The 56767-nt window shown below is 60.6% G+C and carries 53 protein-coding genes (2 of these 53 only partly in view); 24 read left to right on the top strand and 29 right to left on the bottom strand.

What is annotated here, in order from left to right:
• The 4 genes from CLM72_RS25945 to fdhA form a co-directional block, all read left to right on the top strand.
• Window positions 1–910 carry the 3' portion of a sarcosine oxidase subunit alpha gene (locus tag CLM72_RS25945; protein WP_105228785.1) on the top strand. 2108 nt of this gene lie to the left of the window's left edge, so the window shows 910 of its 3018 coding nt (coding positions 2109–3018); its start codon lies off the left edge, out of view; the stop codon is at window positions 908–910.
• A gap of 123 nt (window positions 911–1033) precedes the next feature.
• Window positions 1034–1666, top strand: coding sequence for a sarcosine oxidase subunit gamma (locus tag CLM72_RS25940; protein WP_003194852.1), 633 nt, complete (start codon window positions 1034–1036; stop codon window positions 1664–1666).
• Window positions 1667–1676: 10 nt separating this feature from the next.
• Complete coding sequence (gene purU, locus CLM72_RS25935) at window positions 1677–2534, top strand: formyltetrahydrofolate deformylase (protein ID WP_005792124.1); 858 nt, start codon at window positions 1677–1679, stop codon at window positions 2532–2534.
• Window positions 2535–2715: 181 nt separating this feature from the next.
• Window positions 2716–3915 carry a formaldehyde dehydrogenase, glutathione-independent gene (gene fdhA, locus CLM72_RS25930; RefSeq protein ID WP_014720230.1) on the top strand — a complete coding sequence of 400 codons (1200 nt, stop codon included), beginning with the start codon at window positions 2716–2718 and terminating at the stop codon, window positions 3913–3915.
• Between the two features lie 58 nt (window positions 3916–3973).
• Here the strand turns inward: fdhA and CLM72_RS25925 are convergent, their stop codons facing one another.
• The 7 genes from CLM72_RS25925 to CLM72_RS25895 form a co-directional block, all read right to left on the bottom strand.
• Complete coding sequence (locus CLM72_RS25925) at window positions 3974–5248, bottom strand: efflux RND transporter periplasmic adaptor subunit (protein WP_371920434.1); 1275 nt, start codon at window positions 5246–5248, stop codon at window positions 3974–3976.
• Window positions 5232–6638, bottom strand: coding sequence for a TolC family protein (locus CLM72_RS25920; RefSeq protein WP_236264077.1), 1407 nt, complete (start codon window positions 6636–6638; stop codon window positions 5232–5234). The genes CLM72_RS25925 and CLM72_RS25920 overlap by 17 nt, the downstream gene beginning before the upstream one ends.
• A gap of 7 nt (window positions 6639–6645) precedes the next feature.
• Window positions 6646–7845: an ABC transporter permease gene (locus CLM72_RS25915; RefSeq protein ID WP_105228784.1), complete on the bottom strand. Its 1200-nt coding sequence runs from the start codon at window positions 7843–7845 to the stop codon at window positions 6646–6648.
• Window positions 7845–8555, bottom strand: coding sequence for an ABC transporter ATP-binding protein (locus CLM72_RS25910; RefSeq protein WP_105228783.1), 711 nt, complete (start codon window positions 8553–8555; stop codon window positions 7845–7847). Before CLM72_RS25910 ends, CLM72_RS25915 begins: the two co-directional genes overlap by 1 nt.
• Before the next feature lie 163 nt (window positions 8556–8718).
• Window positions 8719–9198, bottom strand: coding sequence for a hypothetical protein (locus CLM72_RS25905; RefSeq protein WP_105228782.1), 480 nt, complete (start codon window positions 9196–9198; stop codon window positions 8719–8721).
• A gap of 229 nt (window positions 9199–9427) precedes the next feature.
• Window positions 9428–9790 (bottom strand): hypothetical protein, encoded by a 363-nt coding sequence (locus CLM72_RS25900; protein WP_034128871.1) that lies wholly within the window; start codon window positions 9788–9790, stop codon window positions 9428–9430.
• Window positions 9791–10054: 264 nt separating this feature from the next.
• Entirely contained in the window at window positions 10055–10513 is a 459-nt protein-coding gene (locus tag CLM72_RS25895) for an anti-sigma factor domain-containing protein (protein WP_034128870.1), read from the bottom strand.
• Window positions 10514–10649: 136 nt separating this feature from the next.
• Here CLM72_RS25895 and CLM72_RS25890 point away from each other — a divergent pair, with 136 nt between their 5' ends.
• Entirely contained in the window at window positions 10650–11222 is a 573-nt protein-coding gene (locus tag CLM72_RS25890; protein WP_105228781.1) for a DUF2780 domain-containing protein, read from the top strand.
• Here the strand turns inward: CLM72_RS25890 and CLM72_RS25885 are convergent.
• Window positions 11219–12103 carry an acyltransferase gene (locus CLM72_RS25885; protein WP_105228780.1) on the bottom strand — a complete coding sequence of 295 codons (885 nt, stop codon included), beginning with the start codon at window positions 12101–12103 and terminating at the stop codon, window positions 11219–11221. The genes CLM72_RS25890 and CLM72_RS25885 overlap by 4 nt on opposite strands.
• 171 nt (window positions 12104–12274) lie before the next feature.
• On the opposite strand from CLM72_RS25885, the gene CLM72_RS25880 reads away from it, so the two are divergent.
• Genes CLM72_RS25880 through creD form a run of 4 tightly spaced genes read left to right on the top strand, consistent with a single transcriptional unit; the run spans window position 12275 to window position 16292 of the window.
• Window positions 12275–12775 carry an ATP-dependent zinc protease gene (locus CLM72_RS25880; RefSeq protein ID WP_014720226.1) on the top strand — a complete coding sequence of 167 codons (501 nt, stop codon included), beginning with the start codon at window positions 12275–12277 and terminating at the stop codon, window positions 12773–12775.
• Window positions 12776–12783: 8 nt separating this feature from the next.
• A complete protein-coding gene (gene creB, locus CLM72_RS25875) occupies window positions 12784–13452 on the top strand; it encodes a two-component system response regulator CreB (RefSeq protein ID WP_105228779.1) in 669 nt (222 codons plus the stop codon).
• Window positions 13452–14891: a two-component system sensor histidine kinase CreC gene (creC, locus tag CLM72_RS25870; RefSeq protein WP_105228778.1), complete on the top strand. Its 1440-nt coding sequence runs from the start codon at window positions 13452–13454 to the stop codon at window positions 14889–14891. The genes creB and creC overlap by 1 nt, the downstream gene beginning before the upstream one ends.
• A 51-nt stretch (window positions 14892–14942) precedes the next feature.
• The gene (creD, locus tag CLM72_RS25865; RefSeq protein ID WP_105228777.1) at window positions 14943–16292 is read left to right on the top strand and encodes a cell envelope integrity protein CreD; all 1350 of its coding nucleotides are present in this window, start codon (window positions 14943–14945) and stop codon (window positions 16290–16292) included.
• Between the two features lie 207 nt (window positions 16293–16499).
• Here creD and CLM72_RS25860 read toward each other — a convergent pair whose 3' ends face one another.
• The 8 genes from CLM72_RS25860 to CLM72_RS25825 all read right to left on the bottom strand — a co-directional run bounded on the left by CLM72_RS25860 (window position 16500) and on the right by CLM72_RS25825 (window position 25532).
• Window positions 16500–17129, bottom strand: a complete 630-nt coding sequence (locus tag CLM72_RS25860) for a glutathione S-transferase (protein ID WP_105228776.1) — start codon at window positions 17127–17129, stop codon at window positions 16500–16502.
• 162 nt (window positions 17130–17291) lie between these two features.
• The gene (locus CLM72_RS25855) at window positions 17292–17474 is read right to left on the bottom strand and encodes a hypothetical protein (RefSeq protein WP_105228775.1); all 183 of its coding nucleotides are present in this window, start codon (window positions 17472–17474) and stop codon (window positions 17292–17294) included.
• Entirely contained in the window at window positions 17471–18574 is a 1104-nt protein-coding gene (locus tag CLM72_RS25850) for a PepSY domain-containing protein (protein WP_105228774.1), read from the bottom strand. The genes CLM72_RS25855 and CLM72_RS25850 overlap by 4 nt, the downstream gene beginning before the upstream one ends.
• A gap of 62 nt (window positions 18575–18636) precedes the next feature.
• A complete protein-coding gene (locus CLM72_RS25845; RefSeq protein ID WP_105228773.1) occupies window positions 18637–21066 on the bottom strand; it encodes a TonB-dependent siderophore receptor in 2430 nt (809 codons plus the stop codon).
• Window positions 21067–21273: 207 nt separating this feature from the next.
• The gene (locus CLM72_RS25840; protein WP_105228772.1) at window positions 21274–22242 is read right to left on the bottom strand and encodes a FecR domain-containing protein; all 969 of its coding nucleotides are present in this window, start codon (window positions 22240–22242) and stop codon (window positions 21274–21276) included.
• Window positions 22239–22757: an RNA polymerase sigma factor gene (locus CLM72_RS25835; RefSeq protein ID WP_105228771.1), complete on the bottom strand. Its 519-nt coding sequence runs from the start codon at window positions 22755–22757 to the stop codon at window positions 22239–22241. Before CLM72_RS25835 ends, CLM72_RS25840 begins: the two co-directional genes overlap by 4 nt.
• Before the next feature lie 148 nt (window positions 22758–22905).
• Window positions 22906–23613: a PolC-type DNA polymerase III gene (locus tag CLM72_RS25830; RefSeq protein WP_105228770.1), complete on the bottom strand. Its 708-nt coding sequence runs from the start codon at window positions 23611–23613 to the stop codon at window positions 22906–22908.
• The gene (locus tag CLM72_RS25825; protein ID WP_105229190.1) at window positions 23610–25532 is read right to left on the bottom strand and encodes a putative nucleotidyltransferase substrate binding domain-containing protein; all 1923 of its coding nucleotides are present in this window, start codon (window positions 25530–25532) and stop codon (window positions 23610–23612) included. Before CLM72_RS25825 ends, CLM72_RS25830 begins: the two co-directional genes overlap by 4 nt.
• Before the next feature lie 247 nt (window positions 25533–25779).
• Between CLM72_RS25825 and CLM72_RS25820 the strand changes: the two genes are divergently transcribed.
• Window positions 25780–26226, top strand: coding sequence for a response regulator (locus CLM72_RS25820; RefSeq protein WP_019817416.1), 447 nt, complete (start codon window positions 25780–25782; stop codon window positions 26224–26226).
• Between the two features lie 155 nt (window positions 26227–26381).
• Here the strand turns inward: CLM72_RS25820 and CLM72_RS25815 are convergent, their stop codons facing one another.
• Window positions 26382–28559, bottom strand: a complete 2178-nt coding sequence (locus CLM72_RS25815) for a malate synthase G (RefSeq protein ID WP_105228769.1) — start codon at window positions 28557–28559, stop codon at window positions 26382–26384.
• Window positions 28560–28879: 320 nt separating this feature from the next.
• Here CLM72_RS25815 and CLM72_RS25810 point away from each other — a divergent pair, with 320 nt between their 5' ends.
• A complete protein-coding gene (locus CLM72_RS25810) occupies window positions 28880–29392 on the top strand; it encodes a glycine cleavage system protein R (protein ID WP_003194815.1) in 513 nt (170 codons plus the stop codon).
• Between the two features lie 222 nt (window positions 29393–29614).
• Here the strand turns inward: CLM72_RS25810 and rarD are convergent, their stop codons facing one another.
• The 5 genes from rarD to CLM72_RS25785 form a co-directional block, all read right to left on the bottom strand.
• Window positions 29615–30499, bottom strand: coding sequence for an EamA family transporter RarD (rarD, locus tag CLM72_RS25805; protein WP_105228768.1), 885 nt, complete (start codon window positions 30497–30499; stop codon window positions 29615–29617).
• Window positions 30500–30660: 161 nt separating this feature from the next.
• On the bottom strand, window positions 30661–31635 hold the full coding sequence (locus CLM72_RS25800; protein WP_034128855.1) for a serine/threonine protein kinase: 975 nt from the start codon (window positions 31633–31635) through the stop codon (window positions 30661–30663).
• A gap of 161 nt (window positions 31636–31796) precedes the next feature.
• Window positions 31797–33695 carry a PhoX family phosphatase gene (locus tag CLM72_RS25795; RefSeq protein WP_105228767.1) on the bottom strand — a complete coding sequence of 633 codons (1899 nt, stop codon included), beginning with the start codon at window positions 33693–33695 and terminating at the stop codon, window positions 31797–31799.
• A 79-nt stretch (window positions 33696–33774) separates the two neighbouring features.
• Entirely contained in the window at window positions 33775–34539 is a 765-nt protein-coding gene (locus CLM72_RS25790; protein ID WP_105228766.1) for a TOBE domain-containing protein, read from the bottom strand.
• A 58-nt stretch (window positions 34540–34597) separates the two neighbouring features.
• Window positions 34598–35335, bottom strand: a complete 738-nt coding sequence (locus CLM72_RS25785) for a ComF family protein (RefSeq protein ID WP_105228765.1) — start codon at window positions 35333–35335, stop codon at window positions 34598–34600.
• Between the two features lie 92 nt (window positions 35336–35427).
• Here CLM72_RS25785 and bioB point away from each other — a divergent pair, with 92 nt between their 5' ends.
• The 11 genes from bioB (at window position 35428) to ltrA (ending at window position 49902) form a co-directional block, all read left to right on the top strand.
• Window positions 35428–36483 carry a biotin synthase BioB gene (gene bioB, locus CLM72_RS25780; RefSeq protein ID WP_014720209.1) on the top strand — a complete coding sequence of 352 codons (1056 nt, stop codon included), beginning with the start codon at window positions 35428–35430 and terminating at the stop codon, window positions 36481–36483.
• A 146-nt stretch (window positions 36484–36629) separates the two neighbouring features.
• The gene (gene bioF, locus CLM72_RS25775) at window positions 36630–37811 is read left to right on the top strand and encodes an 8-amino-7-oxononanoate synthase (RefSeq protein WP_105228764.1); all 1182 of its coding nucleotides are present in this window, start codon (window positions 36630–36632) and stop codon (window positions 37809–37811) included.
• Window positions 37804–38535 (top strand): alpha/beta fold hydrolase, encoded by a 732-nt coding sequence (locus tag CLM72_RS25770; protein ID WP_014720207.1) that lies wholly within the window; start codon window positions 37804–37806, stop codon window positions 38533–38535. Before bioF ends, CLM72_RS25770 begins: the two co-directional genes overlap by 8 nt.
• Window positions 38528–39340, top strand: coding sequence for a malonyl-ACP O-methyltransferase BioC (bioC, locus tag CLM72_RS25765; protein ID WP_096144778.1), 813 nt, complete (start codon window positions 38528–38530; stop codon window positions 39338–39340). The genes CLM72_RS25770 and bioC overlap by 8 nt, the downstream gene beginning before the upstream one ends.
• Window positions 39337–40017 (top strand): dethiobiotin synthase, encoded by a 681-nt coding sequence (bioD, locus tag CLM72_RS25760; RefSeq protein ID WP_034128848.1) that lies wholly within the window; start codon window positions 39337–39339, stop codon window positions 40015–40017. Before bioC ends, bioD begins: the two co-directional genes overlap by 4 nt.
• Window positions 40018–40123: 106 nt before the next feature.
• Complete coding sequence (locus tag CLM72_RS25755) at window positions 40124–40405, top strand: hypothetical protein (RefSeq protein ID WP_054896780.1); 282 nt, start codon at window positions 40124–40126, stop codon at window positions 40403–40405.
• Between the two features lie 337 nt (window positions 40406–40742).
• A complete protein-coding gene (locus CLM72_RS25750; protein ID WP_034128845.1) occupies window positions 40743–42548 on the top strand; it encodes a phenylacyl-CoA dehydrogenase in 1806 nt (601 codons plus the stop codon).
• A gap of 219 nt (window positions 42549–42767) precedes the next feature.
• A complete protein-coding gene (locus tag CLM72_RS25745; protein WP_054896781.1) occupies window positions 42768–44057 on the top strand; it encodes a diguanylate cyclase in 1290 nt (429 codons plus the stop codon).
• Between the two features lie 90 nt (window positions 44058–44147).
• Window positions 44148–45917 (top strand): acyl-CoA dehydrogenase C-terminal domain-containing protein, encoded by a 1770-nt coding sequence (locus CLM72_RS25740; RefSeq protein ID WP_105228763.1) that lies wholly within the window; start codon window positions 44148–44150, stop codon window positions 45915–45917.
• A 248-nt stretch (window positions 45918–46165) separates the two neighbouring features.
• The gene (locus CLM72_RS25735) at window positions 46166–47944 is read left to right on the top strand and encodes an acyl-CoA dehydrogenase C-terminal domain-containing protein (protein WP_105228762.1); all 1779 of its coding nucleotides are present in this window, start codon (window positions 46166–46168) and stop codon (window positions 47942–47944) included.
• Between the two features lie 641 nt (window positions 47945–48585).
• Window positions 48586–49902: a group II intron reverse transcriptase/maturase gene (gene ltrA / locus CLM72_RS25725; protein ID WP_201913665.1), complete on the top strand. Its 1317-nt coding sequence runs from the start codon at window positions 48586–48588 to the stop codon at window positions 49900–49902.
• A 101-nt stretch (window positions 49903–50003) separates the two neighbouring features.
• Here the strand turns inward: ltrA and CLM72_RS25720 are convergent, their stop codons facing one another.
• Entirely contained in the window at window positions 50004–50903 is a 900-nt protein-coding gene (locus CLM72_RS25720; protein ID WP_105228761.1) for a LysR family transcriptional regulator, read from the bottom strand.
• A 209-nt stretch (window positions 50904–51112) separates the two neighbouring features.
• Here CLM72_RS25720 and CLM72_RS25715 point away from each other — a divergent pair, with 209 nt between their 5' ends.
• Window positions 51113–52375 (top strand): aspartate aminotransferase family protein, encoded by a 1263-nt coding sequence (locus CLM72_RS25715; protein ID WP_105228760.1) that lies wholly within the window; start codon window positions 51113–51115, stop codon window positions 52373–52375.
• A gap of 215 nt (window positions 52376–52590) precedes the next feature.
• Window positions 52591–52749: a YqaE/Pmp3 family membrane protein gene (locus CLM72_RS25710; RefSeq protein ID WP_003194776.1), complete on the top strand. Its 159-nt coding sequence runs from the start codon at window positions 52591–52593 to the stop codon at window positions 52747–52749.
• 5 nt (window positions 52750–52754) lie between these two features.
• On the opposite strand, the gene pqqE is transcribed toward CLM72_RS25710, so the two are convergent.
• From pqqE to pqqF, 6 genes are all read right to left on the bottom strand, one after another.
• The gene (pqqE, locus tag CLM72_RS25705) at window positions 52755–53885 is read right to left on the bottom strand and encodes a pyrroloquinoline quinone biosynthesis protein PqqE (RefSeq protein WP_052200001.1); all 1131 of its coding nucleotides are present in this window, start codon (window positions 53883–53885) and stop codon (window positions 52755–52757) included.
• Entirely contained in the window at window positions 53878–54153 is a 276-nt protein-coding gene (pqqD, locus tag CLM72_RS25700; RefSeq protein WP_003194772.1) for a pyrroloquinoline quinone biosynthesis peptide chaperone PqqD, read from the bottom strand. Before pqqD ends, pqqE begins: the two co-directional genes overlap by 8 nt.
• Window positions 54150–54902 (bottom strand): pyrroloquinoline-quinone synthase PqqC, encoded by a 753-nt coding sequence (gene pqqC / locus CLM72_RS25695; protein WP_105228759.1) that lies wholly within the window; start codon window positions 54900–54902, stop codon window positions 54150–54152. The genes pqqD and pqqC overlap by 4 nt, the downstream gene beginning before the upstream one ends.
• 11 nt (window positions 54903–54913) lie before the next feature.
• Entirely contained in the window at window positions 54914–55825 is a 912-nt protein-coding gene (pqqB, locus tag CLM72_RS25690) for a pyrroloquinoline quinone biosynthesis protein PqqB (protein WP_105228758.1), read from the bottom strand.
• A gap of 71 nt (window positions 55826–55896) precedes the next feature.
• On the bottom strand, window positions 55897–55971 hold the full coding sequence (pqqA, locus tag CLM72_RS25685) for a pyrroloquinoline quinone precursor peptide PqqA (RefSeq protein WP_003194766.1): 75 nt from the start codon (window positions 55969–55971) through the stop codon (window positions 55897–55899).
• A 158-nt stretch (window positions 55972–56129) separates the two neighbouring features.
• Window positions 56130–56767 carry the 3' portion of a pyrroloquinoline quinone biosynthesis protein PqqF gene (pqqF, locus tag CLM72_RS25680; RefSeq protein ID WP_105228757.1) on the bottom strand. The gene runs 1738 nt beyond the window's last position, so the window shows 638 of its 2376 coding nt (coding positions 1739–2376); its start codon lies off the right edge, out of view — the gene reads right to left on this strand; its stop codon occupies window positions 56130–56132.

Raw genomic sequence — 56767 nt, 5'->3', positions numbered from 1 at the left:
GCGCTACGGCCTGATGTGCAAGGAAGATGGCATGGTCTTCGACGACGGCGTGACGGCCTGTCTGGCCGACAACCACTTCCTGATGACCACCACCACCGGCGGCGCCGCCCGCGTGCTGCAATGGCTGGAAATCTACCAGCAGACCGAATGGCCGGACCTCAAGGTGTACTTCACCTCGGTCACCGACCATTGGGCAACCATGACCCTGTCGGGCCCCAACAGCCGCAAACTGCTCAGTGAAGTCACCGACATCGACCTGGACAAGGACGGTTTCCCGTTCATGACCTGGAAGGAAGGCCTGGTGGGCGGCGTGCCGGCGCGGGTGTTCCGTATCTCGTTTACCGGTGAGCTGTCGTACGAAGTCAACGTGCAGGCCGACTACGCCATGGGCGTGCTGGAAAAGATCGTCGAGGCCGGCAAAAAGTACAACCTGACCCCGTACGGCACCGAGACCATGCACGTACTGCGGGCCGAGAAGGGCTTCATCATCGTCGGGCAAGACACCGACGGCTCTATGACCCCGGACGACCTGAACATGGGCTGGTGCGTTGGCCGTACCAAGCCGTTCTCGTGGATCGGCTGGCGCGGGATGAACCGTGAAGACTGCGTGCGTGAAGAGCGCAAGCAGTTGGTGGGGCTCAAGCCGATCGACCCGAACGTGTGGCTGCCGGAAGGCGCGCAGTTGGTGTTCGATCCGAAGCAGACGATTCCGATGAAGATGGTGGGTCACGTTACCTCAAGTTATGCGCATAACTCCCTGGGCTATTCGTTTGCCATGGGTGTGGTGAAGGGCGGCTTGAAGCGCATCGGTCAGCGGGTGTTCTCGCCGCAAGCGGATGGCAGCGTGATCGAGGCCGAGATTGTGTCTTCGGTGTTCTTTGATCCCAAAGGTGATCGGCAGAACATCTGATAGACCGAGGCGCCTGCATCGCAGGCAAGCCAGCTCCCACACGTGGAATGCATTCCCCTGTGGGAACCGGGCTTGCCCACGATGAGGCCAGAACCGTCACCACAGAATTCATACAGGTGCTCTATGACAGCAGCCAATGTTTACCAACAACGCCCCACCACCGGCGCCAAGGCCGAGTCGTCGCTGCACCATGCCGACCTTGCCAGCCTGGTCGGCAAGGGCCGCAAGAATGCCGGCGTGACCGTGCGTGAAAAGAAACTCCTCGGCCACCTGACTATCCGTGGCGATGGCCACGACGCCGCCTTCGCCGCCGGCGTACACAAGGCCGTCGGTATCGAACTGCCCGGCCCGCTGAGTGTGGTCTTCAAAGGTGAAACCAGCCTTCAGTGGCTCGGCCCGGATGAGTGGCTGTTGATCGTGCCGAGCGGTGAAGAGTTTGCCGCCGAGCAAAACCTGCGCGCCGCCTTGGGCGACTTGCATATCCAGATCGTCAACGTCAGCGGCGGCCAGCAGATTCTTGAACTGAGCGGCCCGAATGTGCGCGATGTGCTGATGAAGTCCACCAGCTACGACGTACACCCCAACAACTTTCCGGTCGGCAAAGCCGTGGGTACGGTGTTCGCCAAGTCGCAACTGGTGATCCGTCATACGGCTGAAGACACCTGGGAACTGCTGATCCGTCGCAGCTTCTCGGATTACTGGTGGTTGTGGTTGCAGGATGCCTCGGCCGAATTCGGTTTGAGCGTTCAAGCCTGAGGAATCGCCCATGAGCCGCGCACCCGATACATGGATTTTGACCGCCGACTGCCCCAGCGTGCTCGGCACGGTGGACGCGGTCACCCGCTACCTGTTTGAGCAAGGCTGCTACGTCACCGAGCACCATTCGTTTGATGACCGCCTCTCGGGACGGTTTTTCATTCGTGTTGAGTTCCGTCAGCCTGACGGTTTTGACGAGCAGGCGTTCCGGGATGGCTTGGCCACCCGTGGTGAAGCCTTTGGCATGATCTTCGAACTGACGGCGCCGAACTACCGGCCCAAAGTGGTGATCATGGTCTCCAAGGCCGATCACTGCCTCAACGACCTGCTGTATCGCCAGCGCATCGGCCAGTTGTCGATGGATGTAGTCGCGGTGGTTTCCAACCATCCCGATCTGAAACCCTTGGCCGACTGGCACCAGATTCCCTACTACCATTTCCCGCTCGACCCCAACGACAAACCGTCCCAGGAGCGCCAGGTGTGGCAAGTGGTGGAAGACACCGGCGCCGAATTGGTGATCCTTGCGCGCTACATGCAAGTGCTGTCACCGGAGCTGTGCCGCAAGCTCGATGGCAAGGCCATCAATATTCATCACTCGTTGCTGCCGGGGTTTAAAGGCGCCAAGCCGTATCACCAGGCGTACAACAAGGGCGTGAAACTGGTGGGCGCCACGGCGCATTACATCAACAACGATCTGGATGAAGGGCCGATCATCGCCCAGGGCGTGGAAGTGGTGGATCACAGCCACTATCCCGAAGATTTGATTGCCAAGGGGCGGGATATCGAAGGGCTCACATTGGCGCGGGCGGTGGGGTATCACATCGAGCGGCGGGTGTTCTTGAACGCCAATCGCACCGTCGTTCTTTAGATCACTATCGCAGGCAAGCCAGCTCCCATTCCTGGATGTGTGAACCCGATCCACTGTGGGAGCTGGCTTGCCTGCGATGAGGCCCTTACAAGCAACACAAGAAACAGCATCTGTACCCGAGCACTTAACGCGCTGCCCCAAGGGCAACGCAGTTCCATAAAAACAACAGCGAGGTGAAAGCATGTCTGGTAATCGTGGTGTCGTGTATCTCGGCAACGGCAAGGTCGAAGTACAGAAAATCGACTATCCCAAAATGCAGGACCCCCGTGGCAGGAAGATTGAGCACGGCGTCATCCTGCGCGTGGTCTCCACCAACATCTGCGGCTCCGACCAACACATGGTGCGCGGCCGTACCACGGCCCAGACCGGCCTGGTGCTGGGGCATGAAATCACCGGTGAAGTGATCGAGAAGGGCAGCGACGTCGAGAACCTGAAAATCGGCGACCTGGTGTCCGTGCCCTTCAACGTCGCCTGTGGCCGCTGCCGCTCGTGCAAAGAGCAACACACCGGCGTATGCCTGACCGTCAACCCGGCCCGTGCCGGCGGCGCCTACGGCTACGTGGACATGGGCGACTGGACCGGGGGCCAGGCCGAGTACGTGCTGGTGCCGTATGCCGACTTCAACCTGCTGAAACTGCCGGACCGTGACAAGGCCATGGAGAAGATCCGTGACCTGACCTGCCTTTCCGACATCCTGCCCACTGGCTACCACGGCGCTGTTACTGCCGGCGTCGGCCCAGGCAGCACTGTCTACATCGCCGGTGCCGGCCCGGTGGGTCTGGCGGCTGCCGCCTCCGCTCGCTTGCTGGGTGCAGCGGTGGTGATCATCGGCGACGTCAACTCGATCCGTCTGGCCCACGCCAAGGCCCAGGGTTTTGAAGTGGTCGACCTGTCCACCGACACCCCGCTGCACGAACAGATCGCCGCGCTATTGGGCGAGCCCGAAGTGGACTGCGCCGTTGACTGCGTGGGCTTCGAAGCACGCGGCCACGGCCACGACGGCGTCAAGGCCGAAGCCCCGGCCACCGTGCTCAACTCGCTGATGGGCGTGGTACGTGTGGCAGGCAAGATCGGTATCCCAGGCCTGTATGTGACCGAAGATCCAGGTGCTGTCGATGCCGCCGCGAAAATGGGCAGCCTGAGCATTCGTTTTGGTCTGGGCTGGGCCAAATCCCACAGCTTCCACACCGGGCAGACGCCAGTGATGAAGTACAACCGCCAACTGATGCAGGCGATCATGTGGGACCGTATCAACATCGCTGAGATCGTCGGCGTGCAGGTGATCAGCCTGGATGATGCGCCACGTGGCTATGGCGAGTTCGATGCGGGTGTGCCGAAGAAGTTTGTGATTGACCCGCATAAGTTGTTCAGTGCGGCGTAAAGGCAAAGCAAACAAAAGGGCGACCCGCGGGTCGCCCTTTGTTTAACAAAGACGCGCATCATTCTCGCGATGGACTGCCAAGGCTCACCTGTCCGGGTGCAAGACCAAAAACTTCTACGCCCTCGGCGTTGGCATGGCCCACCTCTACGATCCGGCGTTCAATCGGCTGGCCCTCGCCTTTACGGTAAATCACGACCATTTCACTGCCTTCCTGGCTTATCGCTTCGGGCGCCACGATGATGGCCTGTTCATTGTGGTAGGTCGTGATGTTCAGGCGTGCGCTCATACCGGGACGGATACGCTTGGCCTGTCCAGGCGTCAATGCCGCCACGCTCAGTGTGACGGGAAACAGTGCACTGTCGCCGGGGTCATCGCTGGGCAAGGCCAGGTTGCCGACCGCTTGCACATGGCCAAGCAGCGGCTCGCCGAGAAATCCATCACCCAGGATTTCAACGCGCTGTCCCGGTTGCAGCTGGTTGATATCCAGCTCGGATGCCGTAGTGACGATCTTCAGTGTTTCGGTATTGGCCAAACCCAGCAGAGCCTGATTCTGACTGACCCTTGAGCCGGTCTGTACGAGAGGCGTTACTCCGGCCCCTTGTGCGGCATTTACAGGAACAATAACGCCGGTGAACGGTGCTACCACGACTTGTTTGGCAATCAACTGTTGCAGCTGTTCGTACCTCACCGTGGCATTGGTCAGCTCCATTTCGGCAATCTGCCGAGCCTGGCCTTTCCCTTCGTCTAATAACGCGTTCAGCTCGTTTTGAGCGCTGCTGCGTTCAAGTCGTTGCAACTTCGTTTGCTGCTCCAGTTCGTCAAGTTCGTTGCGCGCAATAATGCCGCGTTCGAACAGATGGCGGTTTTCTCGTAGCCTGCCTTCCAGGTTGCTCAGTGAGATGTCGGCGGTGCGTAACGCACGACGCGCTCGTGTGACTTGAGTGCCGTTTTCCCAATTGTTCAACTCGTGCACGGTTCGTTGGGCTTTGAGTTGCCCGGACAGGGCTTCGCGTAACTGCAGCTCGATCAGCGTAGGGTCCATGCTCAGAAGCGCTTGGCCTTTCTGTACCCACTGGCCCTGTTCGGCTTCGAGGGACTGGATAACGCCTTCGAATGGTGCGTTGAGCACGATGGTTTGGATAGGCTCGAATTTTCCGACCAGGCCGATATGTAGCGTCATTGGCTTGGTTTGCACGCTCACCCATTGCGGTGCGGGGGGCGGCGCAATCGCAACTTTTTTCACGATCAATGCAGCGCCAATCAACGCTATCAGCATCATCGAACCTATGCGCCAATAGTGCGAGTGACAGGCCTTTTCAGTGTGGGCCTTCAAGTGCAATCTCCCATTTTTCCAAAGTCATGCCGAGGGTTTCGTCCAATTGCGTCTGGGCGTTCAGATAAGCGATGAGTGCGTTGATACGTGCATTTTCCGCATCGCGCAGATCGTTTTCGAAACTGATGATTTGAAAATTGCTGGAGCGCCCGACGCTGAGTTTTTCGCGCTCGATGTCCAGCTTGCGCGTTGACAGTTCGTTGGCACGCAGGGCGATTTCATATTGACGCCAGCGGGTGCCAAGTTCGCGCACTACGTTGCTGACGTTGCGTTCCAATTCTTGACGGGCGTCGGCGATTAGCAACTGCTGTTGTTCTACATTGATACGCGCACGTGTCTGCGCTTGGCGGGTGCTGATGTCGCCAATGGGGATTTCCAACTGAAGGCCGGTATAGCTTTCCCAGCGCCGAGCAGAGCCGGTGCCTGGGTGCTCACGCACCTGACTGGCACCCGCCACCAGAGAGAGGTCCCAGCGAGCGGCATCCTTGGCGAGGATCATGTCCAACGCGGCCTGCTGGCCATTGAGCAATGTGGAGAGGTACTGAGGTTGCTGAGCTTGCGCCAGGTGTATGGCTTGTGGCAGATCGACCTCCAGTGGAGTTGCCTGTAAGGCCTCGGTGGCCTGAATGTTCGTGGACAAATCCAGTGCCAGCAGGCGCAGCAGGGCGAGGCGTTGAATATCCAGCTGGTTTTGCGCTTCTTCGACACTCAGTTCCTGGACGGCGATGTCAGCTTCGGTCTGCACGATTTCAAATTGAGCCATGCGCCCGGCGTTGATCAGTGCTTTGTTCACCGTCAACAAGGCCCGCGCCCTTTGAAGCGACGCCTGGACGATGCCCAGTTGCTCCTGAGCCCTGATCAGCTCCCGATAGGTTGTGATGATGGTGGAGACCGTTTGAGAAATATTCGCCTTGAGGTTCAGGCGGTTGGCTTGCTCTGACAGTCTTGCGAGCCGCAGGGGGGCGGTGGTGACATCCGGGCCGGATCCGCGCAATAACGGTTGGATTATTTCCAGGTTTATCCCGTCGCTGCGCAGGTGGCCCACCTGCTCGGAATGGTTGAGCTGCTGGGTCCATCCCACGTTCAAGCGCGTGCCGTACCGTCCGAGCAACGTAGCCGTGGGGGTAAGTGCGAGTTGACGAGCTTGGTCTTCGCTGCTTCTGATGTTTGTGTATTCACTCTTGAGCAAGAGTTTTGGCTTGAACGCGTCTTCAGCCACGCGCAGGTCGAATTTTTGGCCCTCCCTTTGCAGGTAAGCGCTGCGTATTTCACGGTTGTTGCGCAGGCCAAGGTAAAGGGCATCCGCCAGACTCATGCCGATAGTCTGCTCGCTTAACAGCGAGGAGGCTTTGGCATTCTGGACACACAAGAAAAACGCTGCGGTCAGCACCAGGTATCTACTCGTCTTCACGCAGCGCTTCCACAGGTTGTAGCCGCGAGGCGGAAAGGGCGGGGTAAAGCCCAAAAAACATACCGACTACTATCGCGCTGCCAATGCCCAATGGCACCGACATTGGCGACAGCGCGAAGCTCCATCCCGATACACGGGCATAAATGAGGGCCAAGCCGACGCCCAGGATGGCTCCGGTCAGTGCTCCCAAGGTGGTCAAGGTCAGTGCTTCGATCATGAACAGGTTGCGGATATCGCGGGGACGAGCGCCCATGGCCATGCGCAAACCGATTTCTCGACGCCGTTGCGCGATGCTCATCAGCATGACGTTCATCACCCCGACACCACTGGTGATAAGCGAAATGCCAGCGAGGGCGGCTAGCAGATAGGTGAAGGTTCGATTCTGTCGGGACAGGCCGTCGATGATCTGCTGGGGGACCAGAACGTCGATGTCCTGGCCGGGAAATAGCTGTCTTAATCCGTGTTTGAAGTCGGACGCCACGCTACCAATAGGACGCGCGCCCGGAGCACGTGCGAAAACGTGGGTGACTGGCGCCCAAGCCTGTAGTCGGCTGACACCTTGCATTGGAATAAACATGGAGGTGTTGGGGTCGAACGGAGCAATCGCCGACGCAAACCGTGGATGCAGAACGCCTATGACTTGGAACAGTGCATGTTGCACTCGTAGTGTGTCGCCTATGCGCACCGGCGTGCCAGCGCTGGAGAGTTCATCGGCGAGCTGGCGGCCTATCACTGCATGAGTGGCTTGGTCATCGAATTCGCTCAGAAAACGCCCTTCATGCACTTCCAAGCCCAACGCCTGTTTCAGTGGGGGCGTTGAGCCGATCAGTTGGATAGAAATGTCGCGCCCCTTGAACGTCACTGAGTTGCCCATCAGGGCAACGGGTGCAATGTTCACTAAATCAGGGACTTTATTGCGCAGTTGAGTAATGCCTGCGGGCAGCGGCGAGGTTTGCCTCGTATCTGCGGCATTTGAAACCTGTGCAACTAGTGTATCGACACCCATTCCCTGGAAGATTGCAGCGGCTTCTTCGGCGGCGTTGTGACCGATATTGATGAGGGCGACCACCGAGCAGCTCCCCATGACGACGCCGAGAAGGGTGAGCACTGCGCGTTTGCCCAAGGTCCGCAGGTTTGTTCTGACGTCATGTATCAGGTCGCGAAAAGTTTGGCTCCCGCCGCTCATCAGTTCTGACACGGTTCGTGCTCACGCAGGGTACGGTCCTGAACGAAGAGTTGTCTGTCCAGGTGCGCGGCGATGTCTAAATCATGGGTGACGACAATCAGCGTGACGCGGTGCTCACGATTGATTGCCAGCAACAATTCCAGAATGTCGTTTGCCGTGCGGCTGTCCAGATTGCCAGTGGGCTCGTCCGCGAGAATCAGGGAAGGCTCCCCCACGAGAGCTCGCGCAATTGCGACTCGCTGTCGTTGGCCGCCAGACAGATCGGCGGGGAGGTGATGTGCCCGGTGGCTGAGGCCGACCTGGTCGAGTCTGTGCATGGCACGCTGCAGGGCTACTCGCCGGCCAAGGCCACGGTAGGAGAGAGGCAAGGCGACGTTGTCCAGTGCGCTGAGGCGTGGCATCAGGTTGAAGTTCTGGTAGATGAAGCCTAGGTGTCGGTTGCGTAACACGGCCAGTTGATCCGGTGTCGCCTTGGATGTGTCGTGTCCGTAAAACTCATACCGCCCTTCATCAGCCCGGTCCAAGAGGCCGAGTATGTTAAGTAATGTGCTCTTACCTGAGCCCGAAGTGCCAAGCACGGCACAGTGGTCACCTGCGTTTATCTGCAAGTTTATGTTCTCAAGAATTGAGATGGGCTGTTTGGTAAGTTGATAATGCTTGCACACGCCCTGCAGCGAGAGGGCGAGCGGGGGGGCAGGGATCACGAGCATTTGAAGTTCAGGATGTTCGATAAAGGAGGCGGGATGGCGACAAGGTATTTGACTGTTCGCATGCAAACAAAAAACCGTGTGCGAGTTGTCTTTTCATTTGGCTAGGTGCCTGACGCCGGTGCTTTTGTAAATGCAAGAGCACCAGCGGCGAACAATCAGCGGCTTAGATCGAGATAAAGCATCTAGGGTCGGACCCGGACTTATCAAATATCATCTCAATTTCCGCACTTCGCAAACCGAAGTTATAGTTGGCCATTTTCAAATCATGCCATTGCCTATCCTGCTTCATGGCATCTGCTGACTTTGTCACGCGGGTTCCATTTCGGCTGACGGTCTTGATATTGACATTGGCTTTGCTTCTGTCGGTGTGCTCGTCGGTTTTCACAATTCGGTACCTGTCTACGCGCACGTAATGTATGGTACTTCCGCTACCGGCAATAACGCCTTGAACGTAGCCGACAAACTTCCCGGTGCTGCATGAATGAGAAAATGCTGATTCAGTGACAGCTTGATTTGAGAAAGAGTTTCCAATCGGATTAGTGATGTTGCCGATAACGCTCGCTAACCCGCTCGCACTTGCAACGACCGGAAGTCCGAACAGCGCAATTGCAAGTAATCCGGGTTTTAAGAAGGGTTTAAACATGTCGTTCTCCGAAAAATTCATTGCTGTTTTCGGCACTTCGTGAGGGGCCTGGCCCGTGGCTTGGTTGTTTTTAGAACGGGTTGGCTGCAGTCTGATAGTTTTCTATTGTTAGTTAAGTAGGACTTGTCTGAGGTTTGCTATTTCCAGCAAACCCGCTTCTACAGGTTCTTTGGAAACTGCCAGTTGATGCGCAAGCAAACAAAGGGCGACCTTCGAGTCGCCCTTTGCATCACTTAAGCGCCGTCAACCGCAAATAGGGATCGGCCACCTCACCGTTTTTTATCAAACGTTTTCCACCGTAATCACAGTGCACCTTACCGTCGCGCACGTTGATGGCTTCTGCCTGCAGTGCGTATTCCGGGTCCAGAAAATCATCGTTGGTCCCGGCGGTTTGCCCCGTCCATGTTTTGCCTTGGGTTTGGGCTGAATACTGATAGCCCTCGCCATAGGGCGGCGGCAGGTCGGGGTCTGTGTAGGGTTTTGAATGGATGTCGCTGACGGCAGGGCATTGGCCCGTGTCGACGGCCGCGTTGCGGGCTGGCAGGTTGTAGGCGGTGACTAGGGAAAAGAGATTAGGTACCCATCCGATCATCGTTATAACTCCTTGTCCACGAGGTAGTCCTCCCTGCTCTGCGTTGGGAGGCCGATCTGGGTGGGGCGTTACACGGGTTAGGTTCCTTGGAAGCTGCTACAGCAGGTTACGGGACATGCAACGGGTCGGCCGGTGAGTCTGCAAATGAGACCATCTGTGGGAGCGGGCTTGCCGGCGAAGGCGATGTGTCAGTCACGGCATCTGTTACTGCACTATCGCTTTTGCAGGCCAGCTCCCACCTTTGAATCGAGTGTCAGCCGGTGATTAGCGCGTGGCCAGGGCGCCTTGGTAGACCGTCGGGCCTGTCGGTTGCTTGCTCACCGAGCCACCCTTGGTTTCCGAACTCACCATCAACTCTACCGGCTTGCTGATGCTTTCCTGCTGGCGCGGATTCAGGCCGATGATGCCTTTGCCATCCTCCGGCAGCAGGCCAAGGGACACCGGTGTGCCGTCTTTGGGAATCGCCCAGAGTTCAAGGCTTTGGTCCGGTGCTGGCGCCGTGGAGGCAATCGGCTGCACTTCCAGGTAATCCTTGTGGGCCATGATTTGTGCGGCTGGCTGCTGGGTCGTGGTCACCAATGTCGCCGCGGATTTGACGCTGTCCTGGGTGTAGAGCGCGCCGCCGATACCGGCAACCACCACCACGCAGGCGCCGATGAACAGGCGAGGGCGGCTCCAGAACGCAGGCTTGTGCTCAATCACTGGGGGTTGGATCGCAGTCATAAGTCTCTTCTCGACAAATTTTGTAGTCAGTTCATGGACCCGCTTATCCCCGATGGGTTCCTCAGGGGCTCCGGAACAACCGACGGGATACCCAGTCCAACGCCTGCGTTTACCCCTATACCCAGAGGTTGTTTCGATGAAGATTTCACGCGGTTTTGCCCTGTCCTGCCTGTTGACCGTGGCCGCCGGCCCGGTGTTCGCCGCAGGTTTCAGCCTTGGCGATGCAGCCAATGCCATTTCCGGCATGCAGGGTGGCAACAACAAGGCTGCTGCCGCCGCGCCTACGTCAGAGACGGCTGACTTGTTGACGGCCCTGACCTCGCAACTGAACATCACCCCCGAGCAAGCAGTGGGCGGCACGGGCGCCATGCTGGGCCTGGCCAAGAACAAACTCAGCGGCAATGACTTCTCGCAGTTGAGTAACAGTGTGCCGGGCCTCGACAAGTTGTCAGGTAATAACGCATTGGGCAGCCTCGGTGCCCTGAGCGGGATGCTCGGCCAAACCGGTGGCAGCAAGACCAGCGGCCTGGACGGCCTGTTGGGCAACGTGAAAAGCACCAATGACTTGAACACCGCCTTCAGCGCATTGGGCATGGACAGCGGCATGGTCGGCCAGTTTGCCCCGGTGATCCTGAAATACCTGGGCGGCGAGGGCGCCAGCAGTTCCGTGCTGGGCAAATTGGCTCAGGCCTGGGGTACCGGCAGCTAAGGTTCTTGGCGCAGTTGTTCGATGCGCGCATCCTTTTCCATCCAGAGCTGGTTGACCCAGTTCTGGACGGTCTGGCGAAACGCCGGATCGTTCTCGTAATCCCCTTGCCACAACGCCGGGTCCAGTTCGCGGGTACGGATATCCACGATCACCTTCGGCACTGCGCCGCTGATCAAGTCCCAGAACCCCGGAATCTTTTGCTGCGGATACACCACGGTCACGTCGAGGATCGCGTCCAGTTGTTCGCCCATCGCCGCCAGCACAAATGCCACGCCGCCCGCCTTGGGCTTGAGCAATCGGGTAAACGGTGAAGCCTGCTGCTTGCGCTTGGCCTCGTTGAACCGCGTGCCCTCCAGGTAATTGACCACCGTGACCGGCTGGCGCTTGAACAGCTCGCAGGCCTCTTTGGTGATCTTCAAATCCTGCCCCGCCAGCTCCGGGTGCTTGGCCAGGAACGCCTTGGTGTAGCGTTTCATGAAGGGGTAATCCAGCGCCCACCAGGCCAGGCCGAGGAAGGGCACCCAGATCAGTTCTTTTTTCAGGAAGAACTTGAAGAACGGCGTGCGCCGGTTCAATGCCTGGATCAGCGCGGGAATATCGACCCAGGATTGGTGGTTGCTGATCACCAGGTAAGAGGTATCGCCGCGCAGGTCTTCGCCACCGCGAATATCCCATTGAGTGGGAATGCACGCGGCGAAGATCAGCTTGTCGATCTCGGCCCAGGTTTCGGCGATCCACATCACCGCCCATGAGGCATAGTCACGCGAGCGCCCTGGCGCCACCAGCTTGAGCAGGGCGAAGACCATCAAGGGGCCGATCAGGATCAGCGTGTTGACTAACAGCAGCAGTGTAACCAGACAGCCGGTGAGCAGGCGGCGCATAAGCAACTCTTGGAATTCTGTGGGCGGGCCATGATAAGCAAGGTGAGTCTAGAGGCCAAATCGCAAATTGCCCGACGAATGTTTCACACTGTGCGCGATATGCTCGGTCATCCAACTAAGTGCTGTGTTTGCGGTCTAGACTCCGCCCACTTCTTTCGAGGAAATCCTGCCGTGAAATTGCTCCTTGCCGCGTTCGCCCTGGTTGCTGTGCCTGTCATGGCCGCCGAACCGACCCTCTACGGTCGCTACGAATACATCCAGTTGCCGGAGATCGGCCAGACGTTCAAGGCCAAGATGGACACCGGCGCGCTGACCGCCTCGCTGTCGGCGCGCGACATCGAAACCTTTCAGCGCGACGGCGATGACTGGGTGCGCTTCCGCCTCGGCGGTGAAGACGCGGGTAACAAGGTCTATGAGCACAAGGTGTCGCGCATCAGCAAGATCAAGAGCCGCGCCGACGAAGATGATGACAAGGACGAAGCCAGTGTGGCCAAGCGCCCGGTGATCGATCTGGAGATGTGCCTGGGCGACGTCAAGCGCACCGTCGAGGTCAACCTCACCGACCGCAGCAGCTTCAACTACCCGCTGCTGATCGGCGCCAAGGCCCTGCGTGAATTTGGCGCTGCGGTAAACCCGGCACGTCGCTACACTGCCGACAAACCGGACTGCTGATTGAACCCATGCCGCACATCCTGATTGTCGAAGACGAAGCGGCAATAGCCGACACGCTGATCTTTGCCCTGCAAGGCGAGGGCTTCACCACCACTTGGCTGACGCTCGGCCAGGCGGCGCTGGAGCATCAGCGCCAGACCCCGGCCGACCTGATCATTCTCGACATCGGCCTGCCGGACATCACCGGCTTTGAAACCTGCAAGCAATTGCGCCGCTTCAGTGAAGTGCCGGTGATGTTCCTCAGCGCACGGGATGCGGAGATCGACCGGGTGGTGGGGCTGGAGATCGGTGCCGACGATTATGTGGTCAAGCCTTTCAGCCCGCGGGAAGTGGCGGCGAGGGTCAGGGCGATTCTGAAGCGGGTCGGCCCGGCTGTGGCACCAACCCTGTTCCAAGTGGATCTGGAACGCATGCAGATTCTCTATCGCGGCCAACCCTTGAGCCTCACGCGGCATGAGTTCCGCCTGCTGCAAAGTCTGCTGGATCAACCCGAGCGCGTGTTCAGCCGCGAGCAACTGCTGGACGCGGTGGGCGTACCCGTTGATGCCGGTTACGAGCGCAATATCGACAGCCATATCAAGAGTGTGCGCAGCAAACTCAGGAGTGTGGCGGCGGATGCCGAGCCGATCCAGACCCATCGTGGCCTCGGTTATAGCTACAGCCCGAGCCATAGCTGATGCGCCTTGGACTGCGGATTTTCCTGGTGTATGCGCTGTTTATCGGCCTGACCGGCTACTTCGTGCTCAACACCGTGATGAAGGAAATCCGCCCCGGCGTGCGCCAGTCCACCGAAGAAACATTGGTGGACACCGCCAACCTGCTGGCTGAAATCCTGCGTGCAGACGTTAAAAACGGCACCCTCGGCCAGAGCCATTGGCCCGAGCTGCTCAAGGCCTATGGCAACCGTCAGCCGGGTGCGGTGATCTGGGGGCTTCCGAAAAACCAGGTCAACCATCGCATCTACGTGACCGACGCCAAGGGCAGGGTATTGCTCGACTCCAGCGGTGAAGCGGTGGGCCAGGACTATTCGAAATGGAACGACGTGTACCTGACCCTGCGTGGCGAATACGGTGCGCGCTCCACCCGCAGCGATGCAGACGACCCCACCTCATCGGTGATGCACGTGGGGGCGCCGATTCGCGACAACGGGCAGATCATCGGCGTGGTCACCGTGGCCAAGCCCAACAGCTCGTTGCAACCCTACGTGGATCGTACCGAGCGGCGCCTGCTGTGGTACGGCGCCGGGCTGGTCACCCTGGGGCTGCTGCTGGGCGCGCTATTGTCGTGGTGGCTGACGGCGGCTCTCAGACGCCTTACCGCCTATGCCGAAGCCGTGAGCGAGGGCCGCCGCGCCGAGTTGCCGCATTATCGCGGCGGTGAGCTCAAGCAGTTATCCACCGCCGTGGAACACATGCGCACGCAGCTGGAAGGCAAGGCTTACGTAGAGCGCTACGTGCATACATTGACCCATGAATTGAAGAGCCCGCTGGCGGCGATTCGCGGTGCGGCGGAGCTGTTGCAGGGAGACATGAGCCGTGAGCAGCAGCAGCGGTTTGTCGGCAATATCGACAGCGAAAGCGCGCGCCTGCAACAGTTGATCGAACGCCTGTTGAACCTGGCCCAGGTGGAGCAGCGCCAGGGTCTGGAAGAGCAGTCGAGCATTCCTTTGGCCGCCCTGGTTGAGGATGTGCTCAAGGCTCAATGTGCACGGACCGAAGGCGCCGGCTTGCACGTCGAGCAGGCCATCGCCGCCGATGTGCGGGTGTTTGGCGAACCCTTCCTGCTACGCCAGGCCCTGGGTAACCTGCTCGACAATGCTCTGGATTTCACCCCACCCGGCGGCACGCTGAGGTTCAGCGCGCAGGTGCGGCATAACGAGGTGCAGGTCAGCCTGTTCAACCAGGCGGAGGCGATTCCCGATTACGCCTTGCCGCGCCTGAGCGAGCGCTTCTACTCGCTGCCGCGCCCGGCCAGCGGGCGCAAAAGTACGGGCCTGGGGCTCAACTTTGTCGAGGAGGTGATGAAGCTGCACGGCGGCTCGTTGCAGATCGGCAACGTACCGGGCGGCGTGCAAGCGGTGCTGCATCTCCACACAGTCTCCACATTGCCCACATAAATCTCCCATACCCACTGGGCAGACTCTCCCCATCAAAACAGGGAGAGACCCATGAACCGCAACCTGCTTTTCAAATTGGGCGCGATTGCGCTGCTGATCCTGCTGTTGCTGATTCCATTGTTGATGATCAACGGCATCATCAGCGACCGTCAGCAACTGCGCGACGGCGTACTGATGGACATTGCCCGCAGCTCAAGCTTTGCCCAGCGCCTCACCGGGCCGGTAATGGTGGTGCCGTTTCGCAAGACCGTGCGCGAGTGGAAGCTCAATGAAAAGCTCAACAAGCGCTACGAAGAAACCCGTGAAGAACGCGGCCGTCTGTATTTCCTGCCGGACCGGTTTGAGCTCGACGGCAAGGTGCAAACCGAACTGCGCTCACGGGGCATCTATCAGGCGCGGTTGTTCCACGCCGACAACCGTATCAGCGGGCGTTTCGACTTGCCTGCGCAGTTGGGGATCACCGAAGACTTCGCCGACTACCGCTTTGAACCAGCTTTTTTGGCGGTGGGCATCAGTGATATTCGGGGTATTGAAAACGCGCTGAAACTGGAGCTGGGTGACCAGCGGCTGGAGTTCTCGCCAGGCTCCCAAGTCGACTGGCTGGGTGAGGGCGTGCATGTGACGCTGCCGGCGCAGGACGGCAAGAAACCCGCCGTGCTGGAGTTCGCCTTCGACCTGCGCCTGCAAGGCACCGAGCAACTGCAAGTAGTGCCGGTGGGCAAGACCAGCCAGGTATCACTGGCGTCCAACTGGCCGCACCCGAGCTTTGTCGGCAACTTCCTGCCGGCTCAACGTGAGGTGACCGACCAGGGCTTCAGCGCCAATTGGCAGACGACATTCTTCTCCACCAACCTCGAACAAGCCCTGCAGAACTGCCTGGACGGGCAAGGCTGTGAAGACTTCAGCAACCGCAGCTTTGGGGTGAACTTCATCGACCCGGTAGACCAGTACCTCAAGAGCGACCGGGCGATTAAGTACGCGCTGTTGTTTATCGCCCTGACCTTTGCCGGCTTCTTCCTCTTCGAGGTGCTCAAGAGTTTGGCGGTGCACCCGATCCAGTACGCTTTGGTGGGCGTCGCGCTGGCGTTCTTCTACCTGCTGCTGTTGTCGTTGTCCGAGCATCTGGGCTTTGCCCTGGCCTACCTGATATCCGCCAGCGCCTGTGTGGTGTTGATCGGCTTCTACGTATGCCATGTGCTGCGTAGCGTCGCCCACGGCCTGGGGTTTTCGGCCGGGCTGGCGGCGTTGTATGGCTTGCTGTACGGCTTGCTCAGTGCCGAGGATTACGCGCTGTTGATGGGCTCGTTGTTGCTGTTTGGCCTGCTGGGCACGGTGATGGTGCTGACGCGCAAGCTGGATTGGTATGGGGTGGGTAAACGCAAGGTGGAGCAAGGGCAATGATCGGATTGCGCGAAGATCAGCAGATGAAAGCGAGGATGGTCGACTTCCTCAATCACAGCGCGTTTCAGTGTGGGAGCGAGCTTGTTGTGGCGAGCAAGCTTGCTTGCGCTGGGGTGCGAAGCGCCCCTGATAAAGCCGGCTCCAGCTGCGCTGTCGAGCGGGAGCAAGCTCCCTCGCCACAACAAGCTCGCTCCTACAGGGGGCTGGTCAAACCGGGGGTTGGGTCTGCTGCATCGAAGACCGCTGGCTGACCTCGGCATACCACGCGGCGAGCTTGGGGTTATCTGTGCGCCATTGCAGATCCGGGTGGCGAAAGTCTATGTAGCCCAGGGCGCAGGCCACGCTGATGGCGGCGACGTCGAAGTGGCTTGCCAGTTCGGCAATGGCGTCCCGCTCCAGCTCGGCGAGGGCGCGGCGGATTTTGTTGCGCTGTTCTTCCAGCCAGGGGGCCCAGTGTTTTTCTGGCGGGCGCATGGCGGTCTCGTAACGTACCAGCACGGCGGCATCCATGATGCCGTCAGCCATCGAGGCCAGGGTCAGGCGCCGCCAGCGGGCCGAGCCGTCGCGGGGGATCAGCGGGTTGCCGACATGCTGGTGGTCGAGGTAATCGAGAATCACCCGGCTGTCGTGCAATACCGAACCGTCGGCCAGACGCAGGGCCGGGATCTTGCCCACGGGGTTGCCTTGCAGCACTTCGGCATCCGGGCTGACCGGCGTGGGCAGGCACGCGTGCAGGGCCACGCGGTCCTGTTGGCCGGTCTCGATCAGCAGCACGCGCACTTTGCGCACGAAGGGCGAAGCGGGGTTGTGGAACAAGGTCATGCTGGGGGCGGACATGGGCATTCCTCGAGGTGAAGTGTGGCTAGCCTAGAGGGTTGTGCGGCGCCTGGCGAGGGGGCCGCGTTGTTTTTGCGGGCCTCATCGCAGGCAAGCCAGCTCCCACATTGGACTGTGTTCACAGGTCAAAATGTGGGAGCTGGCTTGCCTGCGATAGCGACCTCAAGCGCGCCGCTTAACCAACCCCCATACACCCATCATTGCCGGTATCCCGAGCCCGATCCAACTCAACGAATCCCACCACCCATCGCCCAGCAACGCCGCAAACAACCCGGCGGCACTGAGCAGGCCAATCCCCAGCGGTATGGCAAAGACCTTCCAGAAATTCGACTGCCGCGGCTTCATACCTTGGCCGCCTTGCGCCGTACGATCCATAAGTAAATGCCGCTCACCAGCACGATGATGGTCAGCACATCCAGCGCCGCCCACAAAATCTTCATCGGCATGCCGCCGTAATCACCGAAATGCAGGGGTTGGGACATGCCCATGGCGTCCATGTACCAAGGCCGTTCGGCGATGGCGGTGACGGCCAGGGTGCTGGCGTCGATCAGTACCGGTGTCAGCAAATGGGAGGTCAGGTGGGTGCTGCCCTTCATGAACACGGCGTAGTGATGTTCGCTGGAAAAACGCGTGCCGGGGAAGGCGATAAAGTCCGGTTCCATACCGGGCGCGGCCTTGGCCGCAATGCTCAACAGCTCCGTGGCGGGCGCGCGTTGGGTCAGCGGCGGGGCGTTCTTGTAGGGTTCGATCATGGCGCTGAGGCTATCCTCACGCCACGCCGCGATGATCAAGTCGGCGCAGGCGCTGATCACGCCGGTTACACCCACTACCAGCGCCCAGGTCAAAGTGACCACGCCGATCAGGTTGTGCAGGTCGAGCCAGCGCAGGCGAGTGGACTTGTCCTGGCGCACCGTGGCGAACTTCAAGCGACGCATGAATGGCAGGTACAACACCGTGCCCGAGATAATCGCCAGCACAAACAGAAGGCCCATGAACGCCAGCAACAACTTGCCGGGCAGGCCGGCAAACATATCCACATGCAGGCGCAGCAGGAACAGAGTGAAGCCCCCATTGGCAGACGGCATTTCGACGGTTTCGCCAGTGCGGGCATCGAGCATGAAGGTGTGCGACGAGTTCGGCTCAGTGCCGGCTGTGGCCGCCATGATCGCGATCACGCCGTTGTTGTCGTCTTCGTCCCAGGCCAGGTACTGCATGGCCTCTCCGGGGCGATGGGCCTGGGCTTTAGCCACAAGCTGCTCAAGGTTGAGCCGGGACGTATCGGCAGGCATCTGCGCCAGCTCGGGCTCGTTGCCCAGCAGGTGGTCGATCTCGTGGTGAAACACCAACGGCAGGCCGGTGAGGGCGAGCAGCAGCAGGAATACGGTGCAGATCAGGCTGGTCCAGGTATGGATGAAGGACCAGCGGCGGATGGTTTTGCTTTTCATTATCTAGCCTTCAGATGCACCAAAGCCGCCCTAATGGGCGGCCTGGTGGTTAGCTCAGCTGATTACCACTGGTAGGTGGCGCTGGCGACAACGCTGCGTTGGTCGCCGAAGTAGCAATAGGAGCCATCACAGGTGGAAATGTAGTCTTTGTTGAACAGGTTGGTCGCGTTCACTTTCACCGACGCGCCCTTGAGGCTGTTGTCCAGGCGACCGAGGTCGTAATGCACGGAGCCGTCGAACACGGTGTAGGCGTTGGCCTTGCCGGCCCAGGTATTGGCTTGGTCGCCATAGGTATTGCCGGTATAGCGTGCGCCGAAGCCGATACCGAAACCGTCGAGGGCACCGGTGTGCCAGGTGTAGTCGGTCCACAAGGACGCTTGTTGGTTAGGCATCAGTTGCAGGCGGTTGCCTTTGTACTGACCTTTTTGCACCTCAGACTTGGCCAGGGTGTAGGCCGCGATGACCTTGAGGTTTTCGGTCACATCAGACACGGCTTCCAGCTCCAGGCCCTTGACCTTTACTTCTCCGGTCTGGTCGGTCACGGAGGCGCCACCGGACTGGAAGCTGGTGACTTGCACGTTCTTCTGGGTCAGGTCGTAGACCGCCGCACTCAGCAGGGTGTTGGAGCCGGGTGGCTGGTATTTGATCCCCAACTCCCACTGCTTGCCTTCCGTCGGCTTGAACGACTGGAGGGGGTCGACGCTGGCGTTGCTCGCAGGCTGGAACGACTCGGCGTACGAGAGGTAGGGGACGAAGCCAGAGTCGAACACATAGCTCAGCGCCGCATTGCCACTGAAATTCTTGCTGCGGTCGGTATTGGTCGCGTCGTTCTTGTTGAAGTAGGTGGTGCCCTGGTGCACCCAGTCTTCACGACCACCAAGAGTCAGGCGCCAGTTGTCCAGGGCCATCTGGTCCTGCACGTAAAGGCCGGTCTGCACGGTTTTCTGGTTGTAATCGTAGAACGCGGTGGAGCGCGCCGGGCGCACTATCGGCTGGCCATAGACCGGGTTAAAGATGTTCGTGGTGCCACCGTCGCCGAAAATCGCCAGGTACGAGGTGTCGGTGCGTTGATGATCCAGACCCAGCAGCACGGTGTGGGAGATGTCGCCAGTGGCGAAGTCAGCCTGGAAGTTGTTGTCCACCGCGAACTGGCTGATGTCCTCGTCCACATTGGTCGAAGAGCGGCTGATGTCGCCATTGGCATCGGCGGGGGAGAAAGCAAACGAGCCTACCGTCAGTTGCTGGAACGCCAATTCGGATTTGGTGTAGCGCAGGTTCTGCTTGAATTGCCAGGTATCGTTGAAGCGGTGCTCGAACGCGTAGCCCAATGCGTAGTAGGTGCGGTCGTAGAAGTCGTAGTCCGGGTCGCCGAGGTTCTTGTGGTGGGAAACCTCGCCTAGCGGTGATTTGATTTTGGTGCCCTGGATCGGCAGGAACTGGCTGGTGGTGCCGGTATCGTCACGGGTGAACTGTGACAGCAAGGTCAGCTTGGTATCGGTGTCGATATTCCAGGTCAAGCTCGGTGCGATGTTGTACCGCTTGTTGTCGATGTGATCGACCTGGGTACCGGCATCGCGTACCACGCCGCCAACGCTGTAGAGAAACTGGCCCTCATCATCGATCTTGCCAGTGCTTTCGAAATTGATCTGGCGGTAGTTGTCACTGCCGTATTGCATCTGGATGGCGTGGCTCGATTCAGCGCTGGGGCGGCGGCTGACCATATCCAGCAGGCCGCCCGGAGGGGTCTGGCCATAGACTGACGAGGCCGGACCGCGCAGCAAAGCGAGGCGATCCAGGTTCCAGGTTTCAGCTTTCGGGTTGGCATACACCCCGCGTGGCAGTGGCAGGCCATCGAGAAATTGCGTCGGCTCGAAGCCGCGTACCCGCATCCAGTCGTAACGGGTGTCGCTGCCGTAGCTGGCAGACACGATACCGGGCATGTATTTGACCGCATCGTCGAGGTTCTGCACGTTACGGTCCTGCATCTGCTCGCGGGTGGCTACCGAGATCGAGCGTGGTGCCTCGACCAGCGCGGTATCGGTTTTGGTGCCGGCGGCAGTACGCTTTGCTACATATCCCTCCACCGGCCCCCAAGCACTTTCATAGCTGCCTTGCCCGGTGATGTTGGTGGTCGGCAAGGCAACGACGCCCTCTGGAACCGGCATCAGGGTGTAAGTGCCCACACTGCTCTGCTCCAACTGCAAGCCAGTACCGCGCAACGCCTCACGCAACGCGCCCTGCGCATCGAACTGGCCCTTGACCGGCGCCGAGGTCTTGCCGGCGGCGAGTGCAGGGTTGAGGGTCAGCGCCAGGCCGGCCTGGCTGGCGATTTGGTTCAGGGTGGTGGCCAGGGGCGCAGCCGGCAGGTTATAGGCGCGCACGCTGGAGGCTTGTTCGGCGGCGATCAGCGGGGTGCTGGCGAGCGGGGCGCTGAGGGCGATCGCCATGGCTAACAGGCTGGGGCGCAACAAGGTGTCTAGCGTGCGGGACATAAGGGCGGCTCCTGAATGGAAATATTTCTCAATTGCCTAGGTGCCGAGCGAGAATCGAAAAGTGATAGGGGTGAGTGAAAATATTTTTCGCAGGTGTGCTTGAGGGCCTCATCGCAGGCAAGCCAGCTCCCACAGTTGATGGTGTTCGCAATTCAAAATGTGGGAGCTGGCTTGCCTGCGATAGCAATCGGCCAGGCGCTGCAGGACCTAAGGCTTACCCTTGACGGTCACCCACCACGGCGTGTGCTGCTCGATCTGCACCGGCAAGGTCGGTAACAGCGCATTCAATGCCAACGTGGTGTCGCGCAGCGGGAAACTGCCGGTGATGCGCAGGTCGGCCACGTTCTTATCCACCCCCAGGTAGCCGGTGCGATAGCGCGCCAATTCCTCGATCACATCCCCCAGCCGAGCGTTGTCCACTACCAGCATGCCGCGGGTCCAGGCATCGGTGGCGGGGGTGACGGCCAACAGTGGCCCGAGCCCGTCGCCGCGCATCAGCACCTGCTGGCCCGCCTTGAACACTTGTTCCTGGTGCAGCGCCTCGGGCTGGGCGGCCACGGCTGACTGCAACACACTCAGTCGCGTAGCGTCGTCTTCGCGCTTGACGATAAACCGGGTACCCAGCGCCCGCAGGCTGCCGTCGCGGGTTTGCACGTAGAAAGGGCGCGAATCGTCGTGGCCGGTTTCGACGAGAATTTCGCCTGCCTGCAACACGACCAAACGGCGTGTTTCGTCGAAGCGCACATCAATGGCGCTGTGGGTGTTGAGGTTGATCCGCGTGCCGTCCGCCAGCTTCAGCGTGCGCTGTTCACCGGTAGCAGTGCGCTGGTCGGCCAGCCAATAGTGGATAGGCACGTAACGCTCGCCGGCAAACAGCGCCAGGCCGCACACCACAACGATACTCGCCAGGCCACGGCCCAGTTTGCGCACGCGCTGGCGAATGCCGTGGCGCGACTGCAGCAGCGCCGCCCGAGCCGGGCCCGAGGCCACGCTGAAACGCTGGTCGAGCATGCCCAACTGGCGCCAGGCGCGAGCGTGTTCCTCATCGCTGGCCAGCCACTTGCTGAACTCTTCCTGTTCCACCGCGCTGCCGTCGCCCGAGTCGAGGGACAGTTGCCAGGCAATCGCGGCATCCAGCACGCGCGACGACACCGGTTTGGAGCCGATTGCGGTCACGACGGCTCGCCATACAGTGCGATGTAGCACTGGCGAATGCCCTGGGCCAGGTATTGGCGCACGCGGGGCACCGACACGCCCAGGCGCTGGGCGATTTCGGCATGGCCCAGGCCGTCGAGGCGGTTATAGAGGAACGCGGCGCGGGCCTTGCTCGACAACTTGCCGAGCAGGCGGTCGATGGCCTTGAGGTCTTCAAGGATCAGTTGCTGGGCTTCCGGCGAAGGCTGTTCGTTTTCCGGCATCAGCATCAATTCAGTGAGGTAGGCCTGTTCCAGGGCCGCACGACGGAAATAGTCAAACAGCAAACCCTTGGCGATGGCCACCAGGAACGCCCGCGGTTCGCGGGGCTCGCGCAACTCATCACGGCCCAGCAGGCGCATGAAGGTGTCCTGGCTCAGGTCTTCGGCGCGGCTTGGGCACCCCACGTTACGTCGCAGCCACGCCAACAGCCAGCCACGGTGGTCGCGATACAACGCACCAACAAGCTCACTGCGTGGGGTCTGGACCGACGACAAGGCATCACCGAATAAGGTTTAAACTAACGAGAATTATTCGCGATTGTGTCAGAGGCGCAGGGTGGGCGCAATTGGCGTCTGTCGGGTGATCGTTCCCGCGCTCTGCGTAGGAATGCATCCCGCGATGCTCCGCGTCGGGCGCGAAGCGTTAAAGGGAAGGGGACTGTTTGCGTCGTTTCCATTGGGCCAAACGCTCATTCAGCGCCTGGGGCGTATCGATCTGTTGCTGCCGCGCCCGGCTGAACAGGATCAACATCAGCTCCGCCGTCGCCAGTGCATCGGCGCTGGCATGGTGGCGTTCGCCGGCCTGTAGCCTGAAGTGGTTGAGCCAGTCATCCAGCCCGGCTTCGCGGATATGCGCCTCTGGGCATAACAGCGGGGCCAGGTCTGCCACATCCAGGAACGGATGGGCCAGGCGATATCCCAGGCTGTCCTTCAGCGCTCGGCACAGCATGTGTTGATCGAACGGGGCATGAAAGGCCAGCAGCGGACTGTCGCCCACGAACGCCATGAAATCCAGCAACGCCTCGGCCGGGTCGCTGCCGGCGGCAATCGCGCTGGGGCCGAGGCCGTGAATCAGCACACTGGGGCTGAGCTTGGTGTCGGTGCGCTGCAGAGTGCGTTCGAACAGTTGGGAGAAATCCACCGCACCGTCTTCGATGACCACGGCGCCGATGGACAGCACCTGGTCGCGGTGAAGGTTCAGGCCGCTGGTTTCCAGGTCCACCACTACCCAGCGCTGGCTGCGCAATGGGCCGTTGCCCAGTTCGGCGGGCTTGGGTAACTGTTCCAGGCGCTGCTGTTGCGCAGCGTTGAGCCCAGGTTTTTTGACGCGCAGCCAGCCAAACAAACTCATAGCTGATACCGCAAGCTCAGGCTGCTTTGCAGGCGTTGGGCCTGGCGCAGGGACTCACGCAGGATGCGCCGGTCCAGGTGGTTGAGGCTGTCGGGGTCGACGCGGTTGGAATAGGGCAGGTTCTCGCGGGTCTGCAATTGGTGCTGCTGCATGCGGGTCTGCTGGATAAAGTGGTAGGCCTCTTCATAGGCGGCGCCATCCAGGGGTTCGATCACGGCCTTGTCCACCAACTGGCGCAGGCGTTCCAGGGTGTTGTTGGCGTGGATGCCATTGGCCAGGGCCAACAGGCGCGCGCCATCTACAAAAGGTGTAAGGCCTTGCACCTTGAGGTCGAGGGTGGCCTTTTCGCCATGTTTGCGGGTCAGCACGAACTCGCGGAAACGCCCCACCGGCGGGCGCCGCAGTAGTGCATTTTCGGCCAACATGCGTTGGAACAAGCGGTTATCCGCCACCTGATCGAGAATGCCCTGGCGCAGCTGCTCGCAACCGCGCTCTTCGCCCCACACCACGCGCAAGTCAAAATAGATGCTTGAGCCCAGCAGGTTTTCCGGCGTCGCCTCACGAATGAACGCGCCGAAGCGCCGCGCCCACTCCACGCGGGACAAGCACAGCTCGGGGTTGCCGGCCATGATATTGCCCTTGCACAGGCTGAAGCCGCACAGCGCCAGGCTTTGGTTGATGTGCTGCGCCAGCGGCAGCAAGCGCTCACGCATGTCGGCGGCTTCGACGGCGTCCTTGGCCTCGAACAGGATGCCGTTGTCCTGGTCGGTGTACAGCGTTTGTTCGCGGCGGCCTTCGCTGCCAAAACACAGCCAACTGAAGGGCACGCCGGGGTCGCCTTTTTCCGCGAGGGTCAGCTCGATCACCCGGCACACGGTGTGGTCGTTGAGCAGCGTAATGATGTGGGTGATCTGGGTGGATGAGGCGCCATGGGCGAGCATGCGCTCCACCAACTGGCCGATTTCACCGCGAATCGCCACCAGGTTTTCCACCCGAGGCGCGTTGCGGATGGTGCGGGCCAGGTGCACCAGGTCCACACGTTGCAAGGAAAACAAGTCACGCTCGGAGACCACGCCACACAGGCGCTGGTCTTGCACCAGGCACACATGGGCGATATGTCGCTCGGTCATGGCGATGGCTGCGTCGAAAGCGCTGTGCTCCGGGCTCAAGTAAAACGGCGCCTGGGTCATGTGCCCGGCAATGCTCTGGCTGAAGTCGCTGGCGCCATCGGCGACCACCTGGCGCAGATCGCGCAGGGTGAAGATGCCCAGGGGCGCCTTGTGTTCGTCGACGATCACAATGCTGCCGACCTGTTGTTCGTGCATCAAAGTCACCGCTTCGCGCAACGGTGTGTGCGGGCTGCAGGTGACCGGGTGGCGCATGGCCAATTCACCCAGGCGGGTATTCAAGGAGTATTGGGTGCCGAGGGTTTCCACGGCTTTTTGCTGTACCTGCTGGTTGACTTGGTCGAGCAGGCTGCTGACCCCGCGCAAGGCGAAATCACGAAACGGGCTGGACAGCGCGAACAGCTTGATAAAGGCCGGTTTGTTCAATTGCAGGCAGAAGGTGTCTTCAGCGGCTTTGTGTTCTGTACGGGTCGCGCGCTCACCCAGCAAGGCGGCGAGGGGAAAGCATTCGCCGGTGGCGATTTCAAAGGTGGTGTCCGCCGAGTCTGGACGCTCACCCACGACCCGGCCCTGCTTGACGATATAAAAGTGCTCGACCGGGCCGCCCGACGGTTTGAGGATGCTGTCGCCGGGGCCGTAGAAACGCAGTTGGCACTGTTCCACCAGAAAAGCCAGGTGCGCCTGTTCCATCTGGTTGAACGGCGGGAAGCGTTGCAGGAATTGCAGGGTGCCGTGGATGTTCTGCAACACAGCGGTTTTACCCGCCTGTGCGAATGCATCAGCTTTACTCATAACAGTGACCGCAGTGTTTTTGTCGTTATCGTGCTGCATGGTCGACTCCTGCGCGGTGGGTGCCCATTGGACGTAAGTCTAGGTCGAGGAATACCGCACAAATCTAGGGAAAAACCTTACATGACAATCGTGCAAAACCCGTAGAACGCCCACTAGGCAAACTTTCCGACGAAGTGCACATTGTTCGCCCTTCCGCAGATGTCTGACGAGTGTGCTGGGAGATTGAATTAGAACTGCTGAGAAACGTATGTCCGACCACGATATTTTGAGTGATGCCGAGCGCGAGGCGCTGAGCGCCGTGATGCTGGAGCCCGATTTGCCCCCCCAACGCGTTTTGATCGTGGACGACGACAAGGACGCGCGTGAATTGTTGGCGGAAATCCTTGGGCTCGACGGTATTCGCTGCATGACTGCCGAAAGTGGCGAGGCTGCGTGGGATTTGTTGAAGACGAGCAGTTCCATCGGTTTGCTGATCACCGACCTGCGCATGGCGCCCAGCAATGGCCTGGAATTGATCCGCCAGGTGCGTGAGTCCACCCGTGCGGCGTTGCCGATCATCATCATGTCTGGAGACGCGGAAGCGCCGGATGTGATTGATGCGATGCATTTGAGCGTGGTGGATTTCTTGCTCAAGCCGATTGATAGCGTGAAGTTGGCGAAGTTGGTGAAGCGGGAGTTGGGGATGGTGCCCTGAGTGTGAGGTGACTGGCCTGGCCTCTTCGCGGGCAAGCCCGGCTCCCACATTTGAAATGCATTCCCCTGTGGGAGCTGGCTTGCCTGCGATTCAGGCAATGCGGTCTAACTGACACTGATAAAAAAGCCCTGATCTTTCGATCAGGGCTTTTTCCATTACAGGCCGTTCTTGGCCTTGAACTCCCGACGCCTGCGATGCAACACCGGCTCGGTATAGCCATTCGGCTGCTTGGTCCCTTCAATCACCAACTCCACCGCTGCCTGGAACGCGATGTTGCTGTCGAAGTCCGGAGCCAGTGGGCGGTACAGCGCATCCCCGGCATTCTGGCGGTCCACCACGGGCGCCATGCGCTTGAGGCTTTCCATCACCTGGTCTTCGTTGACAATGCCGTGGCGCAGCCAGTTGGCGATGTGCTGGCTGGAAATACGCAGGGTGGCGCGGTCTTCCATCAGGCCGACATCGTTGATGTCCGGCACCTTGGAGCAGCCCACACCCTGGTCGATCCAACGCACCACATAGCCGAGGATGCCCTGGGCGTTGTTGTCCAGTTCGTTGCGGATTTCTTCCTCGGACCAATCGGTGTTGCTGGCCAGAGGAATGGTGAGGATATCGTCCACCGAAGCGCGCTCGCGCTTGGCCAGCTCGGCCTGGCGGGCGAACACATCAACCTTGTGGTAGTGCAACGCATGCAGGGCCGCGGCGGTCGGCGACGGTACCCAGGCGGTGTTGGCACCGGCCAACGGGTGGGCGATTTTCTGCTCAAGCATCGCCGCCATCAGGTCGGGCATGGCCCACATGCCTTTACCGATCTGTGCACGACCTTGCAAGCCGGTGCTCAGGCCGATATCGACGTTCCAGTTCTCATAGGCGCCGATCCATTTTTCTGCCTTCATGGCCGCCTTGCGCACCATCGCGCCGGCTTCCATGGAGGTGTGGATTTCATCGCCAGTGCGGTCGAGGAAGCCGGTGTTGATAAACACCACGCGCTCACTGGCCGCCTTGATGCAGGCCTTGAGGTTGACCGTGGTGCGGCGCTCCTCGTCCATGATCCCGACCTTGAGGGTATTGCGCGCCAGGTTCAGTACCTCTTCGATGCGACCGAACAGTTCGTTGGTGAACGCGGCTTCTTCCGGGCCGTGCATCTTCGGTTTCACGATGTATACGGAACCGGTGCGGCTGTTCTTGCGGGTGTTGTTGCCGTTGAGGCTGTGGATCGCCGCCAGGCTGGTGATCAGGCCGTCGAGGATGCCTTCGGGTACTTCGTTGCCGTCTTTATCGAGGATCGCGTCGATGGTCATCAAGTGGCCAACGTTGCGCACGAACAACAGCGAACGGCCGTGCAGGGTCACGTCGCTGCCATCCACGCCGGTGTAGGCGCGGTCAGGGTTCATGGTGCGGGTGAAGGTCTGGCCGCCCTTGGCCACTTCTTCGGCCAGGTCGCCCTTCATCAGGCCGAGCCAGTTGCGGTAGATCACCACTTTGTCATCGGCATCCACGGCGGCGACGGAGTCTTCGCAGTCCATGATGGTGGTCAGCGCGGCTTCCATCAGCACGTCTTTGACGCCGGCAGCGTCGGTCTGGCCGACTGGGGTGCTGGCGTCGATCTGGATTTCGAAGTGCAGGCCATTGTGCTTGAGCAGGATCGCAATCGGCTCGGCCGCAGGGCCCTGGAAACCGATCAATTGGGCATCGTCACGCAGGCCGCTGTTGCTGCCGCCTTTGAGGCTGACGATCAGCTTGCCATCGACGATTTTGTAGGCGGTGGAATCGACATGGCTGCCGGCGCTCAGCGGTGCGGCTTCGTCGAGGAAGGCGCGGGCGAAGGCAATGACCTTGTCACCACGGACCTTGTTGTAGCCCTTGCCCTTTTCGGCACCGTTGGCTTCGCTGATGGCGTCGGTGCCATACAGCGCGTCGTACAGCGAGCCCCAGCGCGCATTCGAGGCATTGAGGGCGAAGCGGGCGTTCATCACCGGCACGACCAGCTGTGGGCCGGCCATGCGGGCAATCTCGTCATCGACGTTTTGGGTCGAGGCCTGGAAGTCTGCGGCTTCTGGTAACAGGTAGCCGATGTCTTGCAGGAAGGCTTTGTAGGCCACCGGGTCGTGGGCCTGGCCGGCGTGGGTCTGGTGCCAGGTATCGATCCGCGCCTGGAAGTCGTCGCGTTTGGCGAGTAGGGCTTTGTTCTTCGGGGCCAGGTCATGGATGACCTTGTCGGCACCGGCCCAGAACTGGTCGGCAGTGATGCCGGTACCGGGAATGGCTTCGTTGTTCACGAAGTCGAACAGGACTTTGGCGACCTGCAGGCCACCGACTTGAACGTGTTCAGTCATTGCTTGCCTCACTCTGCGGAGCTTATGCGCTTTTTCAGATTTTCATTATGTAGTGCACGGTTGGGCATACTACATGATGACTTGCGGTTGTGAAAATTAGACTAAATACGTCGTTTAGCGACCCACTTTGGTCGTACGGTCACAGCGGAGAACCGGATGTTCTCAAAAAACTATTGGATTGTTCCAGATAAATATCAAAATGGTACACGATTTGTCTGTGAGAGCTGGCTTGCCTGGGATGGACGTTAACGATCACGCGTACCTTCTGGATATACGCGGCATGTCTATAATCGAGGATCAACCAACCGAGGGACTGCGCCATGGACCATCTTGTACTCACTATTATCGCCGCCGACAAACCCGGCCTGGTTGAACGCATCGCGCAGAACATTGCCAGTCATGGCGGTAACTGGCTGGAAAGCCGCATGGCGCATATGGCCGGGCAGTTTGCCGGGATCCTGCGGGTGAGCGTGCCGAGCGAGCAGCGCCAGGCATTGGTGGGGGCATTGGAGGATTTATCCACCCATGGCATTCGCGTGTTGGTGGGTGAGGGCAGCAGCGGGCAGGCATCGGCGTCCAAGCCGATCCTGATGACCCTGGTGGGCAATGATCGCTCGGGCATCGTGCGTGAGATCACCGCGCTGCTGAGCCAGCAGGGCGTCAACCTGGAACGCCTGAGCACCGATGTGCGCCCGGCGCCCATGAGCGGTGATCCGCTGTTCAACGCCGAGGCGTTGTTGCAAGTGCCGGCCACGCTGTCGCTGGAAACCCTGCAAGAGGCTTTGGAAACCTTGGCCGATGACTTGATGGTGGAGTTGCGTCAGGAGGAATAACGATCCACAAGGTTATGCAGGGAAATCTTGCATGGGCCTGTGGATAACCTGTAGAGACCCGACGCCAGGCCACGCCCGCCGGCCTTCTGCGCAAGTTGAGCAAAAAACGAGCAGTTTCAAGGGCTTGTGCACAAATGGCGGGGATCAGGTTGTGGATAACCTTGGGGTGGAACGCTGCAAGCCACGAAAGCCGTGGCTCGCAGAGGTTTGTACGTTATTTGATCAGCGTTTGCGCACGGTCAGCCAGGCATCCAGGCTGTACACCACCAACCCGGCCCAGATGAAGGCGAAGGCGATCAGCGTGCTCGGCGCCAGGTGTTCACCGAACAACAGCACGGCTTCGAGCAACACCAGCGTCGGCGCCACATACTGCAAAAAGCCCAGGGCGGTGTAGGGCAAGTGCCGTGCAGCGGCGTTGAAGCACACCAGGGGAATCAGCGTCACCGGGCCTGCGGCCACCAGCCACCAGGCTTCGGAGGTGCTCCAGAACGCCAGTTGCGCGCTGTGGGCGGTCGGGTTGAACAGCAACCAGGCGACGGCAATGGGTACCAGCATCCAGGTTTCCACCACCAGGCCTGGCAGCGCCTTGACCGGCGCCTGCTTGCGGATCAAACCGTAGAAGCCGAACGTCAGCGCCAGCGCCAGCGACACCCACGGCAGGCTACCGACTTGCCACACCTGCTGCGCCACACCTACCGCTGCCAACCCCACGGCTACCCATTGCAAACGGCGCAGGCGCTCGCCGAGGATCAGCATGCCCAGCAGCACATTCACCAGCGGGTTGATGTAGTAACCCAGGCTTGCTTCAAGCATGCGCCCGGTGTTCACCGACCACACATAGGTCAGCCAATTAGCGGCGATCAACGAACCGCTGAGGGCCAGGATCGTCAGGCGCTTGGGGTTGTCGCGCAGTTCGCGAAACCAGCCGGGATGTTTCCACACCATCAGCAACAGCCCACCGAACAGTGCCGACCACAATACGCGGTGCACAATGATCTCGGCGGCGGGCACGCTGGCGATGGCTTTGAAGTAGAGCGGGAATAGACCCCAGATGACATAGGCGCTCAGGCCCAGGATGTACCCCTTGCGGGGGTTGGCGGCTTGCATTGCAGAATCCTTGCTCAGGCAGCTAACAAAGCGCAATTGTAAGGATATTTGTCAGACAATGGGCGCCGCTTTTTGGTGGGAGCTGGCTTGCCTGCGATAGCAATAGTGAAGTCACCGCCGCCATCGCAGGCAAGCCAGCTCCCACAGGAGGCAGGGCCAGGTCAGAAGAGCTTCAGCGGTTCTTCATTGAGCGCCGACAGTTGCTCGCGCAACGCCAGCACCTGGTCGCCCCAATACCGCTCGCTGCCAAACCACGGAAAGCTATGGGGAAACGCCGGGTCGTCCCAGCGTCGTGCGAGCCAGGCACTGTAGTGCATCAGGCGCAGGGCGCGCAGCGGCTCGATCAGCGCCAGTTCGCGCGGGTCGAAGTCGTGGAATTCCTGATAGCCGTCCATCAGTTCCGAGAGCTGGCCGAGGCATTCCTGGCGGTCGCCAGCCAGCATCATCCACAGGTCTTGCACCGCCGGGCCCATGCGGCAGTCATCCAGGTCGACGATATGGAACATCTCGTCGCGGCACATCATGTTGCCGGGGTGGCAGTCACCGTGCATACGGATGTTCTTGTGCGGCGTGGCCTTGTAAACCTCTTCCACACGCTTGAGCAGGTCGCGGGCCACGGACTCGTAGGCCGGCAACAGGCTTTTGGGAATGAAGTTGCCTTCAAGCAAGGTGGTGAGGGAGTCGTGACCGAAATTCTTCACCCCCAGGGCTTCGCGGTGTTCGAACGGGCGGGTGGAGCCCACCGCGTGCAAACGCCCGAGCAGTTGCCCAAGTCGGTAAAGCTGATCGAGGTTGCCCGGCTCCGGCGCGCGGCCGCCACGGCGGGGAAACAGGGTGAAGCGGAAACCTGCGTGTTCGAACAGGCTCTCGCCGTTGTGGATCAATGGGGCGACCACCGGTACATCGCACTCGGCCAGTTCGAAGGTGAAGCGGTGTTCTTCCAGGATCGCCTCGTTGGTCCAGCGCTGGGGGCGATAGAACTTGGCGATCAGCGGTTCGGCGTCTTCGATGCCCACTTGGTACACGCGGTTTTCGTAGCTGTTGAGCGCCAGAACCCGCGCGTCGCTGAGGAAACCGATGCTTTCGACGGCGTCGAGCACCAGGTCTGGGGTGAGTGTTTCAAACGGGTGGGCCATGCGAACTCCTGCGCGCAGCAGGGCGCCGCGTCCGGCCGGGTATGGTAACAGCATAGATAGGCGGTGGCTGTGCGGACGCCTTCGCAGGCAAGCCAGCTCCCACACTGGCATGTATTTACACATCGAGATGTGGGAGCTGGCTTGCCTGCGATAGCGGTCTATCAGGCGCCTACGATCCCGCCATCATCCCGCCGAATCGCCATCACCGACGACCGCGGTTTGCCATTGGGCAGGTGTTCCGGCCAGGTCGAACCACCGGTTTCCCCTGGGTGCTGAATGCCCACGAACAACGTTTTCTGGTCCGGCGAAAAGCTGATCCCCGTCACTTCACACGCCACCGGCCCCACCATGAAGCGACGGATTTCTCCAGTGCTCGGGTCGGCGCACAGCATCTGGTTATTGCCCATGCCCGCAAAGTCGCCGGCGTTGCTGTAGTCGCCATCGGTCAGGATCCACAGGCGCCCGGCTTTGTCGAAGCCCAGGCCGTCGGGGCTGTTGAACATGTTTTGCGGGTTGATGTTGGACGAGCCGCCCTTGGGGTTGCCGGCATGTACGCCGGGGTTGCCGGCCACCACGAACAGGTCCCAGGTGAAGTCCGTGGCACCGTGGTTATCGGCGTCGGCTTTCCAGCGCAGGATCTGGCCGTATACGTTCTTCTCCCGTGGGTTGGGGCCGCCTACCGGCTGGCCCTCTTCGCCGCGCTTGGCGTTGTTGGTCAGGGTGCAATAGACCTGGCCGTCGGTGGGGCTGACCACGATCCATTCCGGGCGGTCCATGCGTGTGGCTTTCACCACGCTGGCGGCCAGGCGCGCATGAATCAGTACCTCGGCCTGGTTGGCGAAACCGCTGCTGGCGTCGATGCCGTTTTTGCCATGGGTGAGTTCAACCCACTGGCCTTTGCCCTTGGGGTGGTCGGCGTTGCCGTCGCCCGCGTCGAAGATCGCCACGTACAAGGTGCCGTGGTCGAGCAGGTCTTTGTTGGCCTTCGGGTTGTTGTGGTTGATCTGATCGCGGCTGATGAACTTGTAGATGAATTCACCGCGCTCATCGTCGCCCATGTACACCACGGCGCGACCGTCACGGGTTTCGGCGAGGGCCGCGTTTTCGTGTTTGAAGCGCCCCAGGGCCGTGCGTTTGACTGGCGTGGATTGCGGATCGAACGGGTCGATTTCCACCACCCAACCATGGCGATTGAGTTCGTTGGGGTTCTTGGCCATATCAAAGCGCGGGTCGTGCTGATGCCAGTTGATGTCCTTGCTGGCGGCCACCACGCCGTAGCGCTTCTGCCCTGCGTCGAAGGTTTGCTGCGGGTTGCTGCTGCCGAAGCAGTCGGTGAAGTTTTCTTCGCAGGTCAGGTAGGTGCCCCACGGCGTCTTGCCGTTGGCGCAGTTCTGGAACGTGCCGAGGACTTTTTTGCCGCTCTTGTCGGCGCCGGTTTTCAGCCAGTCATGGCCGGCGGCAGGGCCACTCAAACGGATCGGTGAATTGCCGTGGATACGCCGGTTGTAGCGCGAATCCTGGACGAACTGCCAGGTGTCACCCTTGCGGCGCACTTCGATCACCGACACGCCTTCGCTGGCCAGGGCCTTGCGCACGTCTTCGGCAGATTGTGGCGCGCCGCCGTGGGCGTAGAGGTAGCGATAGTTGGTGTATTCATTGTTGATCGCCATCAGCGCGCGGTTGTCGTCACCGGGGAATGGAAACAGGCTCATGCCGTCGTTGTTGTCGCCGAACTGTTGTTCCTGAGCCTTGGCGGTGCCATGGCCGGACGGGTCGAAAGCCGGGGCGTTCTTGTGCAGGGGCTGGCCCCAACTGATCAACACCGAAGCACTGTAGCCCGGTGGCAGGGTGATGGTGTCGCTGGTGGCGGCGGCGATGCTGGTGAACCCCAGCAACGGGCTGGCGGTAGCGGCATTCACGGCCAGGGCGCTGCGGCTCAGCAGGTTACCGCCGAGAAACATCGCGGCGCCGCACAGGGCGCCTGCGCCGATAAAGCGACGGCGGGTCAGGCCCACCATCTGTTCAAGGTCGGTGGCTTGGTTTTCTTCTAATAGGCTCATCACAGGCTCCTTAAGGTTTTTGCAGACACCTTAAGCAGCGCTTGTGACCGAATTGTTGCAGCTTGAAGACGCGCGCCCGTTACACCGGGGTGCCAAGCAATACATGGCTGGGTGCAAACTGCACGCGGATCGGCTGGCCCTGCGCTGCATCAATGGCCTTGAGTGCGACGGGCGGCGCCAGCGCGCACAACACTTGGCCGTTGGGCAGGGCAATACGCACCTCGCTGGGGCCGTCTTCGGCGGCGAGAATGGTCTCGATCCTGCCTTCCAGGCAATTGTGTCCAAGTGTTTCAGCTTGCCCTTCCGCCAGTAATTCAAGCCACCCGGCCTTGATCAGGGCCACTACTTCAACACCGGTCTGCAGTTCCAGGCGCAGGGTGCTGTCGTGGGTGATCTGTGCGTCGAGGTGCAGGCCGCCGGCCAATTGCAGGCGGATCATGTCGTTGTGGCCATGGCTCTCTAGGGTGCTGACCTGGCCGTGCAATTGGTTGCGCGCGCTGGTGCGCAGCATCAAGCGGCCCAGCAGGTTGAAGTCGCTGGCCGCTTCGTCCGAGCCAAGGATCTCGGCCTGAAGCAGTTGCAGGCGCTGATAGAGGCGCAGCACCCGTTCCCCTTCCTGAGTCAGTTTGGCGCCGCCACCGCCCTTGCCACCGACGCTGCGTTGCACCAGCGGTTTTTGCGCCAGGTTGTTCAGCTCATCAATGGCGTCCCAGGCGGCCTTGTAACTCAACCCGGCACTCTTGGCCGCACGGGTGATGGAGCCCTGCTCGGCGATATGCCCCAGCAAGGCAATACGCTGGGGGCGGCGGATGATGTGTTGGCTGAGAGGGCTGGGCACAGACATGGCAGATACGCTTGGGTGAGATGCGCCGACGTTGCCGCGCTGGCGCAGGGGAGTCAAGTCAGCTGCCGGGTTTGGGCGTACGGGCCAGGCAATACACATCCACCTGGCGCGCGCCGGCGTTTATCAACAAGCGCGCCAGGCTGTGGGCCGTGGCGCCGGTGGTGAGGACGTCGTCTACCAGCGCCAGATGTTGCCCGGCGATCTGGATGCCGGGGGCCAGTGCGAAGGCGTTGAGCAGGTTGCGTTTGCGGGTCTTGGCATCGAGGTCTTGCTGCGCCACGGTTTCATGGGGGCGTAAGAGCGCGTGTTCATCAAAGGGAATGTCGAGGGCGTGATTGAGCCAGCGGGCCAGCATCAACGCTTGATTAAAGCCGCGTTCGCGCAGACGTTTGCGCGCCATGGGCACCGGTAGCAGGCAGTCGGGGCGCTCCAGTTCGGCGTTATCGAAGCGATGCTGCAAGTGCTGCCCCAGCAGGCGCGCCAGCAAGTGCCCCAGCGGCCAACGCGCCTGATGCTTGAAGCGGCTGATCAGGGTGTCCACGGGAAAACTGTAGGTCCATGGCGCGACCACCTGGTGAAAGGCCGGTGGCTGTTTTTGGCACTGGCCGCAGAGCAGTCCGTCCATGGGTAAGGGCAGTGCGCAGCGTTCGCACTGTTCCATCAGCCATGGCAATTCTGTTTCGCAGGCGCTGCACAGGGGCTCGTCTGATTCGATGCACTCATCGCAGATCAAACAGGGTTGTATGCTTTTTAACCAGATGTAAACTTGGTGTTTGTGCTCAGGTTGACAGTGCATGAATCTTCCTTAAATATGCCGAGCATCCGTGTCGTGCCTGTGGGTGTTGCCTTTCCCACAGCGCTTGCCAAAGCATAATCAAGGAATCGCCCATGAGCGCCAGCACCTCTGCCACCCTGCGTCACGATTGGTCTTTAGCTGAAGTCAAAGCCCTGTTCGTGCAGCCTTTCAACGACCTGTTGTTCCAGGCGCAGACCGTGCACCGCGCGCATTTCGACGCCAACCGCGTGCAAGTGTCGACGCTGCTGTCGATCAAGACCGGCGCCTGCCCGGAAGATTGCAAATATTGTCCGCAGTCGGGCCACTACAACACTGGCCTGGAAAAAGAGAAGCTGATGGAGGTGCAGAAGGTCCTCGAAGAGGCCGCACGTGCCAAGGCCATCGGTTCGACGCGTTTCTGCATGGGCGCGGCATGGAAACATCCGTCGGCCAAAGACATGCCCTATGTGCTGGAAATGGTCAAAGGCGTGAAGGCCATGGGCCTGGAAACCTGCATGACTCTCGGTCGCCTTGACCAGGACCAGACCGAAGCCCTGGCCCAGGCCGGCCTGGACTACTACAACCACAACCTCGACACCTCGCCGGAGTTCTACGGCTCGATCATCACCACCCGCACCTACAGCGAGCGCCTGCAAACCCTGGCGTACGTGCGTGACTCGGGGATGAAGATCTGTTCGGGCGGCATCCTTGGCATGGGCGAGTCTCTCGACGACCGCGCCAACTTGCTGATCCAGTTGGCCAACCTGCCGGAGCATCCGGAGTCGGTGCCGATCAACATGCTGGTGAAAGTGGCGGGCACGCCGTTGGAAAACGCCGATGACATCGACCCCTTCGATTTCATCCGCATGCTGGCGGTGGCGCGCATCCTGATGCCGCAGTCCCACGTGCGCCTGTCGGCTGGCCGCGAAGCCATGAATGAGCAGATGCAGGCCCTGGCCTTTTTTGCCGGCGCCAACTCGATCTTCTACGGCGACAAACTGCTGACCACCGCCAACCCCCAGGCGGACAAGGACATGCAACTGTTCGCACGCCTGGGCATCCTGCCCGAAGCCCGTGAAGAGCATGCCGATGAAGTGCATCAGGCGGCGATCGAGCAGGCGTTGGTGGAGCAAAAGAGCAGCGAGCAGTTCTACAACGCTGTGGTGTAACCACCTTTGGAATGCATTCCAGTGTGGGAGCTGGCTTGCCTGCGATGGCGGCGGCACTTTCAGTATTGAAGTGTCAGAAGGACCTCTATCGCAGGCAAGCCAGCTCCCCCATTGGATTGAGTTGAACCTGTTAAATCGAGGCCAGCATGTCTTTCGATCTCGCCGCGCGCCTCGCTGCCCGCCGTGCCGACCATCTTTACCGCCAGCGCCCCTTGCTGCAGAGCCCCCAAGGCCCGCACGTGGTGGTGGACGGGCAACCGTTGTTGGCCTTCTGCAACAACGATTACCTCGGCCTGGCCAATCACCCGCAAGTGATCGAAGCCTGGCGCGCCGGTGCGTCCCGCTGGGGCGTGGGCGGTGGCGCTTCGCACTTGGTGGTGGGCCACGCCACACCGCACCATGAGCTGGAAGAAGCCCTGGCTGACTTGACCGGTCGCCCGCGTGCCTTGCTGTTCACCACTGGCTACATGGCCAACCTCGGCGCGGTCACGGCGCTGGTGGGGCAGGGCGATACGGTACTGGAAGACCGGCTTAACCACGCGTCCTTGCTGGATGCCGGTTTGCTGTCCGGTGCGCGTTTCAACCGCTATCTGCATAACGACGCGGGCAGCCTGGCCAAGCGCCTGGAGAAAGCCACCGGCAATACCTTGGTGGTCACCGACGGTGTGTTCAGCATGGACGGCGACCTCGCCGACCTGCCCGCGCTGGCCCGTGAAACCAAGGCCAAAGGTGCCTGGCTGATGGTGGATGACGCCCATGGCTTCGGCCCGCTGGGCGCCAATGGCGGCGGCATCGTCGAACATTTCGGCTTGAGCCAGGAGGACGTGCCCGTGCTGGTTGGCACCTTGGGCAAAGCGTTCGGCACCGCCGGGGCCTTCGTGGCCGGCAGTGAGGACTTGATCGAGAGCCTGATCCAATTCGCACGCCCGTATATCTACACCACCAGCCAACCACCGGCACTGGCCTGCGCCACCCTCAAAAGCCTGGAACTGCTGCGCAGCGAACATTGGCGACGCGAGCACCTCAACGCGTTGATCCGCCAGTTCCGTCGCGGCGCCGAGCAGATAGGCCTGGCGTTGATGGACAGCTTTACGCCGATCCAACCGATCCTGATTGGCGACAGCGCCCGGGCACTGCGCCTCTCGCAGATGCTGCGCGAGCGCGGCCTGATGGTGACTGCCATTCGCCCACCGACCGTGCCCGCCGGCAGTGCCCGTCTACGGGTGACATTGACGGCTGCCCACAGCGAGGCGCAGGTGCAGCTATTGTTAGACGGGTTGCAAGCGTGTTTTCGTTTGTTAGACGCCTCGGAGCCCGGCTATGCGTAATCGACTGATCCTGCTACCGGGCTGGGGCCTGGGTGTGTCACCGCTGGAACCGTTGGCCGCTGCGCTGCACGGCCTGAACGAGCACTTGCAGGTACAGATCGAACCCTTGCCGGCGCTGCAGGCCAGCGAACTCGGTGAATGGCTCGATGAGCTCGATGCGACGCTGCCGGACAATGCCTGGCTCGGGGGCTGGTCGCTGGGCGGCATGCTCGCGTCCGAGTTGGCGGCACGCCGTGGCGAGCGGTGCTGTGGCTTGCTGACTCTGGCGAGCAACCCGTGTTTCGTCGCCCATGACGGCTGGCCCCATGGGATGCCTGCGGAAACCTTCGACGCATTTCTGGCCGGCTGCCATGCCGATTCCCAGGTCACGCTCAAGCGCTTTGGGCTGTTGTGCGCCAAGGGTGCCGAAGACCCGCGCGGCTTGTCGCGGTTGTTGGTCAGCGGTGCGCCGAATACTTCCCCCAGCGTCTTGATGCCCGGCCTGGAACTGTTGGCCCAACTGGATACGCGGGCGGCCTTGCAGGCCTTTCGTGGGCCGCAGTTGCACCTGTTTGCCGGCCTGGATGGGCTGGTGCCTGCCGAAGCCGCCAGTGACCTGCTGGCCTTGCTCCCCGATGTAGAAATCGGCCTGATTGAACAGGCCGGTCACGCGTTTCTTCTGGAAGACCCTCACGGAGTTGCCGGGGCCATCCAGGCTTTTTTGCATGAGTGTGTCGATGACTGACCTATCCCACCCGCCCTTGCCAGGGGGCTTGCCGGACAAGCGCCAGGTCGCGGCCTCGTTCTCCCGTGCGGCGGCCAGTTACGACAGCGTGGCCGAGTTGCAGCGTGCGGTCGGGCATGAACTGCTCAGCCGTTTGCCTCACGGCCTGGCGCCACAGCGTTGGCTGGACATGGGCTGCGGCACGGGCTACTTCAGCCGCGTACTGGGCGAGCGTTTGCCCGGTAGCCAAGGTGTGGCGCTGGACATTGCCGAGGGCATGCTCAACCACGCGCGTCCACTGGGCGGCGCCGCGCACTTTATAGCCGGTGATGCAGAACGCTTGCCGCTTACAGCTGACAGCGTTGAGCTGCTCTTCTCCAGCCTCGCGGTACAGTGGTGTGCCCATTTTGATGCGGTGCTCAGCGAAGCCCGGCGTGTGCTGCGACCAGGTGGCGTGCTGGCCTTTGCCAGCCTGTGCGTAGGCACCCTGGATGAGTTGCGCGAGAGTTGGCGGGCGGCGGACGGGCTGGTCCACGTCAATCGCTTCCGCACCTTCGAGGTTTATCAGCAACGGTGTGCGGCCAGTGGCTTGCGCGTGATCAGCCTGGAGCGACAGCCCCACGTATTGCATTACCCGGATGTGCGCAGCCTGACCCATGAGCTCAAGGCATTGGGCGCCCACAACCTCAACCCAGGCCGCCCGGGAGGGTTGACGGGCCGTGCGCGGATTGTCGCGTTGGTAGAGGCCTACGAGCAGTTCCGCCAGGCCCAGGGCCTGCCCGCCACGTACCAAGTGGTGTATGCCGTACTGGAGAAACCGTTATGAGCGCCGCTTACTTCATCACCGGTACAGACACCGATGTTGGCAAGACCACCATCGCCGCCGGCCTGTTGCATGCGGCCAGGCTTTCCGGCAAAAGCACGGCCGCCGGAAAGCCGGTGGCGTCGGGCTGCCAACTGACGGCCCAGGGCCTGCGCAATGCCGATGCCTTGGCGTTGCTGGCCGAGTGTTCAGTGCCGCTCAGTTATGCCGAGGTCAACCCGGTGGCCTTCGAGCCAGCTATCGCGCCGCATCTGGCAGCGCGCGAGGCGGGCGTCGGGCTCACGGTGCAATCGCTGCTCAAGCCGATGCAGCAGATCCTGGCACGAGGCGCGGACTTCACCTTGATCGAAGGGGCAGGCGGTTGGCGCGTGCCCTTGGCCGACCAGGCCAACCTGTCGGACCTGGCCATGGCGCTCAAACTGCCGGTGATCCTGGTGGTAGGCGTGCGCCTTGGGTGCATCAGCCACGCGTTGCTCACCGCCGAAGCCATCGCACGGGATGGCTTGCCGCTGGCGGGCTGGGTGGCAAATATCATCGACCCCAAGACCTCTCGTCTGGAAGAAAACCTCGCCACCCTGGCTGAGCGCCTGCCCGCGCCTTGCCTGGGGCGAGTGCCGAAACTCAAGCACGCCGGGGCTGGCGCGGTGGCCGAGTACTTGGAACTGGACCTGCTTGACTGATTTTGGCTATCGCCAAGGCAATATGCCATTAGTGTTTTTGACGGGCCTTTTGCCAGGATGTCTGGTTCAATCGGGCTTCACGATTCTCTAAAGGCAGGCTTACGCCATGGAAATCTCTGGAAGCAGCGCGTTTTATTCGGGCCTGAGCAGCATTCAGACCGGGCAGAACCGTGTCGACCAGGCGGCCGGCAAGATTGCCAGCGCCGCGACCACCCAGCCATCGGCCGCGCAAAGCGACCGTCTGCAAGCCAATGACCGCGCCCAAGCGTCCAATTCGGCGAGCAACATGGTGGAAATGGCCCAGGGCAAGTTTCAAATCGAGCTGGGGGCGAAAGTCGCCAAGGCTTCGGATGAAATGCTCGGTACGTTGATCGATACCTACGCTTAACTTCTCTATCGTACGCCCGCTTCTCTCTGTGGGAGCTGGCTTGCCTGCGATAGCATCAACGCGTACTGCCTGATACACCATGGCGCCTGCATCGCAGGCAAGCCAGCTCCCACAGTCGTTCTGCGACATTCTGCTCTGTACTTTTACCTTCCTTGAATCATGAGGCATCCCCCGCCGCAGGCCTCGCCGTGCCTGGCTGACCTGCGTCAAGACAAACGGCATCTGGCCGACGCTTGACAACCCTGGGTCGTAAACGTATGTTTCAAACACCTGTTTGACCGCCATAAAAAATCCATGCGGTTGTTCATCTCAGTTACATCAGCAGAGGTTTATCGCTATGCCTGACTACAAGGCCCCCTTGCGTGATATTCGCTTCGTTCGTGACGAACTGCTCGGTTATGAAGCGCACTATCAGAGCCTGCCGGCTTGCCAGGACGCTACCCCGGACATGGTCGACGCCATCCTCGAAGAAGGCGCCAAGTTCTGTGAGCAAGTGCTGGCACCGTTGAACCGCGTGGGCGACATCGAAGGGTGTACCTGGAGTGAGTCAGGCGTTAAGACCCCAGCGGGCTTCAAAGAAGCCTACAAACAATTCGTCGAAGGCGGCTGGCCAAGCCTGGCCCACGACGTGGAGCATGGTGGCCAAGGCCTGCCGGAATCCCTGGGCCTGGCCGTGAGCGAAATGGTCGGCGAAGCCAACTGGTCATGGGGCATGTACCCGGGCCTGTCCCATGGCGCGATGAACACTATTTCCGAACACGGCACCCCCGAGCAGCAAGAGGCTTACCTGACCAAACTGGTGTCGGGCGAATGGACCGGCACCATGTGCCTGACCGAGCCACACTGCGGCACCGACCTGGGCATGCTGCGCACCAAGGCCGAGCCTCAGGCTGACGGCTCCTACAAAGTCTCCGGTACCAAGATCTTCATCTCGGCCGGCGAGCACGACATGGCCGACAACATCGTCCACATCGTACTGGCCCGCCTGCCGGATGCACCGGCCGGCACCAAAGGCATCTCGCTGTTTATCGTGCCCAAGTTCCTGCCTAACGCCGATGGCTCGGTGGGCGAGCGCAACGCGGTCACCTGTGGTTCCCTGGAACACAAGATGGGCATCCACGGCAACGCCACCTGCGTGATGAACTTCGACGCGGCCACCGGTTTCCTGATCGGCCCGGCGAACAAAGGCCTGAACTGCATGTTCACCTTCATGAACACCGCTCGCCTGGGCACTGCGCTGCAAGGCCTGGCTCACGCCGAGATCGGTTTCCAGGGCGGCTTGAAATATGCGCGTGATCGCCTGCAAATGCGCTCCCTGACCGGCCCGAAAGCGCCGGACAAAGCCGCTGACCCGATCATCGTGCACCCTGATGTACGCCGCATGTTGCTGACCATGAAAGCCTTCGCCGAAGGTAACCGTGCGATGGTGTACTTCACCGCCAAGCAAGTGGACATCGTCAAGTACGGCACCGACGACGAAGCCAAGAAACAGGCAGATGCCCTGCTGGCCTTCATGACCCCGATCGCCAAGGCATTCATGACCGAAGTCGGTTTTGAATCGGCCAACCACGGCGTGCAGATCTACGGTGGCCACGGCTTTATCGCTGAGTGGGGCATGGAGCAGAACGTTCGCGACAGCCGCATTTCTATGCTGTACGAAGGCACCACCGGCATCCAGGCGCTGGACCTGCTCGGCCGTAAAGTGCTGATGACCCAAGGCGAAGCGCTCAAGGGCTTCACCAAGATCGTGCACAAGTTCTGCCAGGCCAACGAAGGTAACGACGCGGTTAAAGAGTTCGTTGCACCGCTGGCGGCACTGAACAAAGAGTGGGGCGAGTTGACCATGAAGGTCGGCATGGCCGCGATGAAAGACCGTGAAGAAGTCGGTGCTGCCTCGGTGGACTACCTGATGTACTCCGGCTACGCCTGCCTGGCTTACTTCTGGGCCGACATGGCACGCCTGGCTGCCGAGAAACTGGCCGCCGGCACCAGCGAAGAGGCGTTCTACACCGCCAAGCTGCAGACTGCACGCTTCTACTTCCAGCGCATCCTGCCGCGTACCCGCACCCACGTGGCAACCATGCTGTCGGGCGCCAACAACCTGATGGACATGAAAGAAGAAGATTTCGGCCTGGCTTACTAAGCCTTACCAGGTTCTTCTAGAAACCGCCGCCTCCCTCGGGATGCGGCGGTTTTTTGCATTTGTGTGGGAGCGCGTCTAAAAAACCGCAGTCCTGCACTCAGGGATTATGATGAGCTGCCGTTACAGTGATGGCAATGTGATACATGGTCGGTCGGTTGTGCTTAACTGATCGCTTAGAGGCACAGTGCCATTATTCGTTAGCGGGTCGGAGCTTTACCCTTGTCACGCGTGTCCGCTGTACGTTTCAGCCATTTTCTCCCTTCGCTGCTGCTGTTGCTGGCCGGGCTCTCGGCTGCGTACGTCAAGGACCTCAGCGTCTTCTTCACCTCGCTGTTCAACGTGCTGCCCACCCTGGTCCTGTTGCTCGGCGGCGCCTACTGCGCGGTGTATCGACGCCAGCGTGAACTGTTCTTGATGGTCACGGTTTACGTCACCTATTTCCTGCTGGATACCCAGACCGACTTTTACCGGGACAATGGCCGCGTGCGTGAAGACGCTGCGGTGGTGTTCCACCTGTGCTGCCTGCTATTGCCCTTGCTGTTCAGCATTTATGCGCTGTGGCAGGAAAAGACCCATCTGTTCCGCGACTTCGTCGCCCGCTGCGCGGTGCTGCTGGCGGTGGGCAGTGTGGCGCTGGCCCTGGAGCAGAGTTTTCCCCAGGCTTTGCTGGGCTGGTTGGCGGAGATCCGTTGGCCGATGCTGCATGGCGCCTGGATGAGCCTGATCCAACTTTCCTATCCGATGTTCCTGATCGGCTTTCTCACCCTGGCCGCCCAATACTGGTACCAGCCGCGCCCGCTGCACGCCGCACAACTGGTGGGGTTGCTGGGCATGTTCTGGATGTTGCCGCAAACCTTCATCCTACCGTTCACCCTCAACATCATGTGCAGCCAGGTGATGCTGATGATCGCTGCGGGGGTGGCGCACGAGGCGTATCAAATGGCGTTTCGTGATGAGCTCACCGGCTTGCCGGGGCGACGTGCGCTCAACGAGCGTATGCAGCGGCTGGGGCGCAACTATGTGCTGGCGATGAGCGACGTCGATCACTTCAAGCGTTTCAATGACACCCACGGCCACGATGTGGGCGACCAGGTGCTGCGCCTGGTGGCGAGCAAGCTGTCCAAGGTCAACGGCGGCGGGCGGGCCTACCGTTACGGCGGTGAAGAGTTTGCCGTGGTGTTTGCCGGCAAGACCCTGGATGAGTGCATGCCGCACCTGGAGGAGATCCGCGAGATCATCGCCAGCTACGACATCAAGTTGCGCAACCCGGACCGCCCCCAGGACGACCATCAAGGCCGCCAGCGCCGTGCGGGCAGCGGCGCGTCCAGTGTGTCGGTGACGGTAAGCATCGGCGTGGCCGAGCGCCAGGCCGAGCAACGCAGCCCCGACGAGGTGCTCAAATCCGCCGACCAGGCGCTTTACACCGCCAAGGGGGCGGGGCGTAACTGTGTGGTCGCAGCCGGGCAAACCCGCCGTGGCGCGGTGCGCATGGAGAGCGCTGCCGGTTGAGTAATGGCGGTGTATTCAGCAGCGCTACAGTGATTGTCCACGGCCATGGCCGGCAGTAGGTTAACCCTATCTGCTGCCGGAGACATTGCCATGCCTGAGTACAAAGCTCCCCTGCGCGACATGCGCTTTCTGATCGACACCGTATTCGATTTCCACGGCCACTACGCGGCCCTGGGCGCCACGGATGCCAGCCCGGACATGGTCAGTGCGATCCTCGAAGAAGGCGCCAGGTTCTGCGAAAACGTACTCGCGCCGCTCAATCGCAGCGGCGATGAAGAGGGCTGCCATTTCGATAATGGCGTGGTGACCACTCCCAAAGGCTTCAAGCAAGCCTTTGCCCAGTATGTGGAAGGCGGCTGGCACGGCGTGGCGGCAGACCCGGCCTACGGTGGCCAGGGCCTGCCCCATTCCCTGGGCCTGGTGCTGAGCGAGATGATTGGCTCCAGCAACACCTCCTGGGGCATGTACCCGGGCCTGACCCACGGTGCGATGTCGGCCATCCACGCCCACGGCACCGACGAACAGAAAGCCACCTACCTGAGCAAGCTCACTGCTGGCGAATGGACGGGCACCATGTGCCTGACCGAAGCCCACTGCGGCACCGACCTGGGCTTGATCAAGACCCGCGCCGTGCCGCAGGCGGACGGCAGTTACGCGGTCACCGGCAGCAAGATCTTCATCTCGGCCGGCGAGCACGACATGAGCGCCAATATCATCCACCTGGTGCTGGCCAAGCTGCCGGACGCGCCGGCGGGTACCAAGGGCATCTCGTTGTTTATCGTGCCCAAGTTCCATGCCGACTCCGGCGAGCGCAATGCGGTGCACTGCGGCTCCATCGAACACAAGATGGGCATCAAGGCCTCGGCCACCTGCGTGTTGAACTTCGATGGCGCCAAAGGCTATTTGATTGGCGAGGCGAACAAGGGCCTCAACTGCATGTTCACCATGATGAACCACGCCCGCCTGGGCACGGGAATGCAGGGCCTGTGCAACGGTGAAGCGAGCTTCCAGGGCGCGATCAAGTACGCCAACGACCGCTTGCAGATGCGCTCGCTGACCGGTGCCAAGGCCCCGGAGAAAGCCGCCGACCCGATCATCGTGCACGCCGATGTACGCCGCATGCTGCTGACCATGAAGGCTTTCAACGAGGGCAACCGCGCGTTGACCTATTTCACCGCGCAACTGCTCGATACCGCGCACCTTGGCAGCGACGCTGGCCAACGCCAGGAAGCCGAGGACCTGTTGGCCTTCCTCACGCCGATCTGTAAAGCCTTCATGACCGAAACCGGCCTGGAGGTGACCAACCACGGCATGCAGGTATTCGGCGGCCATGGCTATATTCGCGAGTGGGGCATGGAGCAACTGGCCCGTGACGCACGGATTGCGCCGATCTATGAAGGCACCAATGGCATCCAGGCCCTGGACCTGCTCGGGCGCAAGGTTCTGGGCAGCCAGGGCAAGTTGCTGCGTGGGTTTACCAAAATTGTGCATAAGTTCTGCGCGGCCAATGCCGAGCATGCGCAACTCAAGGCCCATGTGGCGCAACTCAATGAACTGAACCAGCAATGGGGCGAACTGACCTTGAAGGTCGGCACGGCGGCGATGAAAAACCCTGATGAAGTGGGCGCGGCGGCGATGGATTACCTGATGTACAGCGGTTACATCATCCTCGCCTACCTGTGGTTGCGCATGGCGATCGCGGCGCACGGCCAGGACGACCAAGGGTTTGCCCAGGCGAAGCTTGCGACCTGCGACTTTTATTTCAAGCGCTTGTTGCCGCGTACGGCCATGCACCGTGCTGCGGTAGAGGCAGGGAGCGAATGCCTGATGAAATTACCAGCGCAGGCCTTCGCACTGTAGAGGTCACTGATTGCTCGGGGTCAAAATGTGGGAGCGGGCTTGCCCGCGAATGCGCTGATCCAGTCAAAGATGTACCGACTGACACGCCGCATTCGCGAGCAAACCCGCTCCCACAATGAGTTTATGTGACTTATAAATACTTAACGGTCACGAACGGACCCTATGTGTCTTAAAAGTTGTTCGGGTACACTCGGCGTCTGTAAAACCGATCCTATCGAATCACTTTTCACGTTCTCACGAGGTTTGCCATGGCTGATTACAAAGCGCCGTTGCGTGATATGCGCTTCGTCCTCAACGAAGTGTTTGAGGTCGCTAATACTTGGGCCCAGTTACCGGCATTGGCAGACAGCGTTGACGCCGAAACCGTCGAAGCGATCCTGGAAGAGGCCGGCAAAGTCACCGCCAAATCCATTGCCCCGCTCAGCCGCGGCGGCGATGAGCAAGGCTGCCACTGGGTGGACGGCGCCGTGACGACTCCCGACGGTTTTCCCCAGGCCTACAGCACCTACGCCGAAGGCGGCTGGGTAGGCGTGGGCGGCGACCCGACCTACGGCGGCATGGGCATGCCCAAGGCGGTGTCGGCGCAGGTTGAAGAGATGATCAACTCGTCGAGCCTGGCTTTCGGCCTGTACCCGATGTTGACCTCCGGCGCCTGTGTATCGATCAACACCCACGCCAGTGAAGAACTCAAGGCCACCTACCTGCCGAAGATGTATTCGGGTGAGTGGGCCGGTTCCATGTGCCTGACGGAAGCCCATGCCGGTACCGACCTGGGGATGATCCGCACCAAGGCCGAGCCTCAGGCGGACGGCTCCTACAAGGTCAGCGGCACCAAGATCTTCATCACCGGTGGCGAGCACGACCTCACCGAAAACATCATCCACCTGGTGCTGGCCAAACTGCCGGACGCACCGGCCGGGCCCAAGGGCATCTCGCTGTTCCTGGTACCGAAGTTCCTGGTGAATGCCGATGGCAGCCTGGGCGCGCGTAACCCGGTGAACTGCGGCTCCATTGAACACAAGATGGGCATCCAGGCATCCGCCACCTGTGTGATGAACTTCGACGAAGCCGTGGGTTACCTGGTCGGTGAGCCCAACCGTGGCTTGGCTGCGATGTTCACCATGATGAACTATGAGCGCCTGGGCGTCGGTATCCAGGGCTTGGCTTCTGGCGAGCGGTCCTATCAGAACGCGATTGAATATGCCCGTGACCGTCTGCAGAGCCGTTCCCCGCTAGGCGCACAGGCCAAGGACAAGCCGGCAGACCCGATCATCGTGCATCCGGATGTCCGTCGTATGTTGCTGACCATGAAGGCGGCGAACGAAGGCGGCCGGGCGTTTTCCACCTACGTGGCGACGCAGTTGGACATCGCCAAGTTCAGTGACGATGCGCAGGCGCGCGAGCGTGCCGATAACCTGGTGGCGTTGTTGACGCCAGTTGCCAAGGCGTTCCTCACTGACCTGGGCCTGGAAACCACCGTACTCGGCCAGCAGGTGTTTGGTGGTCACGGTTACATCCGCGAGTGGGGCCAGGAGCAATTGGTGCGTGACGTGCGCATCACCCAGATCTACGAAGGTACCAACGGCATTCAGGCCCTGGATCTGATGGGGCGCAAGATCGTCGGCAGCGGCGGTGCGTTCTATACCTTGTTCGCCGATGAGATCCGCCAGTTCATCGCCGCATCGGGCCCTGAGTTGGCCGAGTTCACCAAGCCGCTGGGTGTGGCAGTAGGTAACCTGGATGAGCTGACGGCCTGGGTGCTGGACCGCGCCAAGAGCAATCCTAATGAAATCGGCGCAGCCTCGGTGGAATACCTGCATGCCTTCGGCTACATGGCCTATGCCTATATGTGGGCACGCATGGCCAAGGCGGCGTTGGGCAAGGAAGGCGAAGAGGATTTCTACGCCAGCAAACTGGGGACTGCGCGTTTCTACTTTGCCCGTCTGTTGCCGCGTATCCACTCGTTGAGTGCGTCGGTAAAAGCCGGTAGCGAATCACTGTTCCTGATGGATGAAGCCCTGTTTTAAGGGGGAGGAGGGCGTGTAAGCATTCTCTTACATGACGTGCTGCTAATCGTCCTCTATCGCCATATTGGATCCACGGCTAATCTACTTCACATGGACGTCGCGCAGGAAGCGCAAAGCAACAACACGGACACGTAGGATTCTGCCAGGACGGCGGAGTGAAATGGATGTCAGGGAAACAGTCTGCAAAGCCCCGCTTCGGCGGGGTTTTCTTTTGTGCGCCCAGCATGGGCGCAATCTTGTGGGTGAGAGTCCCGCCGTGAGCTGACCACAGCGAACGAAGTGAAGCGCAACTGCATGAGGGCGACCGAGTGTGGGGAGGAAGCGTGAATCGAAGCCATGAGCCGATGTACAAGAACCGGATATAAGGCAAAGCCGATCAGGGCGAGCGGGCACAAAACCGCGAAGCTCTTGTGGTCAAGGATCAGGCTGTGTAAATCCGGCGGTTGTGTGGTGAAGGATTGCGTTCTTACCTGGGGAGATCTCGCCTCATGCCTGAAAGGGCGACGGTGCAAGCCGGAGCGAGAAGTCAGCAGAGGCCGTAGTAGTCTTTTTTTTTTGACGAAGGGCCGAACGAGAGAAAGCGTTATAGGCCATGTTGATGCGAAAGACCGGAAGTCAGATGCCTGCCAAACGCGGGGCTGATGGAGACTGCGAACGGTGAAGCCGTGAGAAGCTCCGTCAGCGACGAGGTCAATCGCCCGCAAAATGAAACCGACAACGCAGGGCAAGGGCTGCTGGAGCGGGCCTTTGCGAGAGAAAACCTGAAGCGGGCGTGGAAACGGGTCAAGGCCAACAAAGGTGCGGCGGGGGTCGACGGTCTGGATATTGATCAGACGGCCGAGTACCTGCTGACCCAATGGGCGGCGATTCGTGAACAGCTTCTATCAGGTGTCTACCGGCCCAGTCCGGTACGGCGTGTAACCATTCCCAAACCCGACGGCGGTCAACGCGAGCTGGGTATCCCAACGGTCACCGACCGCTTGATCCAACAAGCGTTGCTGCAAGTCTTGCAGCCACTACTCGATCCGACTTTCAGTGAACACAGCTACGGCTTCCGTCCTGGACGCTGTGCGCAGGGCGCCGTTTTAGCGGCTCAGCGCTATGTTTCTTCAGGACGTAAAGTGGTGGTGGATGTTGATCTGGAGAAATTCTTCGACCGGGTCGACCACGATATTTTGATGGATCGTTTACGCAAACGGATCGCGGATCGGGCGGTTATCCGGCTGATTCGTGCGTATCTGGATGCGGGAACGCTGATCAATGGCGTGGTCGAGAAAAGTCGCTGCGGGGTGCCGCAAGGCGGCCCGCTGTCGCCGTTGCTGGCGAATGTGCTACTGGACGAAGTGGATCGGGAGCTTGAACGTCGAGGTCATTGCTTCGTGCGCTATGCCGACGATGCGAACGTTTATGTTCGTAGTCAGAAGGCGGGGCAACGGGTGATGGACTTGCTGAAGCGTCTGTATGAAAAGCTGCACTTGAGCGTCAACGCGAGTAAGAGTGCGGTGACGAGCGCGTTCGGTCGCAAGTATTTGGGCTATGAGTTGTGGTCATTCCGCGACGAAGCTAAGCGTGCTGCCTCTTATGAAGCGCAGAAGCAGTTCAAGCAGCGAATACGCTGGTACACCCGACGCTCGTGTGGTCGTAGCTTGCAGCAAATCGTCGATGAGCTGCGCCCTTACATTTTGGGTTGGAAAGCTTACTTCGGGTTGTCGCAAACCCCAGCCGTCTGGCGTGAGCTGGACGAATGGATGCGACACCGATTGCGAGCTATCCAGCTCAAACAATGGAAGCGCGGAACGACGACGTATCGCGAGTTGCGAGCACTTGGCGCGAGTAACCAAGTGGCGCAGAAGGTGGCAGGAAACACCTGCCGCTGGTGGCATAACAGTCGTCTGGAGCTGAATCGCGTGCTTACTATTGCGTGGTTCGACAGGCTGGGATTAGTACGTCTCTCATAACCTCAATCTCTCGAACCGCCCGGTGCGGACCCGCATGCCGGGTGGTGTGGCAGGGGAGCGGCCTGTGAAGGCCGCCCCCTATGCCGATGCCCGCGAAAAAGTCAGGCGGTTGCCGGCGGGGCATTCATCACGTCTTCCAGCAGGGTGCGCAGCAACGCCACCGTCGCCTGCTGGCGTTGCACATCGCGGCATACCAACCCCACTTTCAGCGGCACCCTGGGCTCGCTCAAGGGTTTCCACAGCAGTGCCTTGCTATTGTGTTCGTCCTGGGAGCGCCCAGGCAGCACCGTCGCCAAGCGAGTGTGAGGCAGGCTGTCGAGAATGCCCACCATGGTATTGAGCTCCGCCTGCACTTGCGGACGCCGCCCGAGGTTGGACAGTTGGCCTTGCCAGATCTGCCGAACCTGAAACTCTTCCCCCAGCAGCAACATCGGTAACTCGGCGGCTTGTTTGAGCGAGACTTTCTTGAACTCGCGCAACGGATGATCTTCGGGTATCACCACCTTCAACTCGTCTTCATACAGCAGCACGCCGTGCAGGCCCGGCTGACGGGGTGGCAGGTAGCTGATGCCAATATCGAGTGAGCCATTGAGCAACCGCCGCTCAATCTCAAGCCCGGTCAATTCGTAGATCTGCACCACCAGATGGGGCTGGGCCTTGCGCACGCGCTCAAGCATCTGCGGCACCAGGCTGGTGTGCACGGTTTGCAGCACGCCGATGGCCAGGGTGCGCATGGCCTGGCCCTTGAAATTGCGCAGTGCCTCGACGGCTTGCTGCATACCATCAATGAGCGGTAATGCGTGGTTGTATAAGGTGTGGGCCGCCAGGGTCGGCAACAGGCGCTTGCTGCTGCGTTCGAACAGGCTGACGTCGAGGTTCTGTTCCAGTTGGCGAACCTGTTGCGACAGCGCTGGCTGGGAGATCGACAGACGCTCCGCGGCGCGACCTACGTGGCCTTCCTCATACACCGCGACGAAATAACGCAGTTGCTTGAAATCCATAAGGTTTGCTTATCGAAAAAGCTGGAAAATCGAAATGGCCGCTGGCCCCCGAGGCGCCTAGTCTAGCGCCTATTCGCAGGGCTTACAGGGCCGGATCGGACAATGAACAGCGTTTTTGTTGATAGCGTTTACATAGGCAAGGCAAAAAATCTGAAGGCCTCATTGGCAGGTGGCATCGACCAAGGTCAGGTTGCCAGCGGGGGTGAAGTGTGAACTTGTTCCGTCGCTGCGCGCCGAGTCTGGATGACCTGGTTGTGCATGCCCCGCGTGCAGATGTTTCCAGCCAGTGCCTGATGCCCACTGTGGCGCGCCCGCCCCAGGTGTTTGTGCAGGGGCAGGGTTCCTGGCTGTCGGACGCTGACGACCGCGCTTATCTGGATTTCAGTCAAGGCGGCGGCGCCAACAGCCTGGGGCACAGTCCCCAGGCCGTACGCGACGCCATTGCCGAACAGATGCACACCGTGATCAACCCTGGCCTGGGTTTGCACAACCGCGCGCAACTGGATCTTGTCGATCGTCTGTGCCACCACACCTGCAGCGACCAGGCCTATTTGCTCAACAGCGGTGCCGAAGCCTGTGAAGCGGCCATCAAGTTGGCACGCAAGTGGGGCCAACTGCATCGCGGTGGCGCTTACCACATCATCACCGTAAACAATGGCTGTCATGGGCGGAGCCTGGGGGCGATGTCGGCGTCGGCTGTGGCCTGCGAAAACCGATTCGAACCGCAGTTGCCAGGTTTCAGCCAAGTGCCGTTTAACGATCTGCCGGCCCTGCATGCAGCGGTCGAGGCGCAGACCGTCGCCATCATGCTGGAGCCGATACAAAGCGGCGGCGGTGTCCTCCCTGCGACAGAACATTACCTCAAGGGCGTCGAACGCCTGTGTCGTGAGCTGGGGATCCTGCTGATCTTCGACGAAGTGCAAACCGGTATCGGCCGCTGCGGCAGCTTGCTCGCCGAACAGCAATACGGCGTGCGCGCCGATATCATTGCCCTGGGCAAAGGCCTGGGCGGCGGCGTGCCCCTGGCGGCGCTGCTGGCGCGTGGCACTGCCTGTTGCTTCGAACCGGGCGAGCTGGACGGTACACATCATGGCAATGCACTGATGGCATCTGCGGGTATCGCCGTACTCGACGCTCTATTGGGGAACGGCTTTCTCGAGCACCTACGTGAATCCGGCTTGTACCTGGCAGAAGGCCTTGCGCGCCTGGCCTACCGTTACGGCCATGGCCCCTTGCGCGGCAACGGGCTGCTTTGGGGCCTGACACTGTCGGACGATTGCGCCGCTGCAGTGGTCAAGGCCGCGCTGCACGAAGGCTTGATTCTCACTGCCGCGCAACCTGACTGCCTGCGCTTTACCCCTGCGCTGAACATCAGCAAAACCCATATCGACGAAATGCTTCTTCGGCTTGCCCGCGCCTTTTCTCGGGTGCGTACCGCTCAAGTGCAATGCCGCAAGGGCATCGCCGTTTGATCCCAGTTTCCTGAACCGTCTCGCGGCATACGCGGCGCCTCCAGCTTGACTCTTTTGGCTGGGGGCGTTTTTTTGTCTGGGTAATTTGTAGTTTGAAAAGATGGCTGGAGATTCTGGCCTGAGATGGCCCAATGCCAGAATCCACTGAACCCTCACGAACCGCCAAGGTCGATTAGCTACACGGCTCACACGAGCCGATTTTCTGGAGCTGACCCATGGACATCATTCGTATCATCATCGCCATTCTGCTGCCGCCATTGGGTGTGTTCCTGCAAGTAGGTTTCGGCGGTGCATTCTGGCTGAATATCCTGCTGACCCTGTGCGGTTACTTCCCTGGCATCATCCACGCGGTGTACATCATCGCCAAGCGTTGAGGCGCTCAGCCTTTTGCAATGAGCCTTGAGTTGCGCTCATTGCGAAAGGCCAGTTGCTCGATGGTCTGGGTGGCATGTTCGGCCTCTTCCCGCGCTTGCAGGATGATGCCGTGCTGCTCGGATTTGCTGCATACAGGGTCGGCATTACTGGCGTCACCAGTGAGCATGAAGGCCTGGCAACGGCAGCCGCCGAAGTCCTTTTCTTTTTCGTCGCATGAACGGCATGGCTCAGGCATCCAGTCGTAGCCACGAAAGCGATTGAAGCCAAACGAGTCGTACCAGATGTGCTGCATGCTGTGGTCGCGCACATTGGGAAACTGCACGGGCATCTGCCTCGCGCCGTGACAGGGCAGGGCGGTGCCGTCGGGAGTGACTGTCAGGAAGATGCTACCCCAGCCATTCATGCAGGCTTTGGGGCGTTCCTCGTAATAATCCGGTGTCACGAAGATCAGCTTGCAGGGGTGGCCTTCGGCTTCCAGTTTGGCGCGGTATTCATTGGTGATGCGTTCGGCGCGCACCAACTGCTCGCGGGTGGGCAGCAAGCCCACGCGATTGAGCTGTGCCCAGCCGTAGAACTGGCAGGTGGCGAGTTCGACGAAATCTGCTTCCAGCGCAATGCACAGCTCGATGATGCGGTCGATCTTGTCGATATTGTGGCGATGGGTGACGAAGTTCAGCACCATCGGGTAGCCGTGGGCTTTCACCGCTCGGGCCATTTCCAGTTTTTGCGCGAAGGCTTTTTTGGAGCCGGCCAGCAGGTTGTTCACCTGTTCGTCACTGGCCTGGAAGCTGATCTGGATATGGTCCAGGCCGGCTTTCTTGAAGTCGCTGATTTTTTGTTCGGTGAGGCCGATGCCAGAGGTGATCAGGTTTGTGTAGAAACCCAGCTTGCGGGCCTCGCCGATCAGTTCGGCCAGGTCCTGGCGTACTAGCGGTTCACCGCCGGAAAACCCCAGCTGCGCTGCGCCCATTTCACGGGCTTCGCGAAATACCTTGATCCATTGTTCGGTGCTCAGCTCCTTGCCCTGCTCGGCGAAATCCAGCGGGTTGGAGCAATACGGGCACTGCAGCGGGCAGCGATAGGTCAGCTCGGCCAGCAGCCACAGAGGCAGGCCGATGGCTGGCTTTTCAGGCAAGGGTGATCCAGTGCTCAGCACGGGCGACCTCCATGAATTGCTCGATGTCGTCACCCAGCTCTGGCACACCGGGGAACTGCTTATCCAGCTCGGCAATGATTGCCGCAACGTCGCGCTCGCCGTCGATCAGGCCACCGATCAATGCGGCGCTATCGTTGAGCTTGATCATGCCTTCGGGGTAGAGCAACACGTGGCCTTTCTGTGCAGGCTCGTACTGGTAGCGATAGCCCTGGCGCCAGGTCGGTTTTTTGCTGCGATCAAAGCTCATAGGGTGATCCCTTTATGCCATACCCGCTGTTCGGTCACGCTGTGATACGGCGGGCGTTTGAGTTCATAGGCCATGCTCATGGCGTCCAGCATGCTCCAGAGGATGTCCAGTTTGAACTGGAGAATTTCCAGCATGCGCTCCTGCCCCTCGCGGGTGGTGTAGTGCTGCAGGGTGATCGCCAAGCCGTGTTCCACATCGCGACGGGCCTGGCCCAGTCGTGTGCGGAAGTACTCGTAACCGGCCGGGTCGATCCACGGGTAATGCTGGGGCCAACTGTCGAGGCGCGACTGGTGGATTTGCGGCGCGAACAGCTCGGTCAACGAGCTGCTGGCGGCTTCTTGCCAGCTGGCGCGGCGGGCGAAGTTGACATAGGCGTCCACGGCGAAGCGTACGCCGGGCAGCACCAACTCCTGGGAGCGCAGTTGGTCGGGGTCCAGGCCCACGGCCTGGCCCAGGCGCAGCCAGGCTTCGATACCGCCGTCTTCACCGGGCGCGCCGTCATGGTCGAGCAGGCGCTGAATCCATTCGCGACGGATTTCACGGTCAGGGCAGTTGGCCAGGATCGCCGCGTCTTTCAGCGGGATATTCACCTGATAGTAGAAGCGATTGGCGACCCAGCCCTGGATCTGCTCACGGCTGGCGCGGCCTTCGTACATCGCCACATGGTAAGGGTGATGGATATGGTAGAAGGCGCCCTTGGCGCGCAGGGCCGCTTCGAACTCAGCCTTGCTCAACGGTGTGTCGTTCATTTCGATCGCTCCTACAATTCAATACTCATGCCGTCGTAAGCCACTTCGACATTGCGCCGCACCAGCTCCGCTCGCTCAGGGGAGTCTTCATCGAGGATAGGGTTGGTGTTGTTGATGTGGATAAGCACTTTGCGCTGTTTGGGCAGTTGCTCCAGCACTTCAAGCATGCCACCGGGGCCGTTCTGTGCCAGGTGGCCCATTTCACGCCCGGTGCGTGTGCCGACGCCACGGCGCTGCATTTCATCGTCGTCCCACATCGTGCCGTCGACCAGCAGGCAGTCACTGCCGGCCATGATGTCCAGCAGCGGTGCGTCGACCTTGCCCAGGCCCGGTGCGTAGAACAATTTGCCTTTGGTGCGCAGGTCTTCGACGATCAGACCGATGTTGTCACCGGGGTGCGGGTCGAAGCGGTGCGGCGAATAGGGTGGTGCGGCGCTGCGCAGCGGCAGCGGGGTGAAGCGCAGGTTGGGGCAGGCCGGGATGGTGAAGCTGGCGTCCAGTTCGATGCGGTTCCAGGCCAGGCCACCGTTCCAGTGGGTCAGCATGGTGAACAACGGGAAACCGGTGCTGAGGTCTTCGTGGACCATGTCGGTGCACCACACCTGGTGCGGGCAGCCTTCGCGCAGGCTCAGCAGGCCGGTGGTGTGGTCGATCTGGCTGTCCATGAGGATGATTGCGCTGATGCCGGTATCGCGCAGGGCGCGGCCCGGTTGCATGGGCGCAAAACCCTGGAGTTGCGCGCGGATATCCGGCGAGGCATTGCAGAGCACCCAATTCACGCCATCGTCGGAGATCGCGATGGATGACTGGGTACGCGCCTGGGCCCGCAGGCTGCCATCGCGAAAGCCTGCGCAGTTCACGCAGTTGCAGTTCCACTGCGGGAAGCCACCGCCGGCGGCGGAACCTAAAATCTGGACAAACATGATCGCTCCATCAAGCACAGCTCAAAACAAAAACGCCCCGGGCGAACCGAGGCGTTGTGTCACTCAGCCAATTAACGGCTGGCGAAGTACATGGTGACTTCGAAACCAATACGCAGATCAGTGTAAGCAGGTTTGGACCAGGTCATATTCTTACTCCTATCAAGGGATGGGACGTTCACTACCAAGTAATACATATAGTCCACCTCCCATTGGAGATGTTCAGATATTGCTGCGCAATGTTACTCAATTTTATTCAAGTTAGCGCTGTCTCGGTGGAGAAAGCCTGTTGCAGGGTTGGCAATGATCACGGCGCTGCTTGCCAGTCGTCGCTGATACGCGGCCCGTTGGCCACGCATTGCCAGCCGCCTGCGGCGTCATTGAGTCGTTGCGCGGCGCGCTGCACATCCTCGCGTGTGCACGCTTGGATCAACTGTTGAAGCTGTTCCAGATAACCCGACGAATGGCCTGCCAGGTGCGCATGCCAGAGCAAGTCGGCACCTTCATTGATGGGCTGCGTCTGGGCCGCGAACTGCTGCGCGAGGGCCTGGTTACCCAAGTCGGGACTGCGCTCGATCAACGACGGCAGTTGCCCCAGGAAGGCCTGCAACTGTTGGACGATGCCGTCTAGGGAGAGGGTGGGCGACTGCACCCCAAACAACAGGCCGGTTTGGCCGTTGATCTGTCGGATGCCGCTGAAGACGGCATAGCCGATTTGCAGTTCGACTCTCAAGCGCTGGTAGAACGGCCCCTGGAGCACGTGCCCGAGCAACCGCCAGTTGGCTTCATCGGCGAGGGATTGAGTTGGCGTTGGGCAAAATAACAGTAGCGCTGCTTCGCTGGATTCGGTGCTGACTGCGTGCCAGTGCTTTTGTCCGTCAAGGACGTGAGGTGTATAAGGCAGGCTTGCCGGTTGCCCAGGCAGCCGGGCCGCTGCGGCTTTGA

Origin of the sequence: Pseudomonas sp. MYb193, from assembly GCF_002966775.1 — a bacterium.
GTDB classification, from domain to species: domain Bacteria; phylum Pseudomonadota; class Gammaproteobacteria; order Pseudomonadales; family Pseudomonadaceae; genus Aquipseudomonas; species Aquipseudomonas paracarnis.
Note: the sequence above shows the minus strand (reverse complement) of the source record. Positions and strands in the feature narration are given on the sequence as shown.

What these genes read in the sequence shown, in the direction of transcription:
- pqqD (WP_003194772.1), bottom strand. Translation starts at nt 54,153, where the DNA reads ATGAGCTTTGATCGCAGCAAAAAACCGACCTGGCGCCAGGGCTATCGC.
- CLM72_RS25740 (WP_105228763.1), top strand. Translation starts at nt 44,148, where the DNA reads ATGCCTGAGTACAAAGCTCCCCTGCGCGACATGCGCTTTCTGATCGAC.
- CLM72_RS25940 (WP_003194852.1), top strand. Translation starts at nt 1,034, where the DNA reads ATGACAGCAGCCAATGTTTACCAACAACGCCCCACCACCGGCGCCAAG.
- CLM72_RS25790 (WP_105228766.1), bottom strand. Translation starts at nt 34,539, where the DNA reads ATGTCTGTGCCCAGCCCTCTCAGCCAACACATCATCCGCCGCCCCCAG.
- CLM72_RS25910 (WP_105228783.1), bottom strand. Translation starts at nt 8,555, where the DNA reads ATGCTCGTGATCCCTGCCCCCCCGCTCGCCCTCTCGCTGCAGGGCGTG.
- CLM72_RS25830 (WP_105228770.1), bottom strand. Translation starts at nt 23,613, where the DNA reads ATGAGTTTGTTTGGCTGGCTGCGCGTCAAAAAACCTGGGCTCAACGCT.
- bioF (WP_105228764.1), top strand. Translation starts at nt 36,630, where the DNA reads ATGTCTTTCGATCTCGCCGCGCGCCTCGCTGCCCGCCGTGCCGACCAT.
- CLM72_RS25885 (WP_105228780.1), bottom strand. Translation starts at nt 12,103, where the DNA reads ATGCGCCGCCTGCTCACCGGCTGTCTGGTTACACTGCTGCTGTTAGTC.
- CLM72_RS25710 (WP_003194776.1), top strand. Translation starts at nt 52,591, where the DNA reads ATGGACATCATTCGTATCATCATCGCCATTCTGCTGCCGCCATTGGGT.
- CLM72_RS25770 (WP_014720207.1), top strand. Translation starts at nt 37,804, where the DNA reads ATGCGTAATCGACTGATCCTGCTACCGGGCTGGGGCCTGGGTGTGTCA.
- CLM72_RS25815 (WP_105228769.1), bottom strand. Translation starts at nt 28,559, where the DNA reads ATGACTGAACACGTTCAAGTCGGTGGCCTGCAGGTCGCCAAAGTCCTG.
- pqqC (WP_105228759.1), bottom strand. Translation starts at nt 54,902, where the DNA reads ATGAACGACACACCGTTGAGCAAGGCTGAGTTCGAAGCGGCCCTGCGC.
- fdhA (WP_014720230.1), top strand. Translation starts at nt 2,716, where the DNA reads ATGTCTGGTAATCGTGGTGTCGTGTATCTCGGCAACGGCAAGGTCGAA.
- creB (WP_105228779.1), top strand. Translation starts at nt 12,784, where the DNA reads ATGCCGCACATCCTGATTGTCGAAGACGAAGCGGCAATAGCCGACACG.
- CLM72_RS25810 (WP_003194815.1), top strand. Translation starts at nt 28,880, where the DNA reads ATGGACCATCTTGTACTCACTATTATCGCCGCCGACAAACCCGGCCTG.
- CLM72_RS25845 (WP_105228773.1), bottom strand. Translation starts at nt 21,066, where the DNA reads ATGTCCCGCACGCTAGACACCTTGTTGCGCCCCAGCCTGTTAGCCATG.
- CLM72_RS25895 (WP_034128870.1), bottom strand. Translation starts at nt 10,513, where the DNA reads ATGACTGCGATCCAACCCCCAGTGATTGAGCACAAGCCTGCGTTCTGG.
- CLM72_RS25825 (WP_105229190.1), bottom strand. Translation starts at nt 25,532, where the DNA reads ATGAGTAAAGCTGATGCATTCGCACAGGCGGGTAAAACCGCTGTGTTG.
- bioB (WP_014720209.1), top strand. Translation starts at nt 35,428, where the DNA reads ATGAGCGCCAGCACCTCTGCCACCCTGCGTCACGATTGGTCTTTAGCT.
- creD (WP_105228777.1), top strand. Translation starts at nt 14,943, where the DNA reads ATGAACCGCAACCTGCTTTTCAAATTGGGCGCGATTGCGCTGCTGATC.
- bioD (WP_034128848.1), top strand. Translation starts at nt 39,337, where the DNA reads ATGAGCGCCGCTTACTTCATCACCGGTACAGACACCGATGTTGGCAAG.
- CLM72_RS25750 (WP_034128845.1), top strand. Translation starts at nt 40,743, where the DNA reads ATGCCTGACTACAAGGCCCCCTTGCGTGATATTCGCTTCGTTCGTGAC.
- CLM72_RS25795 (WP_105228767.1), bottom strand. Translation starts at nt 33,695, where the DNA reads ATGAGCCTATTAGAAGAAAACCAAGCCACCGACCTTGAACAGATGGTG.
- CLM72_RS25800 (WP_034128855.1), bottom strand. Translation starts at nt 31,635, where the DNA reads ATGGCCCACCCGTTTGAAACACTCACCCCAGACCTGGTGCTCGACGCC.
- CLM72_RS25900 (WP_034128871.1), bottom strand. Translation starts at nt 9,790, where the DNA reads ATGATCGGATGGGTACCTAATCTCTTTTCCCTAGTCACCGCCTACAAC.
- CLM72_RS25860 (WP_105228776.1), bottom strand. Translation starts at nt 17,129, where the DNA reads ATGTCCGCCCCCAGCATGACCTTGTTCCACAACCCCGCTTCGCCCTTC.
- pqqB (WP_105228758.1), bottom strand. Translation starts at nt 55,825, where the DNA reads ATGTTTGTCCAGATTTTAGGTTCCGCCGCCGGCGGTGGCTTCCCGCAG.
- purU (WP_005792124.1), top strand. Translation starts at nt 1,677, where the DNA reads ATGAGCCGCGCACCCGATACATGGATTTTGACCGCCGACTGCCCCAGC.
- CLM72_RS25915 (WP_105228784.1), bottom strand. Translation starts at nt 7,845, where the DNA reads ATGAGCGGCGGGAGCCAAACTTTTCGCGACCTGATACATGACGTCAGA.
- ltrA (WP_201913665.1), top strand. Translation starts at nt 48,586, where the DNA reads ATGGAGACTGCGAACGGTGAAGCCGTGAGAAGCTCCGTCAGCGACGAG.
- CLM72_RS25820 (WP_019817416.1), top strand. Translation starts at nt 25,780, where the DNA reads ATGTCCGACCACGATATTTTGAGTGATGCCGAGCGCGAGGCGCTGAGC.
- CLM72_RS25735 (WP_105228762.1), top strand. Translation starts at nt 46,166, where the DNA reads ATGGCTGATTACAAAGCGCCGTTGCGTGATATGCGCTTCGTCCTCAAC.
- bioC (WP_096144778.1), top strand. Translation starts at nt 38,528, where the DNA reads ATGACTGACCTATCCCACCCGCCCTTGCCAGGGGGCTTGCCGGACAAG.
- CLM72_RS25905 (WP_105228782.1), bottom strand. Translation starts at nt 9,198, where the DNA reads ATGTTTAAACCCTTCTTAAAACCCGGATTACTTGCAATTGCGCTGTTC.
- CLM72_RS25785 (WP_105228765.1), bottom strand. Translation starts at nt 35,335, where the DNA reads ATGCACTGTCAACCTGAGCACAAACACCAAGTTTACATCTGGTTAAAA.
- CLM72_RS25855 (WP_105228775.1), bottom strand. Translation starts at nt 17,474, where the DNA reads ATGAAGCCGCGGCAGTCGAATTTCTGGAAGGTCTTTGCCATACCGCTG.
- CLM72_RS25720 (WP_105228761.1), bottom strand. Translation starts at nt 50,903, where the DNA reads ATGGATTTCAAGCAACTGCGTTATTTCGTCGCGGTGTATGAGGAAGGC.
- CLM72_RS25890 (WP_105228781.1), top strand. Translation starts at nt 10,650, where the DNA reads ATGAAGATTTCACGCGGTTTTGCCCTGTCCTGCCTGTTGACCGTGGCC.
- CLM72_RS25850 (WP_105228774.1), bottom strand. Translation starts at nt 18,574, where the DNA reads ATGAAAAGCAAAACCATCCGCCGCTGGTCCTTCATCCATACCTGGACC.
- CLM72_RS25755 (WP_054896780.1), top strand. Translation starts at nt 40,124, where the DNA reads ATGGAAATCTCTGGAAGCAGCGCGTTTTATTCGGGCCTGAGCAGCATT.
- rarD (WP_105228768.1), bottom strand. Translation starts at nt 30,499, where the DNA reads ATGCAAGCCGCCAACCCCCGCAAGGGGTACATCCTGGGCCTGAGCGCC.
- creC (WP_105228778.1), top strand. Translation starts at nt 13,452, where the DNA reads ATGCGCCTTGGACTGCGGATTTTCCTGGTGTATGCGCTGTTTATCGGC.